General features: G+C 62.6%; 52 protein-coding genes, 1 tRNA gene and 4 pseudogenes (2 of these 57 cut by a window edge). 32 read left to right on the top strand and 25 right to left on the bottom strand.

Going from position 1 to position 55,894, the window contains the following annotated elements:
- From coaA to hisB, 9 genes are all read right to left on the bottom strand, one after another.
- Positions 1-738, bottom strand: the 5' portion of a protein-coding gene (gene coaA, locus AC1DYO_RS02125; RefSeq protein ID WP_477259823.1) for a type I pantothenate kinase. The gene continues 222 nt to the left of window position 1, outside the view; 738 of the gene's 960 nt are visible here — the first part of the coding sequence; the start codon lies at positions 736-738; its stop codon lies beyond the left edge, outside the window.
- A gap of 132 nt (positions 739-870) precedes the next feature.
- Positions 871-1,194: a phosphoribosyl-ATP diphosphatase gene (locus AC1DYO_RS02120; RefSeq protein ID WP_477259821.1), complete on the bottom strand. Its 324-nt coding sequence runs from the start codon at positions 1,192-1,194 to the stop codon at positions 871-873.
- A gap of 9 nt (positions 1,195-1,203) precedes the next feature.
- Positions 1,204-1,998, bottom strand: a complete 795-nt coding sequence (hisF, locus tag AC1DYO_RS02115; protein ID WP_477259880.1) for an imidazole glycerol phosphate synthase subunit HisF — start codon at positions 1,996-1,998, stop codon at positions 1,204-1,206.
- The gene (locus AC1DYO_RS02110; RefSeq protein ID WP_477259819.1) at positions 1,995-2,831 is read right to left on the bottom strand and encodes an arginase family protein; all 837 of its coding nucleotides are present in this window, start codon (positions 2,829-2,831) and stop codon (positions 1,995-1,997) included. The genes hisF and AC1DYO_RS02110 overlap by 4 nt, the downstream gene beginning before the upstream one ends.
- Complete coding sequence (hisA, locus tag AC1DYO_RS02105; RefSeq protein ID WP_477259817.1) at positions 2,828-3,574, bottom strand: 1-(5-phosphoribosyl)-5-[(5-phosphoribosylamino)methylideneamino]imidazole-4-carboxamide isomerase; 747 nt, start codon at positions 3,572-3,574, stop codon at positions 2,828-2,830. Before hisA ends, AC1DYO_RS02110 begins: the two co-directional genes overlap by 4 nt.
- 2 nt (positions 3,575-3,576) lie before the next feature.
- Positions 3,577-3,867 carry a DUF1330 domain-containing protein gene (locus AC1DYO_RS02100; protein ID WP_477259815.1) on the bottom strand — a complete coding sequence of 97 codons (291 nt, stop codon included), beginning with the start codon at positions 3,865-3,867 and terminating at the stop codon, positions 3,577-3,579.
- On the bottom strand, positions 3,867-4,517 hold the full coding sequence (gene hisH, locus AC1DYO_RS02095; RefSeq protein ID WP_477259813.1) for an imidazole glycerol phosphate synthase subunit HisH: 651 nt from the start codon (positions 4,515-4,517) through the stop codon (positions 3,867-3,869). Before hisH ends, AC1DYO_RS02100 begins: the two co-directional genes overlap by 1 nt.
- Before the next feature lies 1 nt (position 4,518).
- Positions 4,519-4,995, bottom strand: coding sequence for a DUF2628 domain-containing protein (locus tag AC1DYO_RS02090; protein WP_477259811.1), 477 nt, complete (start codon positions 4,993-4,995; stop codon positions 4,519-4,521).
- Between the two features lie 4 nt (positions 4,996-4,999).
- A complete protein-coding gene (hisB, locus tag AC1DYO_RS02085; protein ID WP_477259809.1) occupies positions 5,000-5,599 on the bottom strand; it encodes an imidazoleglycerol-phosphate dehydratase HisB in 600 nt (199 codons plus the stop codon).
- Between the two features lie 228 nt (positions 5,600-5,827).
- On the opposite strand from hisB, the gene hslV reads away from it, so the two are divergent.
- The 5 genes from hslV to AC1DYO_RS02060 all read left to right on the top strand — a co-directional run bounded on the left by hslV (position 5,828) and on the right by AC1DYO_RS02060 (position 9,997).
- Positions 5,828-6,379, top strand: a complete 552-nt coding sequence (hslV, locus tag AC1DYO_RS02080; RefSeq protein WP_477259807.1) for an ATP-dependent protease subunit HslV — start codon at positions 5,828-5,830, stop codon at positions 6,377-6,379.
- A complete protein-coding gene (locus AC1DYO_RS02075) occupies positions 6,369-6,899 on the top strand; it encodes a GNAT family N-acetyltransferase (RefSeq protein ID WP_477259805.1) in 531 nt (176 codons plus the stop codon). Before hslV ends, AC1DYO_RS02075 begins: the two co-directional genes overlap by 11 nt.
- Positions 6,899-7,498: a DUF2585 domain-containing protein gene (locus AC1DYO_RS02070; protein ID WP_477259803.1), complete on the top strand. Its 600-nt coding sequence runs from the start codon at positions 6,899-6,901 to the stop codon at positions 7,496-7,498. Before AC1DYO_RS02075 ends, AC1DYO_RS02070 begins: the two co-directional genes overlap by 1 nt.
- Positions 7,499-7,502: 4 nt before the next feature.
- A complete protein-coding gene (gene hslU / locus AC1DYO_RS02065; protein ID WP_477259801.1) occupies positions 7,503-8,816 on the top strand; it encodes an ATP-dependent protease ATPase subunit HslU in 1,314 nt (437 codons plus the stop codon).
- A gap of 224 nt (positions 8,817-9,040) precedes the next feature.
- A complete protein-coding gene (locus AC1DYO_RS02060; RefSeq protein ID WP_477259799.1) occupies positions 9,041-9,997 on the top strand; it encodes a DUF1402 family protein in 957 nt (318 codons plus the stop codon).
- 31 nt (positions 9,998-10,028) lie between these two features.
- On the opposite strand, the gene AC1DYO_RS02055 is transcribed toward AC1DYO_RS02060, so the two are convergent.
- The 3 genes from AC1DYO_RS02055 to AC1DYO_RS02045 all read right to left on the bottom strand — a co-directional run bounded on the left by AC1DYO_RS02055 (position 10,029) and on the right by AC1DYO_RS02045 (position 12,757).
- Entirely contained in the window at positions 10,029-11,267 is a 1,239-nt protein-coding gene (locus tag AC1DYO_RS02055; RefSeq protein WP_477259798.1) for an NAD(P)/FAD-dependent oxidoreductase, read from the bottom strand.
- Positions 11,264-11,578: a MocE family 2Fe-2S type ferredoxin gene (locus tag AC1DYO_RS02050; protein WP_023744927.1), complete on the bottom strand. Its 315-nt coding sequence runs from the start codon at positions 11,576-11,578 to the stop codon at positions 11,264-11,266. Before AC1DYO_RS02050 ends, AC1DYO_RS02055 begins: the two co-directional genes overlap by 4 nt.
- Positions 11,579-11,665: 87 nt before the next feature.
- A complete protein-coding gene (locus AC1DYO_RS02045) occupies positions 11,666-12,757 on the bottom strand; it encodes a fatty acid desaturase family protein (RefSeq protein WP_477259795.1) in 1,092 nt (363 codons plus the stop codon).
- A 162-nt stretch (positions 12,758-12,919) separates the two neighbouring features.
- Between AC1DYO_RS02045 and AC1DYO_RS02040 the strand changes: the two genes are divergently transcribed.
- The 6 genes from AC1DYO_RS02040 to AC1DYO_RS02015 all read left to right on the top strand — a co-directional run bounded on the left by AC1DYO_RS02040 (position 12,920) and on the right by AC1DYO_RS02015 (position 19,118).
- Positions 12,920-13,951 carry a LacI family DNA-binding transcriptional regulator gene (locus AC1DYO_RS02040; protein WP_477259794.1) on the top strand — a complete coding sequence of 344 codons (1,032 nt, stop codon included), beginning with the start codon at positions 12,920-12,922 and terminating at the stop codon, positions 13,949-13,951.
- Positions 13,952-14,278: 327 nt separating this feature from the next.
- Entirely contained in the window at positions 14,279-15,220 is a 942-nt protein-coding gene (locus AC1DYO_RS02035) for a sugar ABC transporter substrate-binding protein (RefSeq protein ID WP_477259792.1), read from the top strand.
- A gap of 107 nt (positions 15,221-15,327) precedes the next feature.
- Positions 15,328-16,404 (top strand): ABC transporter permease, encoded by a 1,077-nt coding sequence (locus tag AC1DYO_RS02030; protein ID WP_477259790.1) that lies wholly within the window; start codon positions 15,328-15,330, stop codon positions 16,402-16,404.
- A 2-nt stretch (positions 16,405-16,406) separates the two neighbouring features.
- Entirely contained in the window at positions 16,407-17,174 is a 768-nt protein-coding gene (locus AC1DYO_RS02025) for an ATP-binding cassette domain-containing protein (RefSeq protein WP_477259789.1), read from the top strand.
- Positions 17,175-17,294: 120 nt separating this feature from the next.
- Positions 17,295-18,290 carry an inositol 2-dehydrogenase gene (gene iolG / locus AC1DYO_RS02020; protein ID WP_477259787.1) on the top strand — a complete coding sequence of 332 codons (996 nt, stop codon included), beginning with the start codon at positions 17,295-17,297 and terminating at the stop codon, positions 18,288-18,290.
- A gap of 33 nt (positions 18,291-18,323) precedes the next feature.
- Complete coding sequence (locus tag AC1DYO_RS02015) at positions 18,324-19,118, top strand: SDR family oxidoreductase (protein ID WP_477259785.1); 795 nt, start codon at positions 18,324-18,326, stop codon at positions 19,116-19,118.
- A gap of 38 nt (positions 19,119-19,156) precedes the next feature.
- Here the strand turns inward: AC1DYO_RS02015 and AC1DYO_RS02010 are convergent, their stop codons facing one another.
- Positions 19,157-19,690, bottom strand: coding sequence for a hypothetical protein (locus AC1DYO_RS02010; protein ID WP_477259783.1), 534 nt, complete (start codon positions 19,688-19,690; stop codon positions 19,157-19,159).
- Here AC1DYO_RS02010 and AC1DYO_RS02005 point away from each other — a divergent pair.
- The 3 genes and pseudogenes from AC1DYO_RS02005 (at position 19,677) to AC1DYO_RS01995 (ending at position 21,813) form a co-directional block, all read left to right on the top strand.
- Complete coding sequence (locus tag AC1DYO_RS02005; RefSeq protein WP_477259781.1) at positions 19,677-20,768, top strand: 3-deoxy-7-phosphoheptulonate synthase; 1,092 nt, start codon at positions 19,677-19,679, stop codon at positions 20,766-20,768. The genes AC1DYO_RS02010 and AC1DYO_RS02005 overlap by 14 nt on opposite strands.
- Before the next feature lie 185 nt (positions 20,769-20,953).
- Positions 20,954-21,319, top strand: a complete 366-nt coding sequence (locus tag AC1DYO_RS02000) for an ArsR/SmtB family transcription factor (RefSeq protein ID WP_477259779.1) — start codon at positions 20,954-20,956, stop codon at positions 21,317-21,319.
- Positions 21,297-21,813 (top strand): annotated as a pseudogene (locus tag AC1DYO_RS01995) (SRPBCC domain-containing protein). The gene AC1DYO_RS02000 and the pseudogene AC1DYO_RS01995 overlap by 23 nt, the downstream one beginning before the upstream one ends.
- Before the next feature lie 122 nt (positions 21,814-21,935).
- Here AC1DYO_RS01995 and AC1DYO_RS01990 read toward each other — a convergent pair.
- Positions 21,936-22,571, bottom strand: a complete 636-nt coding sequence (locus AC1DYO_RS01990) for a LysE family translocator (protein ID WP_477259777.1) — start codon at positions 22,569-22,571, stop codon at positions 21,936-21,938.
- Positions 22,572-22,698: 127 nt separating this feature from the next.
- On the opposite strand from AC1DYO_RS01990, the gene AC1DYO_RS01985 reads away from it, so the two are divergent.
- A complete protein-coding gene (locus AC1DYO_RS01985) occupies positions 22,699-23,397 on the top strand; it encodes a helix-turn-helix transcriptional regulator (RefSeq protein ID WP_477259775.1) in 699 nt (232 codons plus the stop codon).
- Positions 23,398-23,418: 21 nt separating this feature from the next.
- On the opposite strand, the gene AC1DYO_RS01980 is transcribed toward AC1DYO_RS01985, so the two are convergent.
- Positions 23,419-24,528, bottom strand: a complete 1,110-nt coding sequence (locus AC1DYO_RS01980; protein ID WP_477259878.1) for a Gfo/Idh/MocA family protein — start codon at positions 24,526-24,528, stop codon at positions 23,419-23,421.
- A 152-nt stretch (positions 24,529-24,680) separates the two neighbouring features.
- Between AC1DYO_RS01980 and AC1DYO_RS01975 the strand changes: the two genes are divergently transcribed.
- The 10 genes and pseudogenes from AC1DYO_RS01975 (at position 24,681) to phnN (ending at position 36,693) form a co-directional block, all read left to right on the top strand.
- A complete protein-coding gene (locus AC1DYO_RS01975) occupies positions 24,681-25,526 on the top strand; it encodes a MurR/RpiR family transcriptional regulator (RefSeq protein ID WP_477259773.1) in 846 nt (281 codons plus the stop codon).
- Between the two features lie 218 nt (positions 25,527-25,744).
- The gene (locus AC1DYO_RS01970) at positions 25,745-27,673 is read left to right on the top strand and encodes an adenylate/guanylate cyclase domain-containing protein (RefSeq protein WP_477259771.1); all 1,929 of its coding nucleotides are present in this window, start codon (positions 25,745-25,747) and stop codon (positions 27,671-27,673) included.
- 489 nt (positions 27,674-28,162) lie between these two features.
- Positions 28,163-30,097 carry a bifunctional 5-dehydro-2-deoxygluconokinase/5-dehydro-2-deoxyphosphogluconate aldolase gene (locus AC1DYO_RS01965; RefSeq protein WP_477259769.1) on the top strand — a complete coding sequence of 645 codons (1,935 nt, stop codon included), beginning with the start codon at positions 28,163-28,165 and terminating at the stop codon, positions 30,095-30,097.
- Positions 30,098-30,129: 32 nt separating this feature from the next.
- Positions 30,130-31,875, top strand: a pseudogene (gene iolD, locus AC1DYO_RS01960) (3D-(3,5/4)-trihydroxycyclohexane-1,2-dione acylhydrolase (decyclizing)); the annotation flags it as partial.
- A 91-nt stretch (positions 31,876-31,966) separates the two neighbouring features.
- On the top strand, positions 31,967-32,884 hold the full coding sequence (gene iolE, locus AC1DYO_RS01955; protein WP_477259767.1) for a myo-inosose-2 dehydratase: 918 nt from the start codon (positions 31,967-31,969) through the stop codon (positions 32,882-32,884).
- 9 nt (positions 32,885-32,893) lie between these two features.
- A complete protein-coding gene (locus tag AC1DYO_RS01950; RefSeq protein WP_477259765.1) occupies positions 32,894-33,127 on the top strand; it encodes a DUF3329 domain-containing protein in 234 nt (77 codons plus the stop codon).
- 5 nt (positions 33,128-33,132) lie between these two features.
- Complete coding sequence (iolB, locus tag AC1DYO_RS01945; protein ID WP_477259763.1) at positions 33,133-33,945, top strand: 5-deoxy-glucuronate isomerase; 813 nt, start codon at positions 33,133-33,135, stop codon at positions 33,943-33,945.
- Positions 33,946-34,187: 242 nt separating this feature from the next.
- Positions 34,188-34,895, top strand: a complete 708-nt coding sequence (locus AC1DYO_RS01940; protein WP_477259761.1) for a DUF1045 domain-containing protein — start codon at positions 34,188-34,190, stop codon at positions 34,893-34,895.
- 32 nt (positions 34,896-34,927) lie between these two features.
- Positions 34,928-36,067 carry an alpha-D-ribose 1-methylphosphonate 5-triphosphate diphosphatase gene (locus tag AC1DYO_RS01935; RefSeq protein WP_477259759.1) on the top strand — a complete coding sequence of 380 codons (1,140 nt, stop codon included), beginning with the start codon at positions 34,928-34,930 and terminating at the stop codon, positions 36,065-36,067.
- On the top strand, positions 36,064-36,693 hold the full coding sequence (phnN, locus tag AC1DYO_RS01930; RefSeq protein WP_477259876.1) for a phosphonate metabolism protein/1,5-bisphosphokinase (PRPP-forming) PhnN: 630 nt from the start codon (positions 36,064-36,066) through the stop codon (positions 36,691-36,693). Before AC1DYO_RS01935 ends, phnN begins: the two co-directional genes overlap by 4 nt.
- A gap of 2 nt (positions 36,694-36,695) precedes the next feature.
- On the opposite strand, the gene AC1DYO_RS01925 is transcribed toward phnN, so the two are convergent.
- The 3 genes from AC1DYO_RS01925 to AC1DYO_RS01915 all read right to left on the bottom strand — a co-directional run bounded on the left by AC1DYO_RS01925 (position 36,696) and on the right by AC1DYO_RS01915 (position 40,332).
- On the bottom strand, positions 36,696-37,682 hold the full coding sequence (locus AC1DYO_RS01925; protein WP_477259757.1) for an ABC transporter permease: 987 nt from the start codon (positions 37,680-37,682) through the stop codon (positions 36,696-36,698).
- A gap of 41 nt (positions 37,683-37,723) precedes the next feature.
- Positions 37,724-39,262, bottom strand: a complete 1,539-nt coding sequence (locus tag AC1DYO_RS01920; RefSeq protein ID WP_477259755.1) for a sugar ABC transporter ATP-binding protein — start codon at positions 39,260-39,262, stop codon at positions 37,724-37,726.
- Positions 39,263-39,369: 107 nt separating this feature from the next.
- Positions 39,370-40,332, bottom strand: a complete 963-nt coding sequence (locus AC1DYO_RS01915; protein ID WP_181056760.1) for a sugar-binding protein — start codon at positions 40,330-40,332, stop codon at positions 39,370-39,372.
- Positions 40,333-40,915: 583 nt separating this feature from the next.
- Between AC1DYO_RS01915 and AC1DYO_RS01910 the strand changes: the two genes are divergently transcribed.
- The 4 genes and pseudogenes from AC1DYO_RS01910 to AC1DYO_RS01895 all read left to right on the top strand — a co-directional run bounded on the left by AC1DYO_RS01910 (position 40,916) and on the right by AC1DYO_RS01895 (position 44,268).
- A complete protein-coding gene (locus tag AC1DYO_RS01910) occupies positions 40,916-42,028 on the top strand; it encodes a LacI family DNA-binding transcriptional regulator (protein WP_477259753.1) in 1,113 nt (370 codons plus the stop codon).
- A gap of 262 nt (positions 42,029-42,290) precedes the next feature.
- On the top strand, positions 42,291-43,373 hold the full coding sequence (locus tag AC1DYO_RS01905; RefSeq protein ID WP_477259751.1) for an NAD(P)H-dependent flavin oxidoreductase: 1,083 nt from the start codon (positions 42,291-42,293) through the stop codon (positions 43,371-43,373).
- 3 nt (positions 43,374-43,376) lie between these two features.
- Positions 43,377-43,766: pseudogene (locus AC1DYO_RS01900) on the top strand (substrate-binding domain-containing protein); the annotation flags it as partial.
- Between the two features lie 319 nt (positions 43,767-44,085).
- The gene (locus tag AC1DYO_RS01895) at positions 44,086-44,268 is read left to right on the top strand and encodes a hypothetical protein (RefSeq protein ID WP_477259749.1); all 183 of its coding nucleotides are present in this window, start codon (positions 44,086-44,088) and stop codon (positions 44,266-44,268) included.
- 259 nt (positions 44,269-44,527) lie between these two features.
- Here the strand turns inward: AC1DYO_RS01895 and AC1DYO_RS01890 are convergent, their stop codons facing one another.
- Both AC1DYO_RS01890 and AC1DYO_RS01885 read right to left on the bottom strand, forming a co-directional pair.
- Complete coding sequence (locus AC1DYO_RS01890) at positions 44,528-45,661, bottom strand: DUF1501 domain-containing protein (RefSeq protein WP_477259747.1); 1,134 nt, start codon at positions 45,659-45,661, stop codon at positions 44,528-44,530.
- Positions 45,652-47,016: a S8 family serine peptidase gene (locus AC1DYO_RS01885; protein ID WP_477259745.1), complete on the bottom strand. Its 1,365-nt coding sequence runs from the start codon at positions 47,014-47,016 to the stop codon at positions 45,652-45,654. Before AC1DYO_RS01885 ends, AC1DYO_RS01890 begins: the two co-directional genes overlap by 10 nt.
- A 138-nt stretch (positions 47,017-47,154) precedes the next feature.
- On the opposite strand from AC1DYO_RS01885, the gene AC1DYO_RS01880 reads away from it, so the two are divergent.
- On the top strand, positions 47,155-47,736 hold the full coding sequence (locus tag AC1DYO_RS01880) for a hypothetical protein (protein ID WP_477259743.1): 582 nt from the start codon (positions 47,155-47,157) through the stop codon (positions 47,734-47,736).
- Between the two features lie 12 nt (positions 47,737-47,748).
- Here AC1DYO_RS01880 and AC1DYO_RS01875 read toward each other — a convergent pair whose 3' ends face one another.
- A complete protein-coding gene (locus AC1DYO_RS01875; RefSeq protein WP_477259741.1) occupies positions 47,749-49,482 on the bottom strand; it encodes an adenylate/guanylate cyclase domain-containing protein in 1,734 nt (577 codons plus the stop codon).
- A gap of 180 nt (positions 49,483-49,662) precedes the next feature.
- Here AC1DYO_RS01875 and AC1DYO_RS01870 point away from each other — a divergent pair, with 180 nt between their 5' ends.
- Complete coding sequence (locus tag AC1DYO_RS01870) at positions 49,663-50,871, top strand: YcaO-like family protein (RefSeq protein WP_477259740.1); 1,209 nt, start codon at positions 49,663-49,665, stop codon at positions 50,869-50,871.
- A 104-nt stretch (positions 50,872-50,975) separates the two neighbouring features.
- Here the strand turns inward: AC1DYO_RS01870 and AC1DYO_RS01865 are convergent.
- The 4 genes and pseudogenes from AC1DYO_RS01865 to AC1DYO_RS01850 all read right to left on the bottom strand — a co-directional run.
- Positions 50,976-51,356 (bottom strand): annotated as a pseudogene (locus tag AC1DYO_RS01865) (LysR substrate-binding domain-containing protein); the annotation flags it as partial.
- 246 nt (positions 51,357-51,602) lie between these two features.
- The gene (locus AC1DYO_RS01860) at positions 51,603-53,402 is read right to left on the bottom strand and encodes an adenylate/guanylate cyclase domain-containing protein (RefSeq protein ID WP_477259738.1); all 1,800 of its coding nucleotides are present in this window, start codon (positions 53,400-53,402) and stop codon (positions 51,603-51,605) included.
- A gap of 686 nt (positions 53,403-54,088) precedes the next feature.
- Positions 54,089-54,165, bottom strand: a tRNA-Arg gene (locus AC1DYO_RS01855).
- 99 nt (positions 54,166-54,264) lie between these two features.
- A complete protein-coding gene (locus tag AC1DYO_RS01850; RefSeq protein WP_477259736.1) occupies positions 54,265-54,564 on the bottom strand; it encodes a hypothetical protein in 300 nt (99 codons plus the stop codon).
- Between the two features lie 75 nt (positions 54,565-54,639).
- Between AC1DYO_RS01850 and AC1DYO_RS01845 the strand changes: the two genes are divergently transcribed.
- Positions 54,640-55,894, top strand: partial view of a type I restriction-modification system subunit M gene (locus AC1DYO_RS01845; RefSeq protein WP_477259734.1) — the 5' portion only. Its footprint extends 287 nt past the window's final position; 1,255 of the gene's 1,542 nt are visible here — the first part of the coding sequence; its start codon is at positions 54,640-54,642; the stop codon falls past the right edge of the window.

The following is a 55,894-nucleotide window of genomic DNA, read 5'->3' as shown; positions in this document are numbered from 1 at the left end:
GAAGCGGGCGATGTACCAGTGGTGGATCAGTCTTTCGTCGGCATCGATGTAGATGGCGAAGTCGAAGAAATCCGACAGGAACGGCACGATCTTGCCGTCCTTCGGCAATTTGCCCGGCTGCAGCACGTTGATGCCTTCGAAGATCAGAATGTCGGGCCGGTCGATGGTGACGAACTCGCCGGGAATGACGTCATAGGTCAAATGCGAATAGACCGGCGCGCGGACATTGCGCTGCGCCGACTTGATGCCCGACAGGAACCTGAGCAGCGCGCCGACATCGTAGCTGTCGGGAAAGCCTTTGCGTTCCATCAGATTGTCGCGCCGCAACACCTTGTTGGGCAGAAGAAAACCGTCGGTGGTGATGAGGTCGACCTTGGGGCTCGACGGCCAGCGCGCCAGAAGTTCCTTCAGCACGCGTGCCGTGGTCGACTTGCCGACCGCCACCGAGCCGGCAATGCCGATGATGAACGGTGTCTTGACCACGTCCAGCGCGTTGAAGAAGGCCTGGCGCTGACGAAACAGCAGCTGGCTGGCCTCGACATGCGCCGACAGCAGCCGCGACAGCGACAGATAGATGCGCTTGACCTCTTCGAGGTCGACCGGGTCGTTGAGCGAGCGCAGACGGTTGATCTCGTCCTCGCTCAGCGTCATCGGCGTGTCGGCGCGGAAGTTCGACCATTGCTCGGCCGAGAAGAAACGATAGGGGGAATATTTCTCGGTCGGAGCGAGCTGGTCCATCGAGTTTCCTGCCCTCTAGAGCATGGTGCCGAAAAGTGTGAAGCGGTTTTCGGACGACATCATGCTCCTTCATCAAGTTTAGAGACGGATTCAGATTTCAGGCCTCGGCCTGAAATCATCCGGCTCTAGCGGTCAACCCTTCGACCGCGAAGCCTTTTCGGCGACGCCCGAACGGCCGGTACGGCCTTCAAGCTCGCGCAGTACGTCGTCCAGCGGCACCCCGGCAATCCCGAGCACGACAAGCCAATGATATATAAGATCGGCGCTTTCGGAAACGAGGGCTTTTTTGTCGCCCGTGACGGCGGCAATCACCGTCTCGACCGCCTCCTCACCGAGCTTCTGCGCGGCCTTGTCCATGCCCTTGGCAAACAGTTTCGCCGTCCACGAGTCCGGGTCGCCGGACTGGGCGCGTTGGGCGATGATTTTTTCCAGGTCGGACAGCGAAAATTCAGCCATTTGCGCCGTTTAAGGCCGATCGACGGATGAGTCCAGCCGCATAGGCAGCCCGGCCTTGGCCATATGCGCCTTGGCTTCGGCAATCGTGTAGGTGCCGAAATGGAAGATCGATGCCGCCAGCACGGCGCCCGCATGGCCGTCGCGAATGCCCTCGACCAGATGATCGAGCGTGCCGACGCCGCCCGACGCGATGACCGGCGCGCGCACTGCATCCGCAATCGCGCGGGTCAGCGCAATGTCGTAACCGGCCTTGGTGCCGTCACGGTCCATCGAGGTCAACAGGATCTCGCCGGCGCCGCGATCGACCATTTTTCGCGCGAATTCGATCGCATCGATGCCGGTCTTTTCGCGACCGCCATGGGTGAAGATTTCCCAACGATCGGCCTCATTGGCAGCAGAAACCTTCTTGGCGTCGATGGCGACGACGATGCACTGGTTGCCGAACTTGTCGGCGGCTTCCGCCACGAAATCCGGGTTCTTCACCGCCGCGGTGTTGATCGACACCTTGTCGGCGCCGGCCAAAAGCAGTTTGCGGATATCGGCGACCTGGCGCACGCCGCCGCCGACGGTCAGCGGCATGAAACATTGCTCGGCGGTGCGGGCGACGACGTCGAAGATGGTTTCCCGGTTGTCGGACGACGCGGTGATGTCGAGAAAGCAGAGTTCGTCGGCGCCGGCCGCGTCATAGGCTTTTGCGGCCTCGACCGGGTCACCGGCATCGATGAGGTCGACGAAATTGACGCCCTTGACGACGCGGCCGTTCTTGACGTCGAGGCACGGGATAACGCGGGCCTTCAGCATCAGCCCTTCTCCATCGTCGCCAGCAAATCGCTGAGCAGTTCGCCGACCAGCGGCGGAACCTCGGCCTGCGCGTCGAAGGCCGGATCGTAGGCCGAGATGGTGATGCCGGATATAGGCAGCAAACCGGCCATGCCGCAGACGGCCTGGCGCAGCTGTTTCGGCTCCGGGCCGCCCGGCGTGGTGTAGCGGTTGGCTTGCAGCGCCTCGGGATCGTGCACATCAAGATCGAGATGCAGGTGCACCCGCTTTGCGTCCGGCGCCTTCAATCTGCCGCAGGCCATGGCCCAGTTGGGGCATTCGGTGCGGATCACCGGCAGCGTCTTCAACAGCTCCGTTTCGGCGGGGTCGAGGTCGCGCGCATTGACCAGCACGCAGCGGGCCGGATCGATCGGTTTGAAGCCGGGGATGGCCGAGGCCATCGGCTTCCAGCACAGGCCCAGAACCGTCGCCAGCGCCATGCCGTCGAGAAAGCCGTAGACGGACGTTTCGGGCGTGTTGAGATCGCCATGCTGGTCGGCCCAGATGATCGCATCGGCATCCTCGCCGGCGACAGCACCGGCTGATGTCAGGCAGTTGCCGGCCAGCACGATGGGAAACCGGCCTCGGTCGATGGCGATGCGGACTTCGCCGGAGACGGCATTGCAGACCGCAAAGCCGGTTGCGATCTCGCGCTCCTGCTCGTCGCCGACCCTGCCGATATCGGTGACGACGACGTCATGCCCGGCCAATGTCAGCGCATCGACGAGACCGCCCGATATCAGCGCGTCCGGTCCCTGGCCCATGCCGCCGTGATAGTGGCCGCTGTCATAGGAGGCGAGGATAATGGAGATTTTCAAGATCGGGTCTCCATTGCCTTGCCCTGCAGCACCGCCAGCGCCTCGGCCGGATCGATGCGCCCGTCATAGAGCGCGCGGCCGGAGATCGCGCCTTCGAGCTTCTTTGCGTCGGGCATGTTCATGCGCACGATGTCGGCGATCGAGGCCAGCCCGCCCGAAGCGATGACCGGGATCGACACTGCGTCGGCAAGGTCGATCGTGGCATCCCAGTTGATGCCGGTCAGAACGCCGTCGCGGTCGATGTCGGTGTAGATGATGGCGGCAACACCGGCGCCCTCGAATTTCTGAGCCAGTTCGATGACGCCGAGGCTGGACGCCTCGGCCCAGCCTTCGACCGCCACCTTGCCGCCCTTGGCGTCGATGCCGACGGCGATCTTGCCGGGGAATTCCTTGCAGGCTTGCTTCACCAGGTCGGGATCGCGCACCGCCACCGTGCCGAGAATGACGCGCGCCAGGCCGCGGTCGAGCCAATCCTCGATCTGCGCCAGCGTGCGAATGCCGCCGCCGAGCTGCACCGGGTTCTTCGTCGCCTTGAGGATGGCTCCGACCGCCGCGCTGTTGACGCTCTGACCCTTAAAGGCGCCGTTGAGGTCGACGACGTGCAACCATTCAAAACCCTGGTCCTCGAAGGCCTTGGCCTGGGCTGCCGGGTCGTCATTGTAGATCGTCGCGGTCGCCATATCGCCGTGCTTCAGCCGCACGCACTTGCCGTCCTTGAGATCGATGGCGGGAAACAGAATCACGGTCAGGCGCCCTCGACAATGACGAAATGGCCGGTCGAAGCGGCAAACCGGAATTTTGATGCCGCCTGATATTCAGGCGATTCGTAGCAGGCAAATGCTGTTTCGTACGACTCGAACTCCACCAGCACATGGCGATTGCCTGTCGGTTGCTCCGGGTTGGCATAGCGCCCGGCCCGCACAATGAACTTCGCGCCATATTTGGCGAAGGCCTTGGCGTTGGCCTCGATGTATTGCTTGTAGATTTCGGGGTCGCGGACATCGACCAACGCGATCCAGTAGCCCTTCTTGCTCATCAGGGTCTCCAGCGCAGGAAATTGGTGATCAACGCCAGGCCGAGCGCCTGGCTCTTTTCGGGATGGAATTGCGTGCCGGCGAGGTTGCCGCGCGCGACGGCGGCGGTCACTGGGCCGCCATAGTCGGCAACGGCCAACACTTCGTCGGCCTTTTGCGCATCGAGATGATAGGAATGGACGAAATAGGCGTGCAACCCTTTGGCTCCGGTCGCAATGCCGGAAAACAGCGGATGCTTACGGCTGAGATCGATGGTGTTCCAGCCGATTTGCGGGATTTTCAGCACGGGATCGGCCGGCGTGATCTCCTTGACGTCGCCGGCAATCCAGCCAAAGCCTTTGGTCACGGTCTTTTCCAGGCCGCGCTGCGACATCAGCTGCATGCCGACGCAGATGCCGAGGAACGGCCGCGCCTTGGCAATCGCCACCTCTTCCACCGCTTCCCACATGCCGGCGACGCCGCGCAGGCCGGCCGCGCAATCGGCATAGGCGCCGACGCCGGGGAGCACGATGCGGTCGGCGCTGCGCACCCGTTCGGCATCGGCGGTCAGCTCGATAGCAGCGGCAATGCCGGCTTCATGCGCGGCGCGCTCGAACGCCTTGGTGGCCGAGCGCAAATTGCCCGACCCGTAGTCGATGATCGCAACCCGCATATCAGACTTTTCCCGGCGTGTGGGTCAGCCCGAGCGTCAGCCCGGTCTGCGCCGGCCGGGCAAGGCTGGCGTCGGGCACGATGCGCGGCATCGGCGCCGGTTCATCGGCGAGTGCCTCGGCATCCAGCGTCTGGCGGATATCGGCATCGTCCTGATTGTCGGCTTGGATGACGCCCCATTCATGCCAGCCGCGGCGGCGAAGTGCTGCGATGCGCAACCCTTGGCCTTCCAGCCCGATATAGAGCGAGACCAGCAGCGACAGCGCCGAGCTCGCCCAATCCAGCCCCAGCCTTTGGCCGAGCAGCGAGATGAGGCCCATGGCGACAAAGGCGAGCGCGGCCTCGACCCACAGCCGGTGCCAGGCGAGCCATAGCGGCGCCAGCAGGAAAGCCAGCCAGGAAAAGCCGTCGCGGACAAAAATAGTTGCGTCGGCCGCCTCGGTGCGGCGTGGCGGTTCCATCACGACATAGATGGCCATCAACCTACCCTTTCAGAGATCCCTTGGTGGAGGGAACCGCGTCCGGCTGGCGCGGGTCGCGCTCCATTGCTGCACGCAGCGCACGCGCCACCGCCTTGAAGCAGGTCTCGGCGATATGGTGGTTGTTGGCGCCGTAGTGGTTGGTGACATGCAGCGTGATGCCGGCATTCTGCGCCAGCGCCTGGAAGAATTCACGCACCAGTTCGGTGTCGAACGTGCCGATCTTCGGCGACGAGAAGGCGACGTTCCAGACCAGGAACGGCCTGCCCGACACGTCGATCGCCGCGCGCGTCAGCGTCTCGTCCATGGCGAGGTCGATCGAGGCATAGCGCATGATACCGCGCCGTTCGCCCAGCGCCTTCGTCAGCGCCTGGCCGATGGCAATGCCGGTGTCCTCGACCGTGTGGTGATCGTCAATGTGCAGGTCGCCCTTGGCCTTGACCGTGATGTCGATCAGCGAATGGCGCGACAGCTGGTCCAGCATATGGTCGAAGAAGCCGACGCCCGTCGACATGTCGGAGATACCGGTGCCGTCGACATGGACCGAGACGGCAATCTCGGTTTCCTTGGTCTTGCGGCTGACTTCGGCGGAACGGGACGCCATGACCTTGTCCTTGTCTGGGGGCAAAACACAGAGACATTGGTTCCAAGCGCTCATTTGCTTGAAAACGAAAGCCTTCTAGCAGCATGATCCGGCGATGGCCAGTTGCGATGCGGGCTTCCGTCGGGCATGCCGGAGGCGGTTTGCAATCGTTAGCCCCATGCATACATATGGCCGATCGAAAATCCCGCGCCAATCGCCTTATTGGGATCGCGCGAATCGGAGCTACAAATGTCGAATGAACTGACCATGCACGCCACGACCATCGTGACGGTGCGCAAGGGCAACAAGGTGGTGATCGCCGGCGACGGCCAGGTCAGCCTTGGCCAGACCATCATGAAAGGCAATGCCAAAAAGGTGCGCCGCATCGGCAAGGGCGGCAACGTCATTGCCGGTTTCGCCGGTGCCACGGCGGACGCCTTCACCCTTCTGGAGCGGCTGGAAGCCAAGCTCGAACAATATCCCGACCAGCTGACGCGCGCCTGCGTCGAGCTCGCCAAGGACTGGCGCACCGACCGCTATCTGCGCCGGCTGGAGGCGATGATGCTGGTGGCCGACAAGTCGGTCTCGCTGGCGCTGACCGGCACCGGCGATGTGCTCGAACCCGAATTCGGCGTCATGGCCATCGGCTCCGGCGGCAATTACGCCCTGGCCGCCGCCCGCGCGCTGATGGACTCCGACAAGGACGCCGAGGAGATCGCCCGCAAGGCGATGCAGATCGCCTCCGACATCTGCGTCTACACCAACAACAATTTCGTCATTGAAACGCTCAATGCCGCCTGAGTCGGCGGTGCTCTATGATTTTCGGCCGGTGACCGAAAGGGACCTGCCGATGATTGCCGGCTGGCTGGGCGAGCCGCATGTCGCGCAATGGTGGGACGATCCGGAGACCGAAATTGCAGGGATTCGGGAGAACATCGACTCGATTTCCGTCGAGCCGCTGATTGTCGAACTCGACGGCAGGCCGATCGCCTACCTGCAGAGCTACGATCCGCATCTGGAGGACGGCCATCCCTATGCCGACCAGCCTTTCGGCACGCTCGGCATCGATCTGTCGATCGGCGTGCCGGACCTCGTCGGCAAAGGCCATGGTTCGGCCATCGTCAGGCAATTCGTCGAACAATTGTTCGAGGAAGGCGCGCCGCGCGTCATCATCGACCCGCACCCAGACAATGGCCGCGCCATCCGCGCCTATGAAAAGGCCGGATTCCGCGCCATTGATCTCAGGCACTCGGAATATGGGGACGTCGTGCTGATGGCCGTCGATGCCGAAGGCGACGTGCAAGAGGGGGGAATGAGTTGATGACGACACCGGGCGGCGACAAAAATTACTTGGCCTACGAAGACAGCTGGCGGATGGGGCTTCTGCTCGTGCTCGCTCTGCTCATCTTCCAGGCCGGCGCGCTATACGGCATGGGCCGCACGCCGATCTGCACCTGCGGCTACGTCAAACTCTGGCACGGCGTGGTGAACAGTTCGGAGAATTCACAGCACATTTCCGACTGGTACACCTTCTCCCACATCATCCACGGCTTCCTGTTCTACGCCTTGGCCTGGTTCCTGTTCCCGCGCTCGCCGGTCGGCCTGCGCCTGGCTTTCGCCGTCGTCATCGAAGGCGGCTGGGAGCTCCTAGAAAACAGCCCGTTCATCATCGACCGCTACCGGGCCGGCACCATTTCGCTGGATTACTACGGCGACTCGATCATCAATTCGGTATCCGACACACTGGCCATGGTGCTGGGATTTGTGATGGCCAGAAAGCTACCTATATCAGTCGTCGTCGGCCTCGCCCTCATCTTCGAACTGGGTGTCGGCTACCTCATCCGGGACAATCTGACGCTCAACGTGATCATGCTGCTGCATCCGTTTGAGTCCATCAAGCAGTGGCAAAGTGGAATTTAGTGATATGACCACCTTCTCTCCCCGCGAAATCGTTTCGGAACTCGACCGCTTCATCATCGGCCAGAAGGACGCCAAGCGCGCCGTGGCCATAGCCTTGCGCAACCGCTGGCGCCGCCAGCAGCTGGAAGGCCAGATGCGCGAAGAGGTGATGCCGAAGAACATCCTGATGATCGGCCCGACCGGCGTCGGCAAGACCGAAATCTCGCGCCGCCTGGCGCGGCTTGCCGGCGCGCCCTTCGTCAAGGTCGAAGCGACCAAGTTCACCGAGGTCGGCTATGTCGGCCGCGATGTCGAGCAGATCATCCGCGATCTCGTCGAGATCGCCATCGGCCTGGTGCGCGACAAGATGCGCGAAGACGTCAAGGCGCGCGCCCACCTCAACGCCGAGGAGCGCGTGCTGGAGGCCCTTGTCGGTAAGACGGCAAGCCCGGCCACCCGCGACAGCTTCCGCAAGAAGCTGCGCGACGGCGAGCTCGACGACAAGGAAATCGAGATCGAGGTCGCCGACACCGGTACCGGCGGCATGCCCGGCTTCGAGATTCCCGGCATGCCGGGCGCCAATATCGGCGTGCTCAACATCAACGACATGCTGTCGAAAGCGATGGGCGGCAAGAAGACCAAGGCGCGCAAGACGACGGTGAAGGAGTCCTACGCGCTGCTGGTCAATGACGAGTCCGACAAGCTGCTCGACCAGGACGAGGTCGTGCGCCGGGCACTCGATGCGACGGAAAATGACGGCATCGTCTTTCTCGACGAGATCGACAAGATCGCCTCGCGCGAAGGCGGCATGGGCGCCGGCGTTTCACGCGAAGGCGTGCAGCGCGACCTGCTGCCGCTGATCGAAGGCACGACGGTGGCGACCAAATACGGGCCGTTGAAGACCGACCACATCCTGTTCATCGCCTCGGGCGCGTTCCACGTATCGAAGCCGTCCGACCTGTTGCCGGAACTGCAGGGCCGCCTGCCGATCCGCGTCGAGTTGCGGGCGCTGGAGAAGGACGATTTCGTCCGCATCCTGACTGAGACCGAGGCCAGCCTGATCAAGCAGTACATCGCGCTGATGAAGACCGAAGGCGTCGACCTGACCTTCACCGACGACGCCATCGATTCGCTGGCCGGCATCGCCGTCGACCTCAACGCCAGTGTCGAGAACATCGGCGCCCGGCGCCTGCAGACGGTGATGGAGCGCGTGCTGGACGAGATTTCCTACGATGCGCCGGACCGCAATGGCACCAGCGTGACCATCGACGCGGCCTATGTGGAAAAGCATGTCGGCGACCTCTCCAGAAACACAGATTTGTCGCGATTCATCCTTTAAACGGGGGCGCCGGATCAGTCCGGCGCCGGTTCAGGCAACAATTTCCGGCAAACTGCATGATGTGTGGCCGGATGGTATCATTGGGCCACCTTTCGTCTTGCCGGGTGCAGGGGCGCTCTCGACTCAACCGGGAGCACTCCCTAGTTTGCGCGGCAATTCTCTAGACGCAATTCCGGACGGAAAACCGTTTCCCACTTTTCCTGGAATTGCTTAGGCGGCGGCGCATGAAAAAACTGATCCTGATCATTCTCGGCTTGACGCTGGCGGCGACGCTGTTCGCCGCCGACGCGGCAACATTGGTGCCGGCGGGCAACCGCAACGCCGTGCAGCCCGACATCCCCGGCGCATCGAGCCGTCGCACCCAGGCCACCAACACCACCTTCCAGGCCAAATACCGCAAGGTGTACGCGCTGCTGCAGAGTGACGCCGAACTGCGCGCCAAGATCAAGAAGGCGGCCGCCGCTTACGGCATCGACCCCTTGCACATCGTCGGCGCCATCGTCGGCGAGCACACCTACAATGTCGACGCCTACGACCGGCTGCAGACCTACTACGTCAAGGCGATCTCCTACCTCTCCAGCAAGCTGTCTTTCGCCTATGACGGCGAGGACATCACCGATTTCGTGCAGCGGCCGGAATTCAAGAAATGCACAATGTCGGACAGCTACGATCTGTGGGAATGCCGTGAGCAGGTGTGGAATCGTTCTTTCCGTGGCAAGACCGTCGGCGGCACAAGCTTTCCCAACGACCGCTTCGGCGCCACCTTCTTCCAGCCCTATTATGCCGGCCAGACCTTTGGCCTTGGCCAACTCAACCCGCTGACCGCACTGCAGATGAGCGATCTCGTGCACAAGGTTTCGGGGCTGCCCGAGCTCGACGTCAGCGATCCGAATGGGGTCTACAAGACGATCATGGATCCGGACCTGACGCTGCCTTACGTCGCGGCGACGATCAAAAAGTCGATCGACGCCTATAAGAGCATTGCTGGCTTCGACATTTCTGGCAATCCGGGGCTGACCGCCACGCTTTACAATGTCGGCAATCCCGAGCAGCGCGCCTATGCGCTGAAGGCCGAAAACGACAAGCGCCGCGCGGCCGGTGAGCCGGAAAAGCTGCCGGAAGAGAATTATTACGGCTGGCTGGTCAACGACAAGCTGGACGAGCTGAAGGCGCTGTTTTAGGGGCGCGCGAAGCTCAGGGCGCCGGTGCCACTCACGCCGCCAGCAACGACTTCAGCTTCACATCCTGCGACCCCAGCGCTTCCGGCGACGGCTTTGCCCGTTTGGCGATCAGCATCTCGGCCAGGCGGATGTCGCGCGCCACCGCATTTCCCGTACCGATGCCGCTGGCCGCCACCAGCCTGCCGTCCTCGGCCAGATGAAACAGGATGAAGGCGCCGTCTCCGAGGTCGCGGCGCACCGTCGTCTTGCCTTCGTCGGAAAGCCCTGCGATCTGCAGCGACAGGCCATACTGATCCGACCAGAACCACGGCACGGCTGCATGCGCCTCGCCGGCGCCCAGCATGTTCCTGGCCGCCAGCGCGCCCTGTTCCTGGGCGTTGCGCCAGGCCTCCAGCCGCACACGACGGCCGCCATAGACAGCGAGTGGAAACGAACAGCAGTCGCCGGCCGCGAAGATGTCCGGGTCACCAGTGCTCAGCGTGGCGTCGACGGCAATGCCGTTATCGATGGTCAGGCCCGCTTCTGCGGCAAGCCCGGCCACCGGCATGGCGCCGATGCCGATGATGGCGAGATCGGCAACGATTTCCTGTCCATCGGCGAGCGTGATTCGGACCTCTGCGTCGTTGTCGGCGATGGTAGCGATGCCTTGGCCGGTGAGGATTTTCACGCCCTCGCTTTCATGCACCGCATGGATGACTTCAGCGATCTCCGCCGGCACGCCACGCATCAGGATGCGCGGTTGCGCTTCGATGACGGTGACCGCCGCCTCGAGCTTGCGCGCCGACGCGGCCAGCTCCAACCCGATGAAGCCGCCGCCAATGATCGCGATACGGTTTGCGGAGCTGAGGTGGCTGCGAATGGCGAGTGCGTCGGCGAAGGTGCGAAGGTAGACGCAGCGCGACCCCAATCCCGGCATAGGCAGCTTGCGCGGTGTCGAGCCGGTCGCCAGCAGCAGCTTGTCGTAGGGCAGGACGGAGCCGTCGGTCAGCCGCACCGTATGCGCCGTGCGGTCGATCGCCACCGCTTGAACCGAACGGATATGCCGGATCGCGCGTTCGGCCAGCACCGCGTCGCTGGCGATCGCCTTGATCTCGGGCGCATCGCTAATCATCGCATCCTTGGACAGAGGCGGGCGTTCATAGGGCAGATGCGGTTCGTCGCCGACCAGGGTCACCGGACCGTCATAGCCGAGATCGCGCAGTGCAAGGGCCGCCCGCCCGCCACATTCGCCGGCGCCGATAATGACCATCCCAGCTTGCATCACCATCATCCAATCTGGATCAGCACTTTGCCGGCCTCGACCTTCACCGGATAGGTCGCGAGGTTGACGCAGACCGGCGCGCCGCGCGCCGCCCCGGTCTTGTAATTGAAGCGGCCATTGTGTTTTGGGCATTCGATGATGTCGTCCATCACCAGCCCATCGGCCAGATGCACCTTCTCATGCGTGCACAGGCCATCCGTGGCGAAATAATCATCGTCGGGGCTGCGATAGATGGCGAAGGTCCGACCGCCATGATCGAAGCGCATGACATCCTCTTCATCGATATCGCCGGCCGCGCAGGCCTCGACCCAGTCGCTCATGCGTTCCTCCCAAAAGCAATTCCAGGAAAAGTGCGTAGCGGTTTTCCGTTCGGAATTGCGTCAAAACAAAAAGTCTAATCGCCGCGATCATTCCGCCGCGGCGGCGACCGCGTCGTTGTGAAATTCCTCGCGGTATGGCCGCGCCGTCGGTGGCAGCTCGCGCTTGAGGAAATACTCCTCGTTGCGCAGCTGGCGCAGGAAGGCCGGGATCATCTCGCGATAGCCGGCCAGGATCGACGGCGTCGGCGCCGGCAGATCGTGCTTGATCAATTCATGCAGCCTGGGCAGCGCGTGATAGGGCACCATCGGGAACATGTGGTGCTCCACATGGTAGTTCATGTTCCAATAGATGAAACGGCTGACCGGGTTCATGTGGACGGTGCGGCTGTTCAGCCGATGGTCGATGACATTGTCGGCCAGCCCGCCATGCTGCAGCAGGCCGGTCATGACATGGTGCCAGGCGCCGTAAAGCCTCGGCAGTCCGACCAGCATCAAGGGCAGGAACGAACCCGAATAAAGCGCCAGCACGATCGTCGCGGCATAGATCGCCGTCCAGATGCGGGCGATGCGGATCGCCCTGGGCTGCTCCTGTTCCGGTATAAAAGTCTTTTCCGCAGCGCTGATGTTGCCGGCGGCGTTGCGAACCATGTCGAGCATCGCATGCCAGGCGTCGAGCACACCGACGAACGCCAGCATGACGCGCAGCAGATCCGGCGGCCGCATGACGGAGATTTCGGGGTCGCGGCCAACGATGATGGTGTCGGTGTGGTGGCGCGTATGGCTCCAGCGCCAGGTCACCGGATTACGCATGATCATGAAACAGGCGATCTGATAGACCGCATCGTTCATCCATTGCGTGCGAAACGCCGTGCCGTGGCCGCATTCGTGCCAGCGTGAATCGGTCGAGGAGCCGTAGAGCACGCCATAGACGAAGAAGAACGGCACGCACCACCAGCTGCCCCAGAACCAGGCGCCGCCGGCGGCACTCAGGATCAGCGCGGCGAGCCAGATCGCGGTGTCGCGGATTGCCGGCCCGTCGGAGCGCTGCATCAGCTCCTTCATCTGCTTGCGCGGAATATCTGTGTGATACCACTCGGCCGCCGACAAGCCGGTCTCGACGGCGAGCTTGGCGTCGCGGCCGATCAGGCTGTAGTCGCGCTGGGACGGTGCAGCAGTCATGATTGCCTCCCACGGCAACGGCGCTCGTTCTAGCGAATGCCAGCCTGGCTTCGAGCGTGAAAATAACGCCGACGCATGATAGACTCAACATCACAAAGATAGTTTCTATCATTTCCTATCAGGATGATGTAGAAAGCTTCGGACGAACCCGACGAGGCGAGCATGTCAAAACGGCCGACGATAACCGACCTGGCGCGCATTTCCGGCGTCAGCGTTGCCACGGTCGACCGCGTGCTCAACAGCCGCCTGCCGGTGCGCGAGGAAACGGCGCGCCGTGTCTACGAGGCGGCGACCGAGATTGGCTATCACGCTGCCGGCCTGATCAAGCAGCGCCTGCGTCATGAACTGCCGGAATATCGGCTGGGCTTCCTGCTGCTCAGGGGCAATTACGTCTTCTATAACGAATTCGCGCGTCAGCTTGAGCTGGCCGTATCGCAATCGCCGCGTTTTCGTGGCGTCGCCATGATCGATTTTGCCGATTCGCTCGCCCCGGACGAAATCGTCGAGCGTGCCCGCAAGCTGGCTTCCAAATGCCGGGCCGTCGCTTTGGTCGGTCCGGATCACCCTACAGTGACGGTCGCCGTCGAGGAGATGAAGGCCAAAGGCCTGCCGGTGTTCTCGCTGCTGTCCGACTTCGCCGCCGGCATTCGCGAGGGCTATGTCGGCCTCGACAACCGCAAGGTCGGCCGTACCGCGGCCTGGATGATCTCGAAGGCGGCGAAACGACCGGGCAAGGTCGCGCTGTTCGTCGGTAGCCATCGCTTCCACGGCCACGAATTGCGCGAGATCGGCTTCCGCTCCTTCTTCCGCGAGCAGGCGCCGGAGTTCACTTTGCTGGAAACGCTGGTCAATCTTGAAGCCAACGAGATCACAAAGGACACGCTGGTCAATCTTCTCGGCAGCCACCCCGATCTCGTCGGCTGCTATGTCGCCGGCGGCGGCATGGAAGGCGCGGTCGCGGCGCTCAGGCAGGCCAAGCCCGCCGAAATGCCGGCCGTCATCTGCAACGAGATCACGGCGGTGTCGCGCGCAGCGCTGGCCGACGGCATCCTGACCATGGTGATCTCGACACCGCTGGCGGCACTCAGCCGTGAGCTGGTCGACCTGATGGCGCATGCCATCGAGACGGGCGCCGCCAACGCGCCGGGCCAGACGTTTTTGCCGTTCGACATTTATCTGCCCGAGAATATTTAGGGCGGGCGACACCGACGACCCGGTCGAGGCGTCCAACGCCTCGGCCAGCTTCCGGCGTTGGGGAGCGGCGATAGCGCCCATTATCCGAAAATCCTCCATCCGCTTTTGGAATGTCTCTTGACGTCCCGCGGAAAAATGGAATAAATATTTCACCAACTAGGTATTTTGGTTCTTTCGTTCCGGAACATCTGTTTCAAACAGGGAGCCTGGCGTTCCAATCCTAGGGAAGCGCCATCCGGAAGAAAGGCATTCGGGAGAGATTCCTCGGGCGATCGGGGATTCCGGGTAGATCGGTGCAGCCGGACACCAATGTGGAGGAGAAACACAATGAAGAAACTGATTTTGGGCGTCGCCTTCGCGGCGCTGATGAGTTCGTCCGCTTTTGCCGCCAAGGTCGGCGTGTCGATGGCCAAGTTCGACGACAACTTCCTGACCGTGCTGCGCAACGGCATGATCGAGCAGGCCAAGGGCATGAGCGGCGTTGAGCTGCAGGTCGAAGACGCGCAGAACGACGTCGCCAAGCAGCTCGACCAGATCAAGAACTTCGCCGCTTCGGGCGTCGACGCCATCATCGTCAACCCGGTCGACACCTCGGCCACGCAGGCGATGTCGGATGCCGCCGCAGCCGCCAAGATCCCGCTGGTCTATGTCAACCGCGAGCCGGTCAATGTAGACACGCTGCCCGACAACCAGGCTTTCGTCGCTTCGAACGAGGCCGATTCCGGCACGCTCGAGACCAAGGAAGTCTGCCGCCTGTTCACGGAAGCCGGCAAGAAGGAAGCCAATGTCTATGTCATCATGGGTGAGCTTTCCAACCAGGCCGCCGTGCAGCGCACCAAGGACATCGAAGAGGTGATCGCCACGCCGGACTGCAGCTTCATCAAGATCATCGACAAGCAGACTTCGAACTGGAACCGCGACGAAGCGCAGAACCTGATGACCAACTGGCTCTCGACCGGCAAGCCGTTCGACGGCGTCATCGCCAACAATGACGAAAGCGCCATCGGCGCCATCCAGGCGATGAAGGCTGCCAACATCGACATGAAGACGGTCGTTGTCGGCGGCGTCGACGCCACCCAGGACGCGCTTGCCGCCATGCAGGCCGGCGACCTTGACGCAACCGTGTTCCAGGACGCGGCCGGTCAAGGCGCGGGCGCTCTCGATGCGGCGCTGAAGCTCGCCAAGGGCGAGAAGGTCGAGCACAAGGTCTACGTGCCCTTCCAGCTCGTGACACCTGCCAACATCGACAAGTTCCTGAAGAAGAACTGAGGCAGCCGCTTCGCTCGACCAACGGGGCGGCGCTGCCGCGCCGCTCCTGTTTCCCTCACCGCCCTTAACGGGCGGGAGGGCAGTTGCGGCCTCACGGAGGACAAGACATGTCACAGACATCGCATGGCGTCGGCGGGGTCAGCTATGACGCGAAGAAGCGCACATGGCCGGCCGAATTCAACGTCTTCCTGGCGCTGGTCATTCTCGTAATTGTCTTCGAACTGATCGGCCGCATCTTTCTCGGCGACTCCTTCCTGTTCAACACCCGCGACAACGTCGCCGGCATCTTCAATGAAGCCCGTCTGCAGATCATCATCCTGCAGGTGTCGATCGTCGGCATCATCGCCATCGGCGTCACGCAGGTGATCATTTGCGGCGGCATCGACCTGTCCTCGGGCTCCATCGTCGGCGCCACCGCCATGATCGCCATGAGTTTCGCCCAGGTGGCGACTGTCAACGGCAACCCCAATCCCAAGGCGATGTTCCTGGCGCAAGGCTGGACCGATTTGCCGGTCATCGTGCCTGTGCTGGTTGCGATCGCTTGCGGCATGCTCGCCGGCCTGATCAACGGCTCGTTGATCGCCTACACGCGCATCCCGCCCTTCATCGCCACGCTCGGCATGATGATCACCGCGCGCGGCATCGCCAAATGGTGGTCCAAAGGCCAGCCGATCTCGTTTCCCACCGACAGTTTTGCCGCCATCAGCACCGGTTCGAGGCCGGTCATCATCTTCCTGGCACTGGCGGTGCTGTTTCAGCTGATCCTGACCTATACGCGCTACGGCAAGCATTGTTATGCGATCGGATCCAATGAGGATGCCGCGCGCATGTCCGGCATCAAGATCCCCAATCACAAGATCCTCGTTTACACGATCGCCGGCATTCTTGCCTCGCTCGCCGCGGTCGTGCTGTGCTCCAAGAACCTGACCGCCCAGTCCGGCATGGGTGTGATGTATGAACTCGACGCCATCGCCATGGCGGTTATCGGCGGCGTCTCGCTGTCGGGCGGCCGCGGCTCGATCATCGGCACAGTGATCGGCGCGCTGATCTTCGGCGTCATCATTTCCGGCTTCACCTTCCTGCGCCTCGACGCCTACTATCAGGAGATGGTGAAGGGCGTGATCATCGTCGGCGCGGTCGTTCTCGACCAGTGGCGTCAACGCATGCGGGCATTGAGGGCTTGACCATGTCAGACATCGTCCTGAAGACCGAAAACCTCACCAAGCGCTATGGCGGCGTGCATGCGCTGGAAGGCGCGAATTTCGAGCTGCGCAAAGGCGAGCATGTCGCCATCATGGGCGACAACGGCGCTGGCAAGTCGACCTTCGTGCGCCAGATCACCGCTGTCGAGCAACGCACCAGCGGCCAGATCTGGTTCGACGGAAAGGAAGTCAATTTCAACGGGCCGATCGAAGCCCGCACGGCGGGCATAGAGACGGTATTCCAGAACCTGGCGCTCGCCGACGACCTCGACGTGCCGTCGAACCTGTTCCTCGGCCGCGAAAAGGTGCTGTTCAATCTCGGCCCGTTCTCGATCCTCGACCGCAAATACATGCGCAAGGCGACCGAGGCGGCGCTGGTGCGCACCGCTGTGAAGATCCCCAATCTGTCCAACACCATCCGCCATATGTCGGGCGGCCAGCGCCAGTGCGTAGCGATCGCCAGGACCGCGACCTTCGCCTCCAAGCTGATCATCATGGACGAGCCGACCGCCGCCCTTGGCGTGCAGGAGACAGCGCAGGTCGAAAACATCATCCGTACGCTGAAGGCAAACGGCGAGCCGCTGATCCTGATCAGCCACAACATGCGCCAGGTGTTCGACTTGTGCGACCGTATCGTCGTCTTCCGGCGCGGCCGTATCGTCGCCAACCTGCGCAAGGAAAACACCGACGGCAACGATATCGTCTCCTACATCACCGGCGCCAAGACCGGGGAGGCGGAACTCGCAGCCTAAACAGGATAGTCATCCGGTTTCCGGAACGATCTGGCGCGCCCGAAAAACCCTCTCCACCTTCCCCTGAGGGGAAGGTGGAGACACAACTCTCTCGAACCCATCCCCCTAGAGGAAATACCCATGACTGTTCGTTTCGCCCTCCTCGGTGCCGGCCGCATCGGCAAGGTCCACGCCCGCGCCGTCGGCTCCAACCCGCAGGCCAGACTGGTGGCCGTGGCCGACGCCTTCGAGAAGGCGGCGACCGAGCTGGCAACAGCCTATGGCGCCGAAGTGCGCACCATCGACGCGATTGAAAAGTCCAAGGACATCGACGCCGTCGTCATTTGCACGCCGACCGATACTCATGCCGATCTGATCGAGCGCTTCGCCAAGGCCGGCAAGGCGATCTTCTGCGAGAAGCCGATCGACCTCGACGTCAAGCGCGTCGAGAAGTGCCTGGCCGTGGTCGACAAGGCCAAGGCGACGCTGATGGTAGGCTTCAACAGGCGCTTCGATCCGCATTTCGCAGCCGTGCGCAAGGCGATCGACGACGGCGCCATCGGCACCGTCGAGATGGTCACCATCACCTCGCGCGATCCGGGCGCGCCGCCGATCGACTACATCAAGCGCTCCGGCGGCATTTTCCGCGATATGACCATCCATGATTTCGACATGGCGCGCTTCCTGCTCGGCGAAGAGGTGGTCGCGGTCAGCGCCCACGCCTCGGTGCTGGTCGACAAGAAGATCGGCGAGGCCGGCGATTTCGATTCGGTCAGCGTCATCCTCGAAACCGCGTCGGGCAAGCAGGCCGTCATCTCCAATTCGCGCCGCGCCACCTATGGCTACGACCAGCGCATCGAGGTGCATGGCTCGAAAGGCATGGTCGCCGCTGAGAACCAGCGGCCGGTGTCGATCGAGGTCGCCAACGAGAAGGGCTACACCCGCCCGCCGCTGCACGACTTCTTCATGACCCGCTATCTCGACGCCTACGCCATCGAGATCGCCGCCTTCATCGCCGCCGCAACCTCGGGCAAGAAGGCATCGCCGAGCGGCGCCGACGGCCTCGTCGCGCTGAAGCTGGCCGATGCGGCGCTGAAATCGGCAACCACCGGCAAGACCGTCCGTCTGAACAAGTAAGAACGTCTAGCAAGAACCCACAGGAGCAGAGCGATGAGCGCATCAGCCGATCGCAATTCGAACACACGCGCCATCGTCACCGGCGGCGCGCAAGGCATCGGCTTTGCCGTCGCCACAGCGCTGGCCGACGAGGGCTGCAAGGCACTGGCGCTTATTGGCCGTTCACAGGAGAAGGGCGACAAGGCCGTCGCCCATTTCAAGAAAGCGGGCGTCGATGCGATCTTCATCAGCGCCGACGTTTCGAACGTGGCCGACTGCAAGCGCGCCGTTGCAACCGCGATCTCGCATTTCGGCACCATCAACGCGCTGGTCAACGCCGCCGCCACTTCCGCACGCGGCTCGCTGGTTGAGACCTCCGAAGAAGTCTTCGACCAGATTTTCCAGACCAATGTCCGCGGCCCCTTCTTCCTGATGCAGGGCGTCGTGGCGCATCTGCTGGAGAAGAAGGCGCCCGGCTCGATCGTCAATGTGCTGTCGATGTCGGCGCATTGCGGCCAGTCCTTCCTGGCGCCCTATTCCTCCAGCAAGGGCGCGCTGGCGACGCTGACCAAGAACGTCGCCAACGCCTATCGCTTCAACCGCATCCGCTGCAACGCCGTGCTGCCCGGCTGGATGGACACCGAAGGCGAGGACATCGTGCAGAAGAAATGGCACGGCGCGTCCGACGACTGGCTGGCAAAGGCCGAGGCCGGCCAGCCGATGGGCCAGCTGGTAAAGCCGGACCAGCTCGCGCGGCTGATCAGCTACATGGCCAGCCCGCAATCCGGCGTCATGACCGGGTCATTGGTCGACTACGACCAGAGCATCGCCGGGGCTTCGCCGGAGTAGCGCCAGCGAGGGTTTGGCGGCGTCGTATCCGCGACGCTCTAGCCAATGGCCGATCCTTGCGAGAAGATAGACGCCATCGCAGCCGAGCTGGGTAAAGCGGCATGCAGCCATATTGGATAACGACAAGCGGTCAGCTTGGTGTCGGCGTCACCGCCCGATCGGAAGCCGATGCCCTCGAACTCTTCTCGCTTGCCTTCGGGATCGCCGAAAAGATTATCAGCATCGAGATCATCAAGGATATGAACGATCTCGACCAGAATCATGTGGTGCCCAATATGGCCAGCTGGTTTCGCCGGGGCATCTGGTTTCCGCAGGGCCAGGAGCACATCGCGGATTGGGACAATGCGTAGCCACATCAGGGACGTGACAAGCGCCTCCGCATCGACTATATGACCCCTTATGATCAACCTGACCGCCACGTATTGGTACTTTAGCAGCTCGCTGGCGGCGGGAGGATTGCGCTCGATCTGAAGATTGCAGCAACAAGTCCGAACAGCCGCCAGACCTGGCGGCTTTTTTGTATCAGCCGGCAGGTCTCCCAACCAGGAGCAGAAAGCCGTGTTGACCACCACAGACGATCTTCGGGTCAAAGAAATTCGAGAATTGAGTACGCCGGACCAGGTGATGCGGGAGATCCCGCGCACGCTGACGGCGACGCGCACCGTCAGCGCGTCACGCAATGCCACCCACGCCATTTTGAACGGGACCGACGACCGGTTGCTCGTCATTGTCGGCCCGTGTTCGATCCACGATCCGGTCGCGGCCGTTGACTATGCCAGCCGCCTGGCGGCGCTGCGCGAGACCCTGTCCGACCGGCTCGAGATCGTCATGCGCGTCTATTTCGAAAAGCCGCGCACCACCATCGGCTGGAAGGGCCTGATCAACGATCCCGACCTCGACGGCAGCTTCAACATCGACAAGGGGTTGCGGATGGCGCGCAACGTGCTGTCGGCCGTCAACAATCTCGGCCTGCCGGCTGCGACCGAATTCCTCGACATGACCACGCCGCAATACATTGCCGACCTCGTCGCTTGGGGCGCCATCGGCGCGCGCACCACCGAGAGCCAGATTCACCGCGAACTSGCCTCCGGCCTGTCCTGCCCGGTCGGCTTCAAGAACGGCACCGACGGCAATCTCAGGATCGCCGCCGAGGCGGTGAAATCCGCCGCCCAGCCGCACCATTTCATGGCGGTGACCAAGGGCGGGCGCAGCGGCATCGCCACCACCACCGGCAATGAGGACTGCCACGTCATCCTGCGCGGCGGCGTTCAGCCGAACTACGACGCGGCAAGCGTCGAGGCAGCCTCGGTTGAACTCGCCCGCATCGGCGTTGCACCGCGTCTGATGATCGATGTCAGCCACGCCAACTCCAGCAAAAAGCCGGAGAACCAGCCAAAGGTGGCGGCCGATGTCGCCGGCCAGGTCGCCGCTGGCGACGAGCGCATCATCGGCGTCATGATCGAGAGCAATCTCGTCGCCGGCCGCCAGGATGTGGTGCCGGGCAAGCCGCTCGTCTATGGCCAGAGCATCACCGATGGCTGTATCGACTGGGCAACCACCGAGACGGTGCTGCACGGCCTTGCCGGCGCCGTCGAATGGCGCCGCTCAACCCGCCGTGCCATGCTGGAGAACCGGCAGGGCGCCGCCTGACACGAGGCTATGCGGGAAGGGAGGCGGTTCGAGATTCAGCCAGGATTGCGCCGCCCTTAGGGCCTGAGGATCGCCCGGGTCGATCGAATCTGCATCGGAACGAAGTCGATTTGCGGCGTTCGGCAACGCAGCGCGCTCGGCCGCGCCTTGCATGCTGCCAATCCGTGTGCTAGATACTGAACCACATGGTTCAGTATGCATCGGTCCACTTGGATGCCTCATTCGCCGCGCTCTCAGACGCCACCCGGCGCGGCGTTCTGGAGCAACTCGGACGCGCGGACGCTTCGATCACGGAGCTTGCCGGGAGGTTCCACATGACCCTCACGGGCATGAAGAAGCACGTCGGCGTCCTGGAGCAGGCGGGGCTCGTCACCACGCAGAAGGTCGGGCGCGTGCGGACCTGCAAGCTCGGCCTGCGCCGACTGGAGGAAGAGGCGGCCTGGATAGAGCGGCACCGCCGGCTCTGGGACACACGCTTCGACGAATTGGACAAGGTTGTCGAGGAGTTGAAACGGAAGGAGAAAGCCGATGCACGAACGAAGCGAGAGTGAACCCATGAACAACCGCACGACGGTCGAGCGGAAATCCGAGCGTGAACTGGTTGTCACGCGAACCGTCAACGGCCCGGCGCGTATCGTGTTCGAGGCATGGACCAAGCCCGAAGCTGTTCATGCGGTGGTGGGTGCCGAAGTCGATGGGCATGTTCCTGCGTTCCTGCGAGATGGATGCTCGTACCGGGGGCACGTACCGTCTGGTGTTCGGCCACGATGTCTCAAAGCCTGACGAATTCTTCGGAAGGTATATCGAAGTGATACCGCACTCGCGCATCGTCTGGACCAATGACGAAGGTGGTGACGGTGGGCCCGTCACCACGGTGACCTTCGAGGAAAAAGGTGGCAAGACGCTGGTGGTCATGCACGAGCTCTATCCCTCGAAGGAAGCTCTCGACGCTGCCGGGACCGGGGCGGCGGATGCGATGGGCGAGCAGTTCGAGCAACTGGATGAGCTTCTTGTCACCTTGGGCGCGAGCGTGGGACGGTCATGAAGTCGTCGATCTCGCGGACGGGGTCGCTGCCGCCCTCGACGACAAGACCGGGACTGTGATCCGCAAGCGCAGCGCCGAGACGGATACTGGAAGAAACACGGGCGTGATCGCTTGGTCGGGGATCACGCCGCCCTCAGCCCCTCCCAGGCCGTAAACACCGAGACCGCAAACAGCAGCAGCCCGGCCGCCCGGCCGGCAATCGCTGTTGCTCGCGGATTGGCCACCAGCAGATTGCGGCTGCGGCCGGCGGTGATGGCGAGCCCGCCATAGATCGCGGCCTGGGTCAGAACGGTCAGCAGCCCCATGATTGTCGCCTGCATCCAGATCGGACCGTAATCCGGCTTCAGGAACTGCGGATAGACCGCAAGCACGAACAAATAGGCCTTCGGATTGATCAGGCAGGTCATGAGACCCTGGCGAAACGCCTTCCAGGCCGAGCGGCTGCCGGCAGGCCCGTCATGGCCGACGGTGATGGAGCTGCGCATCAGCGTGATGCCGATGAAGGCCATGTAGGCGGCGCCGGCCAGCAGCAGCGGCTTGAACAGGATCGGCACGAAATGCATCAGCAGGCCGACGCCGATAGCGCCGTTCAGCGTGTGTACCATGCCGCCTACCATGATGCCGCCGGTGGCCGCCAAGCCCCTGTCGCGGCCGCCGGTCAGCGCATTTGCAAGCACGAACAGCATATCCATGCCGGGCACGACGATGATGCCGAACAGCAGGATAAAGAACAGCCAGAGATTTTCCGCGTAACTCATGTCAGTTGCCTGTCGCTTCCCGTTGGAGTGCCGTTGAGTAATTTGTTGATTTTCAAGCCGATAGGCAGTCCAATAGATCATCTCAACTGACGGGGATGTGTCAGTAGCGTTTCATCCGGGAGCGGAAATGCGCAAGGCGTCGCGCCTGTTCGAGATCATCCAGATCCTGCGGCTGGCGCGGCAGCCGGTGACGGCGGCGATGATCGCCGGGCAGCTGGAAGTGACGGTGCGCTCGATCTATCGCGACATCGCCGCCCTGCAGGCGATGCGCGTGCCGATCGAAGGCGGGCGCGGCATCGGCTACATCTTGCGTCCTGGCTTCGACCTGCCGCCGCTGATGTTTTCGATCGAGGAAATGGAGGCGATCGTGCTGTCGCTGGCGCTGCTTGAGCGCACCGGCGACAGCGAACTGAAGCAGGCGGCCAAGCGCGTCACCGCCAAGATTGCCGGCGCTGTGCCGCCGCCCTTGCGCCAGGCCTTCGACGCCAATGCGCTGCATGTCTGGGGGTTCGCAGCACCCGCAATCGGTACGATCGATCTGGCGCTGGTGCGCCGCGCCATCCGCGACGAAGAGAAGCTCGACCTCTCCTATCGCGATGAAATGGGCCGTGCCTCCGAGCGACTGATCCGCCCGATCGCGCTGATCTACTATGCCGAGACCGCCAACATCGTCGCCTGGTGCGAGCTACGCCAGGCGATCCGCAATTTCCGCAGCGACCGCATCGAGGATTGCCAGCCGACCGGGCTACGCTTCAAGGGCGAAGGCGATCGGCTGCGCCAGGTCTGGGTCAACGGCTGGGAGACGAACGCCGCTGCCGGTGGTTGAGGAAGCTCCGCGAAAGCCGAACTATCGCACATCCACCCAGCGCTTTTCCTCGAACGACCTTGCCATGGCGTGGACGGTGCGTTCGATCTCCAGCCCTTCGGCAAACTCGATCACCCGCGCGGGCTTGCCCGCAAGCCGCGTCAACAGTTCGTGGCACTCGATGATCTTGAGGTCGTTGAAGCCGAGGCCGTGGCCGGGTGCCGGCAGGAAGGCGTCGTAGGGCTTGTGGTGCGGCGCCACCAGTATGGTGCGGTAGCCCTGCTCGGTCGGGCGATCGGCGGTGACGTAGAGCTGAATTTCGTTCATCCGCTCCTGGTCGAACAGGATCGACCCCTTGGAGCCGAAAATCTGAATGGCGATGCGGCCCTTGCGGCCCCAGGCCGAGCGGTTGACCAGCAGCGTGCCGGCAATGCCGTTTTCCAGATGCATCAAGACACTGGCAATATCGTAGGTCTCGACCGCGCGGCGGCCGCCGCTGGCCAGCTTGCGGTCGGCATAGGGCTTGGCCATGTCGCAGATGACTTTTGCCACGCGGCCGAACAGCGCCGAGACCAGCGACAGCGGATGCACGGCGAAATCGTCGAGCGCGCCATAGCCGGATGAAGCCTCGTGCTTCCAGAAGAACAGTGCGTCCGGGTCGGCCATGAAGTCCTCATCCATCTCGATGCGCAGATGGTTGACCTCGCCGATGATCTTCTCGTCGAGCAGCGCGCCGATGTGGCGGATCGCCGGGCTCTGAATGTAATTGTAGCCGAGCGCCGCCACCTTGCCCGATTTCTTCGCCGCCGCTGCCATCGCTTCGGCTTCGGCAAAGCTCGGCGCCATCGGCTTTTCGCACCACAGATGCTTGCCGGCTTCGAGGATGGCGATGGCCATCTCCGGATGGAACTGGTTGGGCGTGGTCAGCGAAACGATGTCGACGTCCGGGTCGTTGACGACAGCGCGCCAGTCGCCGGAAGCCTTGGCAAAGCCGAATTCGCCTGCCTTGCGTTTGGCCAGCTCCTCATTGACCTCGCCGAGATGGACCAGCTTCGGCTTGGCGACATCCGGAAAGACAGCACCGACGGCACTCCACGCTATGGCGTGGCACTTACCCATGAAACCCGTGCCGATAAGCCCGACGCCGACCATCTTCTTCTCCACTGGATGAAATCCTCGGTGGATGAATTAGTCCATTTTGTTCTGAAATGGAATGTCTGCCTCATTTTTTATGGCGTTCTTGCGCAGGCTCGCTATGATGGGGCAGAGAGAACGTTTCACCGATGAGCTTGGACGGGCCGACGATGGACGAACGGGTACCTCGCGACTTCGAGACGCTGCGCGCCACGATCCTCGATCGCCGCGAAACCTTGCCCAAGCGCATCGCCCAGATCGCCGCCTATGCGCTCGACAATCCCGACGACATCGCCTTCGGCACCGCGGCCAGCATCGCCGCCTCCGCCGGCGTGCAGCCGTCGACCTTGATCCGTTTTGCCCAGCAGCTCGGCTTCGACGGCTTCACCAGCCTGCAGCAAGTGTTTCGCGAGCGCCTGCGCGAGCGCAACTCCTCCTATGACGAACGGCTGCAGGCGCTGCGCGCCAAGGCCGATGCCGGAGCCGGCCACCGCGCCATCTTCGACGGTTTCGTCGCTGCCGCCAGCACTTCGCTCAACGATATTTCGCGCACCTTGGACGAGGCGCATCTCGAAGACGCGATCTCGCTGCTGGCCAGGGCCGAGACCATCTATGTCCTGGCCAAGCGCCGCTCCTATCCGGTGGCAAGCTACATCGCCTATGCGCTGGGCAAATTGAAGATCCGCAACCAGCTGATCGAATCGGCCGCAGGGCTGAATGCCGAGATGGTCGCCTTCGCCACGCCGGCGGATGCCGTCATCGCCATCAGCTTCTCGCCCTATGCGCCGGCAACCATCGAGGAAGCCCGCACCATTGCCGAACAGGGCGTGCCAATCGTCGCCATCACCGACAGCTCGTTTTCGCCGCTGGCGCAGTTCGCCAAGGTCTGGTTCGAGGTCGCCGAGGCCGATTTCGCCGGCTTCCGCTCGCTGTCGGCAACCATGGCGCTGGCCATGGCGCTGACCGTCGGCGTCGGCGAGAAGCGGCGCAGCACCGGCAAGAAGCGCAAGGCCTAGACTAGGGTCAAACCAATCACTCCGAGCGACCGAGTTCGACCCTATGCGGACGTTCGCGTCCGCAGGCCGAACTCACGCCCATGACCCGTTGAAGACGTTCATCCGCACCCGGTCGAAAGTCAGGAACGGCTGACGAGCGGTCATTCACCGCGCGGCCAACGGCGCGTTCTGGCTCTGGCGCTTCTATGGGTGTAGGGTTGTGCCATAAAGAGGCGCATATGGCGGTTCCCCCTCTCAATCGGAAGCTGCTAGCGATCCTGGCGGCCGATATGGTCGGCTACTCAAGGGCGATGGAGGCCGATGAGGCCGGCACCATTGAGCGGTTGAAATCCGTTCGTGCCGAGCTGTTCGACCCCGCCATCTCCCAGCACCATGGCCGCCTCATCAAGCTGATGGGCGATGGCGCGCTTGTCGCCTTCGACAGCGTGGTCGACGCAGTCGCCTGCGCAGCGGAAATCCAAAGCGCGGCGGCCGCGCGCAATGAAGGTCTGCCCGAGCTTGAGCGCATCGTGTTCCGCATCGGGGTCAATCTGGGCGACGTTGCGCTGGTTGACGGCGATGTCTATGGCGATGGCGTCAATGTCGCCGCGCGATTGCAGCAACTCGCTGATGCTGGCGGCGTGATCGTGTCGGGCACAGCCTTTGACCATCTGCAAGGCAAGCTTGATTGGTCCCTCGATTTCGCTGGCGAGCAACAAGTAAAGAATATCAGCCGTCCGGTTCGGATGTACCGGCTAAGGCTCAATGGCAAGCGGCCGCGCTGGACCTTGCATAAGGCGATGCCGCGCTGGGTTGGGACGGCGGCGGCCATCGTGCTATTTGCTCTGCTGGGCGGCGGCGGGACATGGTGGTTCTTTCATTCAGCTGCTCTGGGTGCCAAGCCGTCGGTCGCAGTGCTGCCCTTCAACAACTTTGGCGGCGACGAGGCCACCGGGCGCCTTGCCGATGGCCTCACCGAGGACATCATCACCGATCTCGCGCAGTTTCCCGAACTCGACGTCGTGGCACGCAATTCGACGCAAGCGTACAAAGGCAAGTCGGTGGATGTCCGCCAGGTCGCGAGTGCGCTCGACGTCGGCTATGTGCTGGAAGGCTCGATCCAGCGCCAGGGCGGTCGGCTGCGGATCACCGCGCAGTTGATCGATGCAAGAACCGGCAACCATCTGTGGTCGGAGCGATGGGACCGGCCTGCTGAAGACGTATTCGCCGTTCAAACCGAGATCGCCGAGCAGGTCACCAACCGGCTCGGCAACGGCGTGGGGCTGATTCAGGGAGCGGGGCGAGCTGCAGCGAAGCGTAAACGGCCGGACAACTTGACTGTCTATGATTACTATCTGCTCGGAACCGAAAGGATTGAAAAGATTACCGTAGCGGATGAGCAGGAGGCCATCAGGCTGCTCAACCTCGCTGTCGAGCTGGATCCGGAGTTCGCCCGCGCCTGGGTGGAACTTTATCATGCTCATAACATATTGGCTGGCTTCGGTGTCAATCGCGAGAGCGAGATCAAGGCGGCTGCCGATGTAGCCGAACGCGCGGTGCGGCTCGATCCGAGCGACGCCGAGGCGCACGCGGTTTTTGGCATGAGCCTCAAAGACAAGGGCGACAACGCCCGCGCCAAGGTCGAGCTGGACACGGCCCTCCGCCTCGCTCCGGGTTCGGCCGAAATCCTGACATTCTATTCCGGCTTTGCGGCAGGCTTCGACGAACCCGAACGCGGCGCCCAGTTGGTCGACCAAGTTATACGGCTCGACCCGAATTACCCGATGTGGGCCACTGCTTTCTACTCCGCTGCCTATTTTATGGCTGGCCGCTATGAGGACGCCTTGAAGATGCTGGAGCGCAAGACGACCGATAACTACAGCAAATGGGAATGGGTGATGCGTAGCAGCTCCTTTGCGGCTCTGGATCGAATCGATGAGGCGAATGCTTCGGTCAGGGAAACCCTCAAACGGTATCCGGACCTGACCGTCGAGGGCATGGTCAATGAATTCAGATTGAGCAAGACAGAGCGCGGTCGTTTCATCGAGACAATGCCGCTCGCCGGCTTCCCGCTTTGCGCCAAGCCCGAGGCGCTGGCAGAGCTCGCCAAACAAGTGCGACTACTGGAATGCGAAGCGGGGGAGGCGCAACCTCTCGGGCAGCCATAGAACACCCCTGTGCAAAGAAAGGCGGGGGCCGCTGCTCGCCAGCGCGTGAACGGCGCGCGTTGCCAGGAACGACCGCTGTGCATCGAAAGCGACAGTTCACTGGCCAAGCGATGAATGGCGGCAAGTGGCGCTACTTGCTCATTCAAGTCGACGAGGTGAAGGGCAACATTCGACTCCGTTGCGGACGCTCGTTCGCAGAATGCGTAGGATTTGGTAGTTTGACGCGACCTTCGACCCAGAGCATCGGACCCAAAAGCGCGAACTGGTTTTGGGAAGATCCGATGCTCAAACAAAAAGGATGAAGCCGCGGTACGCTCGGCTAGAAAGCCCGCCGCGCTAGCGCCGTACCGACACTTTTCGAAGGGGGAATGCTCATTCCATATTGACTATGGATTGGAATTATTATTTCATATTCCCGGCGCCACGCTGCCGCTCGCGCGTGTCCCCCAGCTACGTTGCCCAAGACAACACGACCGACGGGAGGTTCCAATGAGCGAAGCCGTGGACGCGAAATACGCTCCGCTCGATGTCATCACCATCGGTCGCGCTTCCGTCGACCTTTACGGCCAGCAGATCGGCTCGCGGCTGGAGGATATCACCTCCTTCGCCAAGTCGGTCGGCGGCTGCCCGGCCAACATCTCTGTGGGCACGGCCAGGCTCGGCCTGCGCTCGGCGCTGCTCACCCGCGTCGGTGACGAGCAGATGGGCCGTTTCATCCGCGAACAGCTCAGGCGCGAAGGCGTTAATGTCGACGGGCTGAAGACCGACAAGGAGCGGTTGACGGCGCTGGTGCTGCTCTCGGTCGAGAGCGAGGGCGTTTCGCCGATGATCTTTTATCGCAGCGACTGCGCCGACATGGCGCTCGCGCCGGAAGACATAGACGAGGCCTTCATCGCCTCGGCCCGTTCGGTCGTCGTCACCGGCACGCATTTCTCGCGCCCCAACAGCGACGCCGCCCAGCGCAAGGCGATCCGCATCATCAAGGCCAGGGGCGGCAAGGTGGTGTTCGACATCGACTACCGCCCCAACCTCTGGGGCCTTGCCGGGCATGCCGAGGGCTTCGAGCGCTATGTCAAATCCGACCGCGTCTCGGCCCAGCTGAAGACGGTGCTGCCCGATTGCGATCTCATCGTCGGCACCGAGGAAGAGATCATGATCGCCTCGGGCGCCGACGATTGCCTGAGCGCGCTGAAGACTATCCGCGCGCTGTCGGCCGCCACTATCGTCTTGAAGCGCGGCGCCATGGGCTGCATCGTCTATGACGGGCCGATCAGCGACGATCTCGAAGACGGTATCGTCGGCAAGGGTTTCCCCATCGAGATCTACAATGTGCTTGGCGCCGGCGATGCCTTCATGTCCGGCTTCCTGCGCGGCTGGCTGGGTGGCGAAGACCATGCGACGGCGGCGACCTGGGCCAATGCCTGCGGCGCCTTCGCCGTGTCGCGACTGCTCTGCGCGCCGGAATATCCGACCTTCGAGGAGCTGCAGTTCTTCCTCAAGAACGGCAGCAAGCATCTGGCCCTGCGCAAGGACGAGGCGATCAACCACATCCATTGGGCAACGACCCGCCGGCGTGACATCCCCTCGATGATGGCGCTCGCCTGCGACCATCGTGTGCAGCTTGAAGATGTGGCGGCCAAGACCGGCGCCGATCCGGCGCGCATCCGCGATTTCAAGGTGCTGGCGGTCAAGGCGGCGGCCAAGGTCGCGGCCGGCCGCGACGGCTATGGCATGCTGATCGATGAAAAACATGGCCGCGAGGCAATGTTCGAATTCGCCCGCCACCCCTTCGCCTGGCTCGGCCGCCCCGTGGAACTGCCGGGCTCGCGCCCGCTGCGCTTCGAATTCTCGCAGGACATCGGCTCGCAACTGGTGGAATGGCCGGTCGACCACTGCATCAAATGCCTGTGCTTCTATCACCCCGACGATCCGGCGGAACTCAAGGAAGAGCAGCAGCAGAAACTGCGCGCGCTGTTCGAGGCGGCGCGAAAGGTCGGCCGCGAATTGCTGGTCGAGATCATCGCCGGCAAGCATGGCAAGCTCGACGACACGACGATCCCGCGTGCGTTGGAAGAACTCTATGCGCTGGGCATCAAACCGGACTGGTGGAAGCTCGAACCGCAGGCGTCGGCCGGCGCCTGGGCCAAGATCGAAGCGGTGATCCTGAAGCATGATCCCTGGTGCCGCGGCGTCGTGCTGTTGGGTCTCGAAGCGCCGCAGGACGAGCTGGAAGCTGCCTTCGCCGCCACCGCCAAGGCGCCGATCGTCAAGGGATTTGCCGTTGGCCGCACCATCTTCGTCCACGCGGCCGAACAGTGGCTGGCCGGCAAGATGTCGGATGACGAGGCCGTCGCGGATATGGCGTCGCGCTTCGAACAGTTGACCGAAGCGTGGCTTGCCGCGCGCGGCCGTAAAGCAGCATAAAGGCGCGGCACAGGACTGCGGAGGAAAAACCCATGAGCAAGACAATCCGCCTGACGATGGCGCAGGCGCTGACCCGCTTTCTGAGCAAGCAGATGACCGAGATCGACGGCACAAAAGTGCCGATCTTCGGTGGCATCTGGGCGATCTTCGGCCATGGCAATGTCGCCGGTATCGGCGAGGCGCTCTACCAGCTGCGCGATGAACTGCCGACCTTCCGCGCTCACAACGAACAGGCGATGGCGCATGCCGCAATCGCCTATGGCAAGGCCAATTTCCGCCGCCGCTTCATGGCCGCGACCTCGTCGATCGGCCCCGGCGCGCTCAACATGGTGACGGCGGCAGCGCTTGCGCATGTAAACCGGTTGCCCGTCCTGTTTTTGCCAGGCGATGTGTTCGCCAACCGCATTCCCGATCCGGTGCTGCAGCAGGCCGAGGATTTCTCCGACGGCACGGCGACGGTCAATGACTGCTTCCGCCCGGTGTCGCGCTATTTCGACCGCATCACCCGGCCGGAGCAGATCATCCCGGCGCTGGCCCGCACCATGCAGGTGCTGACCGATCCGGCCGATTGTGGCCCGGTGACGCTGTCGCTCTGCCAGGACGTGCAGGCCGAAGCCTATGACTATCCCGAGAGTTTTTTTGCGGAGCGCGTCTGGCACCAGCGCCGGCCGCGTCCGGACCGCCATGAATTGGCGGCTGCCGTCTCTGCGCTGAAAGGTGCGAAAAAGCCGCTAATCATCGCCGGCGGCGGCGTGCTGTATTCGCAGGCTTCGGGCGAGCTGGCGAAATTCGCCGAGGGCGCCGGCATTCCGGTCTGCGAGACGCAAGGCGGCAAATCCTCGCTGCCCGACACGCATCCGCTCAACATGGCGGCGGTCGGCGTCACCGGCACGTCCGCGGCCAACCGGCTGGCGGAAGAGGCCGATGTCGTGATGGCCATCGGCACGCGCCTGCAGGATTTCACCACCGGCTCGTGGGCGCTGTTCAGGAATTCCGGCAAGACCATCATCGGCTTGAACGTCCAGCCTTTCGACGCCGGCAAGCATCGGGCGCTGCCGCTGGTCGCCGATGCAGCCGAGGGGCTCGCTGAACTCGGTGCGGCGCTTAAGGACTGGAAGGCGCCGTCCGCCTGGACCGACAATTCGGCCACAGGCAAAAAGGCCTGGCAGGCCGATGCCGGCAAGGTGACGGCCTCGACCAACGCGGCTTTCCCATCGGATGCGCAGGTGATCGGCGCCGTACAGCGCACGCTGGGATCAGGCGTGACCTTGCTGCATGCCGCCGGCGGACTGCCGGGCGAGTTGCACAAGCTTTGGCAGGCCGGCGCTCCGGGCTCCTACCACGCCGAATACGGCTTCTCGACCATGGGCTACGAGATTGCCGGCGGCCTTGGCGCCAAGATGGCCAAGCCCGACGAGGAGGTCGTCGTCATGATTGGCGACGGCTCCTATCTCATGCTCAATTCCGAGATCGCCACCTCGGTGATGCTCGGTCTGAAGCTCACCATCGTGCTGCTCGACAACAGGGGCTATGGCTGCATCAACCGGCTGCAAATGGCCACCGGCGGCGCCAACTTCAACAATCTCTTGAAAGACTCGCGCCACGAAATCCTGCCCGACATCGACTTCGCCGCGCATGCCGCAAGCATGGGCGCGATATCAGAAAAAGTGCCGTCGATCGCCGGGCTGGAGAACGCGCTGCAGAAATCGAAAAAGAACGACCGCACCACCGTTCTGGTCATCGACACCGATCCGCTTGTTTCTACCGATGCCGGCGGCGGGGGGGGGGCCCGGCGCCGCACCCCCACCCCGCTGCTTCGCAGCGACCCTCCCCACAAGGGGGAGGGTGAACAAGAACCGGAGCTAAAACTTGAAAGCCAAACTGGGCATGTCCCCCATTGCGTGGTGGAACGACGATCTTGCCGAACTCAGCGACGACGTCTCGCTGGAGGAATGCCTGCGCCAGTCGCGCTCGGCCGGCTTCACCGGCATGGAGATGGGCCGCCGCTTTCCCAACGACCCCAATGTCATGCTGCCGATCCTGAAGAGGGCCGACGTGACGCTGTGCGGCGGCTGGTTTTCCGGCACGCTGGTCGATGAGGACATGGGCAAGAACAAGGATCGCATCCAGCCGATGATCGACCTGTTCAAGGCGGTCGACGCGCCTTGCATCGTCTATGGCGAGGTCGGCCGCTCGATCCAGGGCGACCGCTCCAAGCCGCTCGCCACCAAGCCGAAGCTCACCGGTGACGAGATGAAGGCCTATGGTAGGCGGCTGACCGAATTCGGCGAATGGTGCGCCGAACAAGGCATGCCGCTGTCCTATCACCACCACATGGCGGCAGTGGTCGAGACCGAGCCGGAGCTCGATGCCTTCATGCGCCATTCCGGCGACGGCATTCCGCTGCTGCTCGATGCCGGGCATCTCGCCTTTGCCAGCGGCGATGTGCTGCGCGCCATCGACAACCACCACAAGCGCATCAGCCATGTCCATGTGAAGGATGTGCGCATGAGCGTCATCGACGGGCTTGACCGCACGAAGCAGTCCTTCCTCGATGCCGTTGCGCTCGGCGCCTTCACCGTACCGGGCAATGGCTCGCTGGATTTCAGCGCCATCGTGCAGCGCTTCGCCGACCATGGCTACGAAGGCTGGTTCGTCGTCGAGGCCGAGCAGGACCCGAAGAAGAACCCGCCGCTCAAGATGGCGCAGGTCGGCCACAAGGAACTGATGCGGGTGATGACGGCTGCGGGCTACACGGTGGAAACGCAGGGCTTTCCCAATGCCTGAGGCGATCCGATGAAGGATTACGAGCACCCGTTCTTCCGCCCGCTGTGGCGGCGCGTCGCCGTCGTCGCCGTCTGCGTGATCTGGGCCGGAATAGAATTTGCCTCCGGCACACCGTTCTGGGGCGTCATCGCGCTCGGCTTTGCCGCCTACGCCGTCTGGCAGTTTTTTTACCTCTACAAGCCGGTGGACGAGAAGGCGGCAACGCCCGATGAACCGAAGGCTGGCGCCGAACCGAAGGAATGACCGCAATGTCGAAACTGCTCGTCAAAGCCGACAAGGGCCATGGCCGTGTCGCTCATGTCACGCCGCAAAGCGCAGGCTGGACCTATGTCGGCTTCGACCTGCACCGGCTGAAGCCGGGCGAAAACGCTTCGGGAAAGACGGACGACCGCGAGGTCTGCCTGGTGTTCGTCACCGGCAAGGGCAAAGCGGAAGCCGGCGGCCAGGAACTCGGCCTGCTCGGCGAGCGCATGTCGCCCTTCGAGGGCAAGCCCTGGTCGGTCTATATCCCCGAGGGGTCGGACTGGTCGGTGACTGCGCACACCGATCTCGAACTCGCCGTCTGTTCGGCGCCGGGCCTGGGCGGCGGCTTGCCGGTTCGCGTCATCGCGCCCAACGATCTCGGTCAGGAAATTCGTGGCAAAGGCACCAACACACGCTACGTCACCAACATATTGCCCGAAGGCAAGCCGGCGGACTCGCTGCTGGTGGTCGAGGTCATTACGCCCGGCGGCCACACATCGAGCTACCCGCCGCACAAGCACGACCAGGACAATCTGCCGGCCGAATCCTATCTTGAGGAAACCTACTATCACCGCCTCAACCCGCCGCAGGGCTTTGCCTTCCAGCGCGTTTACACCGACGCCGACAAAAGCGGACATCGCGATCTCGACGAGGCGATCGCGATCGAGGATGGCGATGTCGTGCTGGTGCCCAAGGGCTACCACCCCTGCGCCGCCTGCCATGGCTACGATCTCTATTATCTCAATGTCATGGCCGGGCCGAAGCGGACGTGGAAATTCCACAATGCGCCCGAGCACGAATGGCTGATGAAGGCCTGAACAGCGCAAGCTATTGGTCCAGCTGGAAAAAATCGTCGGCTAAGGACTTGTCTGGTCGATTTGCCATCGAAAACCCTTCAAAGCTTCGTCAATCCGTCATGGAAATCACCTATGGCAGCGGGCTAGTGCATGTCGCCCAAAAGTGCGCAGCGGTTTTGGGATGACGACATGCAGCAAATTGAAGACTTAAAGCGCGTCGCACCCATCGCTTCAGGCGCCGCGCGCTTTAAGGAGGATTTCTTATGCGCTACGCCATCTATTTCACCCCGAGGCAGGACGAGCCACTGGCGCGCCTCGCCGCCAACTGGCTGGGACGCAACCCCTTCGGCGCCGCCACAAGGCCGGTCGAAGCGGTGGCGGACCTGTCAGCGGCGGAAGTCGCCTTCCATACCGCATCGGCCCGGCGCTACGGTTTTCATGCGACGCTGAAGGCGCCCTTCCGGCTGGCCGCCAACGAGACTGAAGCCTCATTGCGCGCGGCTTTGGACGCCTTTGCCGAGGCAACCCCGACCGTTACCATCCCGCGCCTTGTCGTCAGCCAGATCGATGGTTTCTTCGCTTTGGTGCCGGAAGGCCCGCTGCCGTCGCTCAACCGTTTCGCCGATGACGTCGTGCTGGGCTTCGACCGTTTTCGCGCGCCGCTCACCGAAGCGGAAATCGAACGCCGCAGCCCGGATTCGCTGAAGCCGGCCGAGTTCCGCAATCTCTGCCAGTGGGGCTACCCCTATGTCTTCGAGACCTTTCGCTTCCACATGACCCTGTCCGGCCGGGCCGGGCCACAGGAAAGCCAACGTCTGCGCGCAGCAATCGACAGCCTGTTCGCCGAGGTGCTGCAGCAGCCGGTGCTGGTGGATGCGCTGACGCTGTTTGTCGAAACCGAACCGGGTGCCCCGTTCATGGTGCTCTCGCACCATGCGCTCGGCCGCCGCGCTGCCCGAAAAACCGCCTGACCACTTCGCCTGAAACCCAAGGACTGCCTGAAATGACCGCCGAGACCGTTTTGACCAATGCCCGCATCGTGCTTGCCGACGAAATCGTCGAAGGGTCGCTGCTGCTGCGCGACGGCCTTATCGCCGGCATCGACGCCGGCACCGGGCGAACCGGAGAGGATATGGGCGGCGACTACATCATCCCCGGCCTGGTCGAGCTGCACACCGACCATCTCGAAGGCCATTACGCGCCGCGGCCGAAAGTGCGCTGGAACCCGATCGCCGCCGTGCTCGCGCATGACGCGCAGGTCGCCACCGCCGGTATCACCACCGTGCTCGATGCCTTGCGCGTCGGCATGGACGAGGACGCCGACCTCACCTCCGACGACATCCGCAAGCTCGCCGACGCCATCGAGGACAGTGTCCAGCAGGATCGCCTGCGGGCCGATCACTTCCTGCATCTGCGCTGCGAGGTCTCGGCGCCGGATTGCCTCGCCGCCTTCGCCAATTTCGACGGCGACGAACGGGTCAGGCTGGCCTCGCTGATGGACCATGCGCCGGGACAGCGCCAGTTCGTCAACCTCGAGACCTACGCCTATTACTACCAGCGCAAGCTGAAGCTGACCGACCGCGACTTCAAGCTGTTCTGCGAAAAGCGAATGAGCGAGTCGGCGCGGAATTCGGGACCCAACCGGGTGGCGATCTCTGCCGCCTGCCAGGAGCGCGGCATCGTGCTGGCAAGCCATGACGACGCCACATCAGGCCATGTCGACGAGGCGATTGAGCAAGGCGTGCGGGTCGCCGAATTCCCGACAACGCTGGAAGCCGCCAAAGCCTCCAAGGATGCCGGGCTCGGCGTGCTCATGGGCGCTCCCAATGTCATTCGCGGCGCCTCGCACTCGGGCAACGTCTCGGCCCGCACGTTGGCCAGCGATGGTCTGCTCGATATCTTGTCGTCCGACTACATTCCGTTCAGCCTCATCCAGTCGGCCTTCTTCCTCGGCGACGTCGTCGAAGGCATTTCCCTGCCGCAGGCCGTCGCAATGGTGTCGAAGAACCCTGCCGAGGCCATCGGCCTCAGCGACCGCGGCGTCATCGAACCGGGCCGCCGTGCCGATCTGGTGCGTGTGCGCGTCGACGATCATGTGCCGGTCGTGCGCACCGTCTGGCGCCAGGGACGCCGGGTCGCCTGATGGTCTCGGCGTCGATCGAACGCGAACTCACCGCCGAGGCTTTTCCGGTCCGCAACGGCGTCTTCGTCGCCGTCGTCGGCCCGAGCGGCGCCGGCAAGGATACGGTCATCGGCTACGCCAGGGCGCTGTTTGCCGATGAGACACGGTTGGAGTTCGTGCGCCGCGTCATCACCAGGCCGAGCGACGCGGCAAGCGAGGACCATGACACGCTGGCCGACGCCGCCTTTGTCGAGGCCGAGGCCGACGGCGCTTTCGCCATTTCCTGGGAGGCACACGGCCTGCGCTATGGCATTCCGGCCGATGTCGACTGGTCGATCGCCAACGGTCACGTTGCGGTCGCCAATGTCTCTCGCGCGGTCATCCCGGTGCTGCGTGAACGGTATGCCAACCTGGCTGTCGTGGAAATCACCGCTTCGCCGGAAATCCTCGCCGAACGTCTGGCCCAGCGCGGCCGCGAGTCGCGCGGCGAGGTGCTGGCTCGCCTCGCCCGCAGCGCCAACGTCGCTCTGTCCGGACCCGGCGTCACCTCGATCGACAATGGTGGCCTACGCGAAACCGCCGGCGAGCGCTTCGCCGAGGTACTGCGCAAGGCGATGGCGTTCTCGGACATGTCCGGCGTGATTTAGCGCTACTCCGCCGCCACACTCTTGCGGCTGGCGTCGAGCATCAGCCGTCTTGCCCGGAACACGCCCCATTGCTGGTCAACCAGCACGCCGATGAGGATCACGCCGCCCATCACCGCGAAGTTGAGCGAGGACGGGATGCCGAGCAAATTGACCAGGTTCTGCAATTCCTGCAGCAGCACGGTGCCGAGGATGACGCCGATCAGCGAACCTTCGCCGCCGCGCAGCGAGAAGCCGCCGAGCACCGCCGCCGCGATGGCGTAGAGTTCGTAGAACTGGCCATGGCTGGCCGGCGAGATAGAGCGCGTGTACATGGCGAAATAGATCGCCGACAGCGCCGTCAGCACGCCGCAGATGACATAGGCTGCCATCACGATGCGGCCGGTGCGGATGCCGGAATATTTCGCCGCCTCTTCGTTCTTGCCGATGGCATAGAGGTAGCGTCCGAACACCGAGCGGTGCAGCACCACCCACATGACGATGGAAATGACGATCAGCGCGATGAAGCTGTTCGGCACGCCCCATGACCGGCCCGCGGTGAGGAATTCCAGCTCCGGAAAATTCTGCCCGAAGCCGAAGCCCGCCGTGCCATCGGCGGTGTAGAAGCGCGCCACGCCGCGATAGATCAGCAGGCCGCAGAGCGTCACCACGAAGGGCTGCAATTTGAGCCGGGTGATCAGCCAGCCATGCACCAGACCGATGATGCCGCCGAGCACCAGGATCAGCGGCAGCGCGATCGGCCATCCCAGACCGCGCACGGCGATGAAGTCGATGAACAGCGTACCGAGCAGCGCAACCACCGAGCCGACCGACAATTCGATGCCGCCGGTGATGATGACGAAGGCCTGGCCGATCGACAGGATGCCGAACAGCCCGATCAGGTTCGAGGTATTGGCAAGATTGATCGGCAGCAGGAAGCGAGGGTTGATGATCGCCACCACCGCTCCGACCACCAGGATCAGGATCAGCAGGCCGAGATCTTTCTTGCTCATCGTCTTCTCCCCAATGCCGGACCGGCAACGTCGAAATCCGGCTAGTTTGCCGGCTTGCCGACGGCCAGCAACAGCACGTTTTCCTGGCTGAATTGTTCCTTGTCGAGAATGCCCGAGATCTGGCCTTCATGCATGACGGCGATGCGGTCGGACACGCCGATCACCTCTTCCATGTCGCTGGAAATCATCAGCACGGCGACGCCGGCATCGGCCAGCGCCCGCATCAGTCCGTAAATCTCGGCCTTGGCGCCGATGTCGATGCCGCGCGTCGGCTCGTCGAGGATCATCACCTTCGGGTTCATCGCCAGCCATTTGCCCAGCACCACTTTTTGCTGGTTGCCGCCCGACAGCGAGCCGGTGCGCGTCTGCACCGACGGCGCCTTGATGCCGAGATTGCTCTTCTGCTTCTCGGCTGTGACGGTCTCCGCGCTTGCCGACACCAGTTGGCGCTTCGCATGCGCCGGCAAATTGGGCAGCGAAATGTTCTGCGCGATCGACAAATCGAGCAGGATGCCGGTCAGCTTACGGTCTTCAGGGACGAGAAAAATGCCGTGCGCGACGGCATCGGCCGCCGAGCCCAGCACAAGCGGCTTGCCGTCGAGTTCGAGCGCGCCGCCAAGCGTGCCGTCGATACCGAAGAACACCCGCGCCAGTTCGGTGCGGCCGGAGCCGACAAGGCCGGCAAGGCCAAGGATCTCGCCGCGCCTGATGTCGAGATCGACCGGCCGGGCAGGGTAGGCAGGGGTTCGGACGGCTTTTGCCGAGAGTGCCGTGGCGCCCGGCGCCCGCGCGGCCTCGGAGGCTTTCTCGCGCTCCTTCAGCATGCGGCCGATCATCAGCTTGACCATCTGGTCGTGGTTGATTGCGCTCCTAGGCAAGGTACCGGCCAGCATGCCGTCGCGCAGCACGACGACGCGGTCGGCAACGCGCTCGACCTCATGCAGGCGGTGCGAAATGAAGATGACGCTGATGCCGTCGGCCTTCAGCGCCTTGATGACATCGAGCAGCTTGTCGGTTTCGGCGATCGGCAGGCTCGATGTCGGCTCGTCGAGGATGACCAGCCGCGCCTTGATAGACAGCGCCTTGGCGATCTCGACCATCTGCTGTTGCGCCAGCGACAGTGCCGAGACCGGCGTGTCGGCGGAGAAATTGGCGCCGACGCGCTTCAACAGCGGCGCCACCATTTCGCGCAGCTTGGCGCGGTCGACCAATCTCAGCGGCCCGCCACGCAACGGCTCGCGGCCGAAGAAGATGTTGGCGGCGACGTCGAGGTTTTCGAAAAGGTTGAGTTCCTGGTGGACGAAGGCAATGCCCGACCCCAGGCTGCCTTCGACGGTAAGCCCGTCATGCGCAACGCCGTCGACGGTGATAGTACCGCTGTCCGGCCTGGTGACGCCGCCGAGGATCTTCATCAAGGTCGATTTGCCGGCGCCGTTTTCGCCGACGAGGCCGATCACCTCGCCCGGCCTGACCTCCATGGAAAACCCGTCCAGCGCGACAACGCCGGGATAGGTCTTGCGCACGTTCTCGAGGCTGAGGAACGGAGTGGTTGCGACGATGGATGGGTCGGAATAATTCATCACGCCTGACAGCAGCCGGTGGGCTACAGACTGACGGGCCTTTGTCGGCCCGTCAACACGATCGCCGGCTCAAGGCGAACCCTGAGCCGGCGCAACTGCTCGTGGCCTCAGTTTCCGGACATCGCCTTCAGATTGGCCGCATAGGCGTCGACATCGTCCTTGCCGATGATCTTGGTCGGGATGATGATCAGGCCGCCTTCCGGAATGCCCGACTTGTCGCCCTTGAGATAGGCGGCCATCAGCTTCATGCCCTGGTAGGCCCATTCGAAGGGCTGCTGCACGACGGTGGCGGCAACGGTGCCTTCCTTGACGCCGCCCAGCGTGATCGGATCGTCATCGAAGCCGACGACGGTGATCGAGCCGAGCTTGCCGGCGTCGCGCAGCGCTTCATAGATGCGCGGCGTGTTGTAGGAGTAGAAGCCGACCATGCAGGTGATGTCGGGGCTGGCGACCAGCGCGTCCTCGACATTCTTCTTGGCGCGCGCCTGGTCGATATCGTCGCCGCGCACGTCGACCAGTTCGATCTTGCTGCCGGCGAGGCCGTCCTTCATGCCCTGGATGCGTTCCTTGGCATTGTCGGCGCCGAGCAGGCCGACGAAGCCGAGGCATTTGCCGCCGTCCGGCATCGCCTTCTTGGCGATCTCGGCCGCCTGCTTGCCGGCATCGACGTTGGACGAGCCGATATAGGCGACGCGCTTGGTCTGCGGGGCATCCGAGTCGGTGGTGAACAGCGCCGTCTCAGAGGCGATCTTGTTCAGACCGTCGGTCGAGGTCTTGGGGTCGACGGCCGAGACCATGATGCCCTTGACGCCGGCGGTCACCAGATCGTCCATCAGCCGCTGCTGGATGGCGACCGAGGACTGCTCGGGATATTTGAGTTCGAGATTGTAGTCGGGCAGTTCGCCTTGCGCCTTCTTGACGCCAGCTTCGGCGGCCTTCCAGAAGTCGGAAGCGCCGTTGACGACGAAGGCCAGCGTCGGCTTGTCGTCGGCCCGCGCAATGGCTGTCGCCGTGAGGCCAAGCAGCAGGGCTGCGGTGGCAACGGATGCATGTCGTATCAAGGATTTCATGTTCAACCTCCCGTTTTGGTCCAGTCGTCGGACTGAACCGATCTTGCATTCACTGATTTGCCGCTTGCGATTTGGACGCCCTCCTCCTCAGGGTTCCCGGCACTGAAAGAATGGCGTCGTTCCAGTCGCGATCACGGACTTTAGAGACTCATCCCATGCTCGTAAATAGTCTGATTTGTCTGACATATCACATATCCGAAACATAGCATGCGGAGGCAATCTCCGCTCGCCATCAGGCTGTTCACTGCACTTTCCGCCGCGCTAGCCATAAACGAGCTGGGCGCGACGGATTGACGTTACAGCGCATTTTTGTATTAGTAAACAGTATTAGTAAAAGGTCTCATGCAAAGGCTCGACGGCGACCTTGGGGCTTGTTTGCCGAACGTGTGTCGCGCTGGCTGCGTTCAACTGGATGCCTTGCAATCTTCGGGGTTCACCAGCACAGAGTGGCATGGCGGAGGAACGTCAAAGCTGCTAATAAGTATAAACGCCTCCGACCATTTCCATTAGTCGACGGCGCCACGCCATCTTGTCGGCCTGACAGGCTGCCGCTAGACAGGCTGGGGATTGGGGACACGATGCCATGAGCGAGACGAGGGATCCGGACGACACGGCGAAGCGGCGCAAGGCGCCGGCGAGAACCGCCAAGGGCGGCCGTGTCACCATGACCGATATCGCCAGGGCAGCCGGCTGCTCGCAGGCAACCGTCTCCTTCGTGCTCAACAATTCGCCCGGCATCAGGCTGTCGCAGCAGACCCGCGAGCGGGTGATCGATGCCGCGCGTTCGCTCGGCTACACCGCGCCCGCCTTCTCGGCGCTTCGCAAGCCGGTTCCCGCCTTCGAGGGACTTGATGGCGTCATCGGCTTCGCCGTCGACCAGCTGGCGACCAGTCCGGAAGCCGTGGTCGCCATCGAGGGCGCGCGCCAGGCATCATGGAACGCCGGCAACGTATTGCTTGTGGCGCAGACCATGGGCGACGCCGTGATGGAGCCGCGCGCCATTGCGGCCCTCACCAAGCGCGGCATCTCGGCGCTGATCTACATGACCATCTTCACCCGCGAGATCACGGCGCCGGACTTCCTCTACGGCCTCGACATCCCGGTCATCCTGCTCAACTGCTACACGTCGGACTATGCCTTCCCGGCCGTGGTGCCTTCCGAGATCGCCGGCGGCCAGAGCTCGACCCGGCATCTCATCGGCCACGGCCACCGCCGCATCGCCACCATCACCGGCGAGCCGTGGATGCAGGCCGCGCAAGACCGGCTGAAAGGCTATCGCAGGGCGCTCGCCACCGCCGACATACCGTTCGATCCGGAGCTGGTGGTCGAAGGCGACTGGTCGGCAAGTGCGGGCTATGCCGCGACCGTCAAGCTGCTGGCGTTGAAAGACCGCCCGACCGCCATCTTCTGCCAGAACGACCGCACGGCCATCGGCTGCTACGAAGCGCTGAAGGAGGCGGGCCTGCACATCCCGCAGGACATTTCGGTGGTCGGCTATGACGACGAGGAGATCGCCCGGCATCTGTTCCCGCCGCTGACGACATCGATCCTGCCGCACATGGCCATGGGCCAATGGGCGATCGAGCAGCTCGAGGTGCCGCCGCCTCCCGGCCGCGGCCGCTATCCCATCACCAAGCTGGAATGCCCGCTGGTCGAGCGGGACTCGGTGGCGAGCGTGAAGGGAGCAGCAGCATAGCGCCCGCAGGCCATTCTCAATCAGCGCATCTTCTTTCTCGATGCCGGCGCGCATGAAAAATTTCTTGATCTGCTTGATGCCTTGAGTAAGCCGTTCGAGGACCTTCGCGTGCGTATGGCCCGTATGCCCGTCTAGGAGCGCTGATGCGCGCTGCTAGGGGCAACCGTGGGGAGCGTGCCTGCACAATTCCGATGACCCGGGCCTGACACAGGCCTATGCTGGATGGGCGTATGTTCCTTCCTCGACAGCGGAAAACACGCTCATGTGGCCGAACCGTCGTCTATGCGACCTGCTGAAGATCGATCATCCCATCATCCAGGCTCCGATGGCCGGATCGGCGACGCCGGAACTCGCCGCTGCGGTGAGCAATGCCGGCGGATTGGGGTCTCTCGGCTGTGCATCGATGTTGCCAGACGGCCTGCGCCACGCAGTTCACCAACTGCGCGCCTCGACCGAGCGTCCGTTCAACCTCAATTTCTTCGTCTGCCCGCAACCGAGCACCAGCAATATTGTCCTGGCGCGGGCTGTCGAAAGGCTGCGGCCCTACTACGAGGAACTGGCGCTGGGCGAACCGCCGGCGAGGCTTCCACCGATGGGGCCGGGTTTCGACGACGCCAGACTTGATCTGGTGCTCGAGATCCGGCCGCCGGTCGTGAGCTTCCACTTCGGCATGCCGGATGCGGCTGCTGTCGACAGGCTGAAGCAGGCAGGAATCGTGATCCTCAGCACTGCGACCAATGTCGCCGAGGCATTGAAGCTTGCCGACAGCGGAGCCGACGCGGTCATAGCCCAGGGGTGGGAGGCGGGAGGCCACCGGGGTTCGCATGCTCCCAACAGCCCCGGCGATGGTGTGGGCACGATGGCGCTGGTTCCCCAGGTCGTCGATGCTGTCAAGCTCCCGGTCATTGCCGCCGGAGGCATAGCCGACGGCCGAGGCATAGCGGCCGCGCTCGCGCTTGGCGCCAGCGGCGTGCAGATCGGCACCGGCTTCCTGTCCTGCGACGAAGCCGGCACGGACGGACCGCGCCGCGCTCTGATCCGCTCCGCGACGGACATGGACACGATGGTCACCGATGCCTTCTCGGGTCGCGTTGCGCGGGCGAAGCGCACTCGCTACGCACTGGAGATGGAGCAGAGCCGAACGCGCCTCCCGGACTTCCCGCAAATGTTCGTGCTCAGCGCCCCGCTAGGCAACGCCGACGCGAAGGGAGATTTCGCCTTTCATCTCTACGGACAGGCGGCCGCCTTGAACAAGGAGCTTCCGGCCGAACAATTGATGCGCACACTTGTCGCCGAAACGAAGGGGATATTCGGCGCTCTCTCGGCATCGTCTGGCGAAGGCTGATATCCTTTCGATGCCGATCTGGTGGTCGAAGGCGACTGGTCGGCAAGTGCGGGCTATGCCGCGACCGTCAAGCTTCTGGCGCTGAAAGACCGCCCGACCGCCATCTTCTGCCAGAACGACCGCACGGCCATCGGCTGCTACGAAGCGCTGAAGGAAGCGGGCCTGCACATCCCGCAGGACATCTCGGTCGTCGGTTATGACGACGAGGAGATCGCCCGCCATCTGTTCCCGCCGCTGACGACATCGATCCTGCCGCACATGGCCATGGGCCAATGGGCGATCGAGCAGCTCGAGGTGCCGCCGCCTCCCGGCCGCGGCCGCTATCCCATCACCAAGCTGGAATGCCCGCTGGTCGAGCGGGACTCCGTGGCGGCGGTCGCGGGGCAAACCTGACAGACCCATCCCGAAGCAAGCCGGGATGGGTCTGTTTCAGTATTTGCGCCTCAGGGCAGGACTATCCGAACCCCGGGATCAAGCCGCGGCTAGAGGGGGTCACCGTTTACGGAAACGGCGACCCGCTCTAACTCTTTGTTTTGACGCAATTCCGGACGGAAAACCGTTTCACACTTTTCCTGGAATTGCTCTAGAACCGCAATATGACAAAGGAGCGCCTGCGATAGCAGCGCCGGTGCCACCGGCCATACCGCCAGAATGTGCGGCAGTGCCGCCTCCAGACGCGCCGCCTGTGATGGCGACGATGGTGCCATCGCCGATGGTAGATCTGCTCGACATCGCCCGGGCCTTCGTCGTCATCGAAAGCACTGGCATCCTGCTTGTCGAGCTCATCGAGAATGCCGTTGCCGACATTGGGAACCCCGGCCACGGCCTCGAGAGGCCTAACTGTAGTAGCAAGCGCCGCGGCCCCCGCAACGCCGAACAATGCTGTCAAGAATGATCGCCGATCCATCAAACCTCCATCAGCAAGACCTAACGACAAGGAGATAGCGCGGCTGACACAAAAGGCGAGAGGGGACTTTGGTCGACACAAGGATGGTCACGCCCAGCGCATTCAAGGAAGACGAGATGCGCCGCAAGGTCCTGGGCCTGAAGGCGAAATACGAAGACCCCTTGGGCAAGGAACTGTTCGGGTTCTAGGCGTGCCGCGATCGTGTCGATCCCGGCGTGTGGCCCCCCACAAGCGAACGTCGGCGCCGCTACGCGTTCTGCCAAGGGTGCCGAAACAACCCTTTAATTGCATGAAAGCCCGATGCGTTTGGAGCGACCATCGCCATTGCCTGGCTTGAGAGTCCAAGATGGTCTTTCAACACCGTGTTGACGATCGAGCGGACATCGGTGGTGACCGCCAGGTCGGTCCCCGCGTGGAGCTGATCTGCCGCCAATCCGGGCCAGTGACCCGCGATCCGCCCACCGGCTATCGCACCACCCATCAAGAACGCTAGGCTGGCACCACCATGGTCGGTGCCGCCTTGTTCGTTGAAGGGGATGGAGCGCCCGAATTCCGTAATGCCGAGCACAACGGTTTGACGCCAGATCGCGGCTGCCGCTTCCGAGAACGCAACGACACCATGTGCCAATGTCCCAAGGGTCGCCGAAAGACGCTCTTCCTGAGCAACGTGGGTATCGATGCCGTCCAACTGCAGCAGGGCCACGCGCGGACCGTCGGGCCTGGACAGCGCCTGCGCCGCGGAGGTCGCCGCTGCGGCAAAGCCGGCAGCACTCAGCGCATGTCGCCGTGCGAGCAACGTCTGCACCGCGTCTCCGGCTGAACCACACGCCTCACCGAGGCAAAGGCGGGCGATGTCAAGTCCCGGATTGGCCAACACGAGATCGAAAAGCACATCATTCGAGAGGTCGGTCGGCGCTGCGCGCCAGATTGGTTGGCTTCCCTGCGACAGGACCGAAGCGGCTCTTCCTGGCCAGCCAAAATCGCCGCCGTCGACATCGCCGTCGAACAAGACCCTCTGCGCGGCGCCATGCGATTTACCGATACCCGGGATGCCCGTCGCGGGCAGGATCAGCAATTCGCCGGCTGAATAGAACCGAGCAAGTGGTTCCAGCGCCGGATGAAGCGCAAACAGCGGATCAAGCTTCACACCGAACGCGTCGTCGGGCCCGCCAAGTTCTCTCGCCCTGCCTCGCAGCCGCCGGAAATCAGGATCGCCATGGGGCGGCAGCGCGGCCAGCGCATCAAGTCCGCCCCGAAGGTGAACGACCAGCAGCCGCGGGTGGCTGTCGGCGGCAAAAAGCGCCGAAGCACGCCCTGCGCTGGTCGCAAACAGCGAGGTAAGACCCAAACACTGGAGGGCCGTGCGGCGCGTCAATTGCATTTCGGATAATCCGGAAGAGTGACGTCCGGCGTTCCGCGTGTCGAATATCCAAGCGGATCGGCATTTGGGATCACGCTCTTTTTGATCGGGACCTTCTGCAAATTCGCAGTGGGCCGAGCCAGCAGTCCTGCCAGAACTGGAGCGGCAAGGGACGTTCCCGAACAGATATTCTGTCTTAGCTCGTGATTTTTGCTCCGCCAAAGCACCTGGACGCCAACGCCTGGCTCGGACATGGCCGCGCCAAAAGCGCCGCCATCCCAAAGCAGATCACACCAATTGGCTGACACGGCGCTGCACGGGCCAATGACGATGGTGCCGGTCGGGATATAAGTGCTGTCGGATGCCGAGACACTTTTAATGAAGCCTTGCGTCGGGTTTGGAGAAAAATATTCCGACGCATTGGCCGGGAAAAAGGACTGTACCCACGACGCCTCGTCGTCTTCCCGCGCATTGCCCGCCGCAATCACAATACGGACCTGCTTGTTTGCGATCTCAAACAGCAGCTTGTCCATCAGACCAAGCTGGCCTAATTGGCCACCATTCCTCGCGGTCTCCATGAACTGCGAGCCCCAGCTGATGTTCAGGATTTGGCCGGCGGACGCATTATCACGAACGTATTTCAGGGCGACAAGCGGCGGCCCGACGATCTTCGACTTCTCGCCCTCAAATGCCTTGACAATCTTAAGCGGCACCCCGGGGCTGACCCCAACAATGCCAAGGTATTCTCCACTTGTCGTACCTGGCACGCGCATTCCACCAACGATGCCTGCGACCATCGTGCCGTGACCTTGAGCGTCTGCCACGCCCATGGTCGTGCTGCATGGAGTGACCGTGCAGTTGATCCGTTCCGAAATATTAAGAAGCCCTTTTGTGACGATGTCTTCGTCGACGCCGCTATCGATGATCCAGACCGCGGACCCGTTGGTCACAAGACTGGGCGACCCGACGACACTGCAAACGCTCGGCGGCACGAGCTTGTCACCCGTCACAGGCGCTAGCGGCCTGCGTGCTTCGCAACCGCCATCCGCGAACAGGCTTACTTCAAGGGAGTCCGGTTCCTGATACCCTTCCGACAGAAGCTTGTCCGCTTCCTCGTCGGTAAAGCTTCCAGTGACCAGGCTAAATCCTAGGTCCGGCATGTCGACAGCCTGAAGGGCTTCCCCCGACGGATTGATCTTGTTCAGGTTGGCGATAGTCGTTTGAAATATGTCCTTGTCCGCAAGCGGCGCGATGAAGGTGCGTTGCGTAACTTGCGGCTCGCCAGAGTCTTCGTCCGCGTACACAATAGTGGGCGCGGAAAGAATGGCGGCGAGCTGATATGTAATGAGAAAATTCACAAGCCAAGCAAGCTTCATGGATCCCCACCGTCCGCTGGTCGACTGACTGACAGCATGCTCCCAATACCTCTGTCTGTCCACGGCAACCTCCTTGCAGCCAAAGAAAAAGCAGCCTAGGCTGCTCTCGCACGCCTCAAAGCGCGGGGAGCGACGCTTGTGCCCAAGGTGAAACTCAAGCAAGGCCGACAGGCTCAGGAGATTGGCGCCTCGCTCGTGGGGGCGTGGCTGAAGGCTTTGCCGCCCGCGTTCACGGCGACTGTATCAGTGGTAGATTCGACAAGTCAGTTGACTGTAACCGTCGACATGCAGAACGCATTCGCGTCCGGTGACGTCATAGCTCTGCGCACTGAAGACAAGACTGGCGGCCTTCGAAGCGTGAAGGTAGGGACGATCACCCCGGGCACTTCGGGAAAGACCTTTCGCGTTGTTGATCTTGCTGGTGCTAATATCAGCTACAAAGGCAAAGATTTAAAGAATGCCGCAGTGTCGAAAGTAAAAGACCTGAATGACACATCTCTTCTTGGCGAACTTAAGATTGTGCTGGAGCAGATCGTCGACGCGAAAGTGAAACTGGTGTGCGACGCCCCAACGGAGCTGACCGTGGTCCTGCCAGCCCTGCCGGAAGGCGTTGTCACACGAGAGGACCTGATAGATTACCTTGGGACGTACCACAACAACGCACAGGGTCGGCACTATCATGACGAGCTTGCGTCCGCGGTCCTTTTTGGCTGCCGATAGCAAACTTCAATTTCAGTTCGGCAGCCCTGCGGCGAGCAGCCCCTTGAGCAGTGTGGCCCGATCCTCCTCCAGCCGATAGGGCTCCTTGGCCACAAATCGACTGCAAGAAAAGCTGGGCGTACCCGCCAACACGCGAGCCGCATACAACTTGGCGTCGCTGTCCCGGCCAAGCGCCGAGCTCGAAGCGGCCATGTAGGCGGTAACCCATGCCGGCATTGTCGACGAACGGCTCAAAGCGACCAGTGCCGGCTCGGGCCGGCCCGCAATGAAGTGGACGATGCCGCGAAACGGCCAATACCAGGATGGTTCGTAGAGTGGATCGAGCACCTGCGCCCGCTCGAACCATTGCATGGCGCGATCCGGCTCGCCGCCAAATGTGTAGAGGGTGCCGAGATAGGAAACCTGTTCGGGATCGTTCGGATTGAGGTAGAGCGCCCGTGCGTAGAGTTGCGCGGCGACGTCGAAGTCCCGCAGGTGCAGCAGCACCCAGCCGAGAATGTTGAGGCAGACCGGATCGTTGGCGGAGAGCGCCACCGCCTTCTTGGCAATTGCATGCGCCTCGTCGAGCAGGACATCGGAAGGTCCCATGTCGCGAAACCATTCCAGCTGCTTGTAGTGAGCCAGCTTGGCGTAGGCGCGCCCATAGGTCGGATCGAGGTCGATGGCGCGCTGATACCATTGTCTGGCTTCCGCTTCGGACGCGAGGTCGCCCAGCGGCAGGGCATTGCCTCGGAGCACGCACTCATAGGCCGCCAGGTTGGCCGGCGGCTTGCGTCGCGCCTTCTCCGCACCCGCTGCCTTGAGGCGCCCGATAACCGTGCCCACGATCTTGCGGACCAGTTCGTCCTGCACTTCGAATATGTCCTGATCGTCGCTGTCATAATGCTCGGCCCAAACGTCACCACCGGACGTGGCGTCAACCAGTTCGCACGAAAGGCGGATACGCTTCCCCATCCTCCGGATTCGCCCCGAAAGCTCGAAATCGAGCCCGATATCCGAGACCAGCTTCGGCAGTTCGACATCCTTGAGCCGCAACGAGGTATGATATGACGCGACGGAGAGCTGGGTGAATCGCGTCAACTCGGTGATGACGTCTTCTGTAAACCCTTCGCTGAAATAGGGTTCCACGCCGTCGGTGCTGACAAATGGGCGGACCAGGATCGATGGCGTGTTCGAGCCCGAAGTCTCGGCGCCGATCCTCGGAGCCGGGCCGTCGGGTCTGTGAATAAGCGAGTAGACTGCCACGGGTCGGGGAATGTTCTTGAGCTGAAACTCACCGCAATATTCGAAGGGCAATTGCAGCCCTCCGCGGACCTCCTCATGCACTTTTGCCGAAAGGCAAATGCCTCCGGGGGCCGCGATCTGTTCAAGGCGTGCAGCCACGTTTACACCGTCGCCGAACACGTCTCCGTCGCCGTCGACGATAATATCGCCGAAATTTATGCCCATTCGAAGCAACAGACCGGGCGACGATCGCTCGGGGCTTGCGAGATAGGCCTGAATAGCCACGCTACACCGGACCGCTTCGACGGCGCTCGGGAACTCCGCGACGACACCGTCGCCGGTGTTCTTTACAACGCGGCCGTCATGCCGATGAACGTAGCCTGGGACCTCGTCGTGCATCAGCGCTCGGACGCGGGTAAACGTGCCTTCCTCGTCTTCCGCCATTTGCTGCGAATAGCCGACCACGTCGGCGACCACGATCGCAGTCAGGCGCCGCTTCAGGGTGCCGTTGTTTGCGGTCAATCCATGCTTTGGGGTCAATCCATACCTCGGGTCGGACGTCCGAACGTACTTTAGCACATTTGCATGATGCTATCGCGCATGGCAGCGTGTAAACTGCCACACGAGAGCTTCGGACGTACGACAGGGTGAAGTCCGTTCAGAAGCGCTCGCAATGCCAAAGATTCTCACTTCGAGGTCTGCGTGGGGTCGAGTCTTCTTTATGGCCCGGTGGTGATCTCGGACCCATTGCTCGGCTGTCCTCTCACCGTGGCGGCCGGCCGCGTTCGCGCCGCCAGGGATGGCGATGAGAGCACTTACTTCGTGTCTGGTTGGGGCACGACAGCCGAGCAGGCGCTGCAAGGCTGCCTTTATGAGGCGGACGAGACCTACTTCGCCCAGATCATTCCCGAGGGGCGAATTCTCCGGTCGTGTGCCGATGCGATTCATGGGCGGGTCGTCGAGCCGCCCGGCATCCTTCTTTTCAGCGACGAGCAATATGACCGGCGAGAGGCCGGGAACCGACAGCCCCGCAACATGGTTCCGGCCCGCTGGGATAGATCCGCGCCTGAAGACTGGATCCTGAGTGACGACAAGCTGGGTACGGAGCAAGCCTGGGTGCCCGCGGGGCTGTGTTTTCTCGGATATGATCCCGGTGGCGAGCAATCATTTCTGCCGGCTGCCGACTCGAACGGACTTGCACTGGGCATCAACCCTGAGGACGCTGCGATGAGCGCCCTTCTCGAGCTGATAGAGCGAGATGCGACCTCTATCTGGTGGTACAATCGGCTTGTTCTGCCTCGAATCGATCCGAAGTCGATGGCAAGCGACACCGTATCTTCTTACGAGGATTGGCTTCGGCACCGAGGTCGCGAATTGCGGCTTCTGCGACTGACGCTGGATTTGGCGGTGCCGATCGTTGCGGCAATCTCCAGCGACAGTTCCGGCCGGTGTCCGGCGATGGGGTTTGCGGCAGGCGCATCCTGGTCAGCGGCTGCCACAAGGGCGCTTGGCGAGCTTGCTCAATGCGAAGCGAACCTTGCTCTGCTCTCCCAACAGGCGCAGCAACAGGGAACGACCCGCTTTACGCCCGGGGCACGGCAACTATATCGCTGGCATCAAGAGACGGATCTTGGGCTGTGTCCGTATTTGCAGGGTGGGAATAGCGGCCCTGCCTGCGCGGATGAATCGACACTTGACTACGCCTCATGCGTCAAACTCTGCCACGAACGAAACCTGGGGGTATTCGCCGTCATCCTGATGCAGGATGAGCAGCGGTCCCTTGTCCGCATTTTCGCTCCGGGCTTGCGTTCGACCAAACCAAGGTTTGGTCCGGGCAGGCTCTATTCTGTTCCAGACACTCTTGGCCTCAGGGCTGCGGGCTCCATATGCCGAGACCCTTTCCCGTTTTAGCGCCGAAACCAAAGCGGCTGCAAAGTTCCAATTTGGGACCGAACACCGGGGAGCATGCTCTACCCCTCAGCTTCCATCAAGCGGCCGTTCCGCACAGGCGGCGGTTAGCGCAGGGCCGCAACTGCGCGCCGCGCTTCCTTCGGCTGGGCGACAGAGCCATGCAGAATGCTGCCGATGTTTGCGACCAGAAACGCGGCCAGTTCGCGCGCCGGCGCATCCAGCCTTTGTGAGGGCGCGATCAACGCCAGCTCGGACGGCGGCTGTTCCGCAAAACCGTCGGCGGCGCTCAGCAGGCGATGCTCGGGAAGCACCGCATCTATCGGCAGCAGGCTGATGCCCAGCCCCGACGCCACCGCCGCCTGCACGCCGATCAGCCCCTGGCTGGTATAGGCGATGCGCCACATCCGCCCCGTCGCCTCGACGGCGCGCGTCGCCCTTTGCCGGTAGATGCAGCCTTGCGGAAACATGGCGAGCGGCACCGGGTCGGCGTCGAGCTCACCGGACGGGGGCGCAAGCTGGCAGGCGGCTTCCAGTGTGAGGTGTAAGTGAGCGGACATTGAGCTCGGCGCAGGCTCTGTCCTCACCTGACCCTGAGCGGACTTTGCCGCTGCACGGTAGCAACGTCGCGAAAGGTTCGTTTTCTGCGTACGTTCTGCGATCGGAAGGGGCAACTCGTGCCAGAATCAGTCAGGCGCTCACATTGGACGCGCTTGGGAGCTCCCCACGACCGGTTACTTTAGTCCCGCCATGCGCATGCCATGCGTTATGTGTTCAAGATCGGCGGGGTCTCGCCACCATTCAGACCGTTCGAAGTCCGCTATGGCAAAATCAGGCTTGAGGCGCAGCACATCTGCGGCCGACTGTTTCGCCTGATCGATCTTGCCCAGACGAGCCTGACAAGAAGCAATGTAGCAGGGTAGCCACCAGTGCCAGAGGTGGTCGATATGCTGAAACGCTTCGAGGGCCTCGGCGTGGCGCCTCAACTGCAGAAAGGCCACTCCGCGGCACCCCCAGTACCAAGCTGGCGGAAAGGGATCGCAGCGAAGATCTGCCTCCAGGCTGCGCAGCGCTTCCTCTCCGCGTCCCGTAAAGGCCAGCCATAGCCCTCTGAACGTCGAGGCATACACGTCGTTCGGATTGAGCGCGACCGCTCGGTCGAGGTGTATCCCTCCCAGCTCATACTGCCTCATCTTAGAATAGATGAGGCCGAGTTGCCGGTGACCGTTCGAATCCAACGGATCGAGCCGTACCGCCGTTTGTGCGGCACGAAGGCCTTCCTCCAGATCCTCGCGCCGCCCGTGGTCCGAATGGAGGACATAGGCGACACCCGCCAGCCACGCATGGGCTTGGGCGTGTGCCGGGTCGAGCTCGATTGCGCGGCGCAGGAACTGAGCCGCGGCTTCCGAATCGAATCGTATCGAACGCTCCCGCCCTTGCAGAAAGTGATCGTGGGCCGCCCAAAGCTGCGGTGGCTTGCGGCCTGACTGCTCGGCACGGGTGGAGGCGACTCTCCCGACCAGGGTGCCGACGATCATGGATACGACTTCGTCCTGCACCGCAAAGATATCTTCGACATTGCGGTCATAGCGCTCGGCCCAGCGATGCTTTCCGCTGGACACGTCGATCAACTGGGCTGTGACCCGCACGCGATTGCCCACCCTGCGCGCACTGCCCTCGACGATGAAATCCGCGCCGAGCCTATGGCCAACTTCCTTGGCGTCGAGCGCCTTGCCTCGGAGCGCAAAGGAAGAATTCCGTGCGATCACCATGATCTCCCTGAATCGGCCCAGCTCGGTGATGATGTCCTCCGTGATCCCGTCTGAGAAATAGTCCTGCGCAGGGTCGCCGCTCATGTTGTCGAAGGGCAACACGGCAATTGACGGTTTGTCCGATGTGACCGCTGGCTTGCTAGGCGCGACAACAGCGGGACGGACCAAGTAGGCGCGCACAGGCGCTTCGATGTTCTTGAGCTGACGGTCACCCAGGGGCTCGAATGTGCCATCCACCTTTTTGGCCACCTGTTCGTACACGTTTTGCGACATGCAGATGCTGCCGGGCTCGGCCAGGGACTCGAGTCGCGCGGCAATGTTGACGCCCTCTCCATAGACATCCGTGCCCTCGCCGATCACGTCGCCCAGATTGATGCCGATCCGGAGCATGATCCGGCGCTCATCGGCCACGTCGTCGTTGGCATCGGCCATCCTGGCCTGCAGTTCGAGTGCACTGCCGACGGCATCAACTGCGCTGCCGAACTCGACCAGGGCACCGTCGCCCATGAATTTGACGATGCGTCCGCCATGAGATCGCACGATGGGCTCGAGCACGTTCCTGCGGCGGTCCTTCAGCGCCGCGAGCGTGCCGGCCTCGTCCGCCTCCATCAGGCGCGCATAGCCTACGACGTCGGCGACCATGATCGCCGCGAGCCGGCGACGGATGCGTTCTTCGGCCATTGCGACCTTGTGGGCGACCGGCCTCCAGTGAGACAGGATGACCTCACTAAGCGCGCGCTCTTGGCGGTCGACGGCATTCATTATGTGCCTGTGAAGAACGAAATGCGAGCCCTATGGCGCGACTGAAGGTCCGACAAGGGTCGCATCGAGCCGTTCTGGTATCGTTAGGCAAGAGTCCCGCGTGCGGCTTGGCGCCAAGTCCAATCGTAGCGAAGCCACGATCCGCGATTTTGAGATCGGTCACAGAATTCCGAATCCGGGCACACTCACCCGCCTACGACAAGCACTGGAGGGAGCCGGCGTTATCTTTACACCTGGTGGCCCGTCGCTAACCAATCTCGCTGAAGGTGAGCCCGGTGTAATCGGCTCCAATGAGATGTAGCGTCCCTGCGGCTTTTGCCAGGGTGTATCATTTTAGCACAATCCCTAATTAGTAGACTCGCACGATGCAGCGGCAGTTAATCGCGCCCGTCAGGCCCAAGGGAGGGAAAAGGCCTAAGGGAGGAAAAACGATGTCCGTGCAAAAAGAAGACTTTCGAACGAACAGAGCCGACTATGCGATCGCCGCACATGGACGAAAGACCGCTGATGATGAGGACCGCGAAGACCTCGTGGCAAAAAAGAGGTCGCTGTGGCTAAGGGATCGGCGATCCGCCAGATTGTCCGCACACCCGGCGGAAAGCTCGCCAGGACCGAAAGCCAGGCCGCGCGGTTAGTTAGCGAGTCCCGAAGCTGGGCGATTTTTCTATTTAAACCGTTGATTTTACTGGCGCACCCGACAGGATTCGAACCTGTGACCTCTGCCTTCGGAGGGCAGCGCTCTATCCAGCTGAGCTACGGGTGCTTTCAGGAGTCCCGAAAACGAACTGGCCGATAGGCCGGCCAGCTGGCTTCTTAGCGGAAGCCGCGCCTGGCTTCAACGGGCAATTGGAACGCCAGATACTCAAGAGGCCTGTTCAGTATCAGCGCGGTGTGAAACGCGCCGATTGGGATCGTAGGTAACGATGGTGTCGCCGATTTTGATCTCGTTGCGGAACCGATGGATTTGTCCCGCAGCCATCGCCACGCTTTGCGGTTTTGTTTCAGGCCAGGTTTTCCGCACTTTGTCGGCGATTGCTTCGCGCGTGCGCAAGTCGGCCAGCGATCCGATCTCGTGCCACCCGATAGCGACGACAGATGATTCCTTGAACGAGTCGTAAAGTCGACCGTGTCTTTCCGCCCGAACCATCCATGCACGCTTCATTTATGATCCCCCCTTGATCCCCGATATCTGTAGCTTAGGGTCGCGCCGAAAGAACAGTCAGAAATCGAGGAATGAATGATCACGGGTGAGCTTCGCACAAAAATCGATGCCGTCTGGAACGCCTTCTGGGCGGGCGGCATCGCCAACCCGCTCGAAGTGATCGAACAGATCACTTACCTGCTGTTCATGCGCGGGCTGGATGAGGCGCAGCAGCTTGCGGAGAACAAGGCCAATCGGACCGGTAAGCCGATAGAGCGCCGCATCTTTCCGGAAGGCAAGGATGGTGTCGGCAAGGATGGAGGCATCGCCTACGACCAAATGCGCTGGTCCAGGCTGAAGAACAAGTCGCCGGGCGAAATGTTCACGACCGTCGCCGATCATGTTTTTCCTTTCCTGCGTACCATGGCTGAAGACGGCACCGCGCACGCCACGCATATGAAGGGCGCACGCTTCACGATTCCAACGCCGGCGCTGCTCGCCAAGGTGGTCGATTTGATCGCCGACCTGCCGATGGAGGACCGCGACACCAAGGGTGACCTTTACGAATACATGCTGGGCAAGATCGCCAGCGCCGGCCAGAACGGCCAGTTTCGCACGCCGCGCCATATCATTGCATTGATGGTCGAGATGACCGCGCCAGGGCCGAAGGACGTCATCTGTGATCCTGCCTGCGGCACTTGCGGCTTTCTGGTTGCCGCAGGCGAGTATCTGCGCGACAACCATCCCAAGCTGTTCCACGACGTTGAGACGCGCGACCATTTCCACGAGGAGATGTTCCACGGCTTCGATTTCGACGGTACAATGCTGCGCATTGGGTCGATGAATATGACGCTGCATGGCGTCGACAATCCTGACATCCGCTATAAGGATTCATTGGCGCAAGAGCACGCCGGCGATGCCGACCGCTACAGTCTGGTGCTGGCCAACCCGCCCTTTGCCGGCTCGCTCGACTATGAGACGACCGCTAAGGATTTGCTCGCCATCGTCAAGACCAAGAAAACCGAGCTTTTGTTCATGGCGTTGTTTTTGAAGCTACTGAAGCCTGGCGGGCGGGCGGCGGTGATCGTGCCGGATGGCGTGCTGTTCGGCTCCTCCACCGCACACAAGGAAATCCGCCGCATGCTAGTCGAGGATCATCGGCTAGATGGCATCGTCAAGCTGCCCTCAGGCGTCTTCCGGCCCTATGCCGGCGTCTCAACCGCCATTGTGCTGTTCACCAAAACCAATTCCGGGGGCACCGATCAAGTCTGGTTCTATGATTGCCAAGCCGACGGCTTTTCGTTGGACGACAGGCGCAACGAGCTACTTCCGGCGGAGAAACTCGGCCCAA

Source organism: Mesorhizobium sp. P2_F5 (assembly GCF_056403715.1).
Note: the sequence above shows the minus strand (reverse complement) of the source record. Positions and strands in the feature narration are given on the sequence as shown.

Excerpts from the sequence above, each read along its gene's own strand:
- AC1DYO_RS02045 (WP_477259795.1), bottom strand. The coding sequence starts at position 12,757 with ATGACTGCTGCACCGTCCCAGCGCGACTACAGCCTGATCGGCCGCGAC.
- AC1DYO_RS02100 (WP_477259815.1), bottom strand. The coding sequence starts at position 3,867 with ATGAGCAAGAAGGGCTACTGGATCGCGTTGGTCGATGTCCGCGACCCC.
- AC1DYO_RS01975 (WP_477259773.1), top strand. The coding sequence starts at position 24,681 with ATGGACGAACGGGTACCTCGCGACTTCGAGACGCTGCGCGCCACGATC.
- AC1DYO_RS01895 (WP_477259749.1), top strand. The coding sequence starts at position 44,086 with ATGGTAGATCTGCTCGACATCGCCCGGGCCTTCGTCGTCATCGAAAGC.
- iolB (WP_477259763.1), top strand. The coding sequence starts at position 33,133 with ATGTCGAAACTGCTCGTCAAAGCCGACAAGGGCCATGGCCGTGTCGCT.
- AC1DYO_RS01920 (WP_477259755.1), bottom strand. The coding sequence starts at position 39,262 with ATGAATTATTCCGACCCATCCATCGTCGCAACCACTCCGTTCCTCAGC.
- AC1DYO_RS01980 (WP_477259878.1), bottom strand. The coding sequence starts at position 24,528 with ATGGTCGGCGTCGGGCTTATCGGCACGGGTTTCATGGGTAAGTGCCAC.
- hisB (WP_477259809.1), bottom strand. The coding sequence starts at position 5,599 with ATGGCGTCCCGTTCCGCCGAAGTCAGCCGCAAGACCAAGGAAACCGAG.
- AC1DYO_RS02075 (WP_477259805.1), top strand. The coding sequence starts at position 6,369 with ATGCCGCCTGAGTCGGCGGTGCTCTATGATTTTCGGCCGGTGACCGAA.
- AC1DYO_RS01925 (WP_477259757.1), bottom strand. The coding sequence starts at position 37,682 with ATGAGCAAGAAAGATCTCGGCCTGCTGATCCTGATCCTGGTGGTCGGA.
- AC1DYO_RS01985 (WP_477259775.1), top strand. The coding sequence starts at position 22,699 with ATGCGCAAGGCGTCGCGCCTGTTCGAGATCATCCAGATCCTGCGGCTG.
- AC1DYO_RS02090 (WP_477259811.1), bottom strand. The coding sequence starts at position 4,995 with ATGGCCATCTATGTCGTGATGGAACCGCCACGCCGCACCGAGGCGGCC.
- AC1DYO_RS02060 (WP_477259799.1), top strand. The coding sequence starts at position 9,041 with ATGAAAAAACTGATCCTGATCATTCTCGGCTTGACGCTGGCGGCGACG.
- AC1DYO_RS01990 (WP_477259777.1), bottom strand. The coding sequence starts at position 22,571 with ATGAGTTACGCGGAAAATCTCTGGCTGTTCTTTATCCTGCTGTTCGGC.
- iolG (WP_477259787.1), top strand. The coding sequence starts at position 17,295 with ATGACTGTTCGTTTCGCCCTCCTCGGTGCCGGCCGCATCGGCAAGGTC.
- AC1DYO_RS02025 (WP_477259789.1), top strand. The coding sequence starts at position 16,407 with ATGTCAGACATCGTCCTGAAGACCGAAAACCTCACCAAGCGCTATGGC.
- AC1DYO_RS01860 (WP_477259738.1), bottom strand. The coding sequence starts at position 53,402 with ATGAATGCCGTCGACCGCCAAGAGCGCGCGCTTAGTGAGGTCATCCTG.
- AC1DYO_RS01885 (WP_477259745.1), bottom strand. The coding sequence starts at position 47,016 with ATGAAGCTTGCTTGGCTTGTGAATTTTCTCATTACATATCAGCTCGCC.
- AC1DYO_RS02050 (WP_023744927.1), bottom strand. The coding sequence starts at position 11,578 with ATGAGCGACTGGGTCGAGGCCTGCGCGGCCGGCGATATCGATGAAGAG.
- AC1DYO_RS01850 (WP_477259736.1), bottom strand. The coding sequence starts at position 54,564 with ATGAAGCGTGCATGGATGGTTCGGGCGGAAAGACACGGTCGACTTTAC.
- AC1DYO_RS01890 (WP_477259747.1), bottom strand. The coding sequence starts at position 45,661 with ATGCAATTGACGCGCCGCACGGCCCTCCAGTGTTTGGGTCTTACCTCG.
- AC1DYO_RS02055 (WP_477259798.1), bottom strand. The coding sequence starts at position 11,267 with ATGATGGTGATGCAAGCTGGGATGGTCATTATCGGCGCCGGCGAATGT.
- AC1DYO_RS02015 (WP_477259785.1), top strand. The coding sequence starts at position 18,324 with ATGAGCGCATCAGCCGATCGCAATTCGAACACACGCGCCATCGTCACC.
- hslV (WP_477259807.1), top strand. The coding sequence starts at position 5,828 with ATGTCGAATGAACTGACCATGCACGCCACGACCATCGTGACGGTGCGC.
- AC1DYO_RS02120 (WP_477259821.1), bottom strand. The coding sequence starts at position 1,194 with ATGGCTGAATTTTCGCTGTCCGACCTGGAAAAAATCATCGCCCAACGC.
- AC1DYO_RS01970 (WP_477259771.1), top strand. The coding sequence starts at position 25,745 with ATGGCGGTTCCCCCTCTCAATCGGAAGCTGCTAGCGATCCTGGCGGCC.
- AC1DYO_RS01965 (WP_477259769.1), top strand. The coding sequence starts at position 28,163 with ATGAGCGAAGCCGTGGACGCGAAATACGCTCCGCTCGATGTCATCACC.
- AC1DYO_RS02030 (WP_477259790.1), top strand. The coding sequence starts at position 15,328 with ATGTCACAGACATCGCATGGCGTCGGCGGGGTCAGCTATGACGCGAAG.
- AC1DYO_RS02070 (WP_477259803.1), top strand. The coding sequence starts at position 6,899 with ATGACGACACCGGGCGGCGACAAAAATTACTTGGCCTACGAAGACAGC.
- hslU (WP_477259801.1), top strand. The coding sequence starts at position 7,503 with ATGACCACCTTCTCTCCCCGCGAAATCGTTTCGGAACTCGACCGCTTC.
- AC1DYO_RS02035 (WP_477259792.1), top strand. The coding sequence starts at position 14,279 with ATGAAGAAACTGATTTTGGGCGTCGCCTTCGCGGCGCTGATGAGTTCG.
- AC1DYO_RS01915 (WP_181056760.1), bottom strand. The coding sequence starts at position 40,332 with ATGAAATCCTTGATACGACATGCATCCGTTGCCACCGCAGCCCTGCTG.
- AC1DYO_RS02000 (WP_477259779.1), top strand. The coding sequence starts at position 20,954 with ATGGTTCAGTATGCATCGGTCCACTTGGATGCCTCATTCGCCGCGCTC.
- hisH (WP_477259813.1), bottom strand. The coding sequence starts at position 4,517 with ATGCGGGTTGCGATCATCGACTACGGGTCGGGCAATTTGCGCTCGGCC.
- AC1DYO_RS01950 (WP_477259765.1), top strand. The coding sequence starts at position 32,894 with ATGAAGGATTACGAGCACCCGTTCTTCCGCCCGCTGTGGCGGCGCGTC.
- AC1DYO_RS01905 (WP_477259751.1), top strand. The coding sequence starts at position 42,291 with ATGTGGCCGAACCGTCGTCTATGCGACCTGCTGAAGATCGATCATCCC.
- AC1DYO_RS01935 (WP_477259759.1), top strand. The coding sequence starts at position 34,928 with ATGACCGCCGAGACCGTTTTGACCAATGCCCGCATCGTGCTTGCCGAC.
- AC1DYO_RS02040 (WP_477259794.1), top strand. The coding sequence starts at position 12,920 with ATGTCAAAACGGCCGACGATAACCGACCTGGCGCGCATTTCCGGCGTC.
- AC1DYO_RS01940 (WP_477259761.1), top strand. The coding sequence starts at position 34,188 with ATGCGCTACGCCATCTATTTCACCCCGAGGCAGGACGAGCCACTGGCG.
- AC1DYO_RS01910 (WP_477259753.1), top strand. The coding sequence starts at position 40,916 with ATGAGCGAGACGAGGGATCCGGACGACACGGCGAAGCGGCGCAAGGCG.